This window comes from Corticimicrobacter populi, assembly GCF_003123725.1.
Classification (GTDB): Bacteria; Pseudomonadota; Gammaproteobacteria; order Burkholderiales; family Burkholderiaceae_B; genus Corticimicrobacter; species Corticimicrobacter populi.
Genome location: NZ_QETA01000002.1, coordinates 115,344 through 171,567, shown reverse-complemented (window position 1 = coordinate 171,567; position 56,224 = coordinate 115,344). Strand labels below are relative to the sequence as shown.

Below are 56,224 nucleotides of genomic sequence, written 5' to 3'. Positions count from 1 at the left end.
TGACGGCTGGTGGAGTCGAGCGGATCGACGGCAGGATAGATACCCAGCGCAGCGATGTCACGCGACAGCACGACGGTCGAGTCCAGGTGAAGGAAGGTCGTTGCAGGCGACGGGTCGGTCAAGTCATCGGCAGGCACGTACACAGCCTGGATCGAGGTGATCGAACCGGTCTTGGTCGAGGTGATCCGCTCCTGCAGCTTGCCCATTTCTTCGGCCAGCGTAGGCTGGTAGCCCACCGCCGAAGGCATACGGCCCAGCAGTGCCGACACTTCGGTACCGGCCAGGGTGTAGCGGTAGATGTTGTCAACGAAGAACAGGATGTCACGGCCTTCGTCACGGAACTTCTCGGCCATCGTCAGGCCCGACAGTGCCACGCGCAGACGGTTGCCCGGAGGCTCGTTCATCTGACCGAACACCATCGCCACCTTGGACTCGGGCAGGTTGTCCTTCTGGATCACGCCTGCATCGGCCATTTCGTGGTAGAAGTCGTTACCTTCACGGGTACGCTCACCCACGCCGGCGAACACGGACAGACCACTGTGTTGCTTGGCGATATTGTTGATCAGCTCGAGCATGTTCACGGTCTTGCCCACACCGGCACCACCGAACAGACCGACCTTGCCGCCCTTGGCGAACGGGCACACCAGATCGATCACCTTGATGCCGGTTTCGAGCAGTTCGACCGACGGCGACAGTTCGTCGAATGCCGGAGGAGCCTGGTGAATGGCACGACGCTCTTCGGTCGCGATGGGTCCGACTTCGTCGATGGGACGACCCAGCACGTCCATGATGCGGCCCAGCGTAGCCTGGCCGACCGGCACCGAGATCGGGGCACCCGTGTTGGCCACGGCCATGCCGCGACGCAGACCGTCGGACGAACCCATGGCGATGGTGCGCACCACGCCGTCGCCCAGCTGCTGCTGCACTTCGAAGGTCAGACCCTTCTCAGCGAAAGCCGAACTGTCGTCGGCCAGCGTGAGAGCGTCATAGATTTTGGGCATGTGATCGCGGGGGAACTGAATATCCACCACGGCGCCGATGCACTGAACGATGGTTCCGTTGCTCATGTCGATTCCTTGCTTGATGACTGTTGTATGGGATGCTGTCGATGGCCTGATGATCAGACCGCCGCAGCGCCCCCCACGATTTCGGAAATTTCTTTGGTAATCGCCGCCTGACGGGTCTTGTTGTAGACCAGTTGCAGATCGCCGATGACTTTCTTGGCATTGTCGGATGCAGCCTTCATGGCCACCATGCGCGCCGATTGCTCGGACGCCATGTTTTCGGCAACTGCCTGGTAGATCAGGCCTTCCACGTAGCGGTGCAGCAGGTCATCAATGACCGACTTGGCATCCGGCTCATAGATGTAGTCCCAGCCATACTTGCTCTCGAGCGCAGACTGCTGCTCCTCGTCGAACGGGCTCTTGAGACTGCCATCGGGCAGCGGCAGCAAACGCAGGAAAACCGGTTCCTGGCGCATGGTGTTGACGAAACGGTTGGTGGCCACATAGACGGCATCGATCTTGCCGGCCATGTAATCATCGAGCTGCACCTTGATCGCGCCGATCAGGCGTTCCATGTTGGGACGATCTCCCAACTGGGTTTCCTGCGACACGATGTTGGCACCGATCCGGGTCAGCACACCCAGGCCCTTGTTGCCAAGCGGGGTGAACTGCGTGCTCACGCCTGCGCTCTGAAATTCCTTGAGCCGCTGGAGCACCACACGCATGATGTTGGTGTTGAGACCGCCGCACAGCCCCTTGTCGGTCGATACCACCACCACGCCAACCGCGCGCTCCTGAGGCGCAGCAACGAGGTAGGGATGCGAGTACTCGGGATTGGCGCTCATCAGGTGCGAAGCGATTTCCCGCACTTTGATGGCATAGGGGCGACCTGCACGCATCCGGTCCTGCGCCTTGCGCATTTTGGATGCTGCCACCATCTCCATCGCCTTGGTGATCTTGCGTGTGTTTTGCACACTCTTGATCTTGGTTCGGATTTCCTTGATTCCGGCCATTGCACTTTATCCTGTCAAGGCGTCGCCCGAAGACGACGCCCTAGGTCCATGAGCCTCAGTAGGTCCCGTTCTTGATGAAGTCCTTGATCGCATCGACCAGAGCGGCTTCGTCGTCCTTGACCAGCTCTTTCTTGTCTTCGATGCGCTGGATCAGATCAGCGTACTTGGATTGCAGATAATCCTTCAGACCCTTCTCGAACGGCAGGATGCGTTCGACCGCGACATCATCCAGGTAGCCGTTGTTGACCGAAAACAGCGACACGGCCAATTCCCACACCTGCAGCGGCTGGTACTGGGGCTGCTTGAGCAGCTCGACCACGCGCTTGCCGCGCTCCAGCTGACGGCGAGTGGAGTCGTCGAGGTCGGAAGCGAACTGCGCGAACGCAGCCAGTTCACGATACTGTGCCAGATCGGTACGGATACCGCCGGACAGCTTCTTGACGACCTTGGTCTGGGCAGCGCCACCAACGCGGGACACAGAGATACCGGCGTTAATGGCGGGGCGCACACCTGCGTTGAACAGATCGCTCTCGAGGAAGATCTGACCATCGGTAATCGAAATCACGTTGGTCGGCACGAATGCGGACACGTCACCGGCCTGGGTTTCGATGATCGGCAGCGCCGTCAGCGAGCCGGTCTTGCCCTTGATTTCACCGTTGGTGAACTTCTCGACGTACTCTTCGTTAACGCGAGCGGCACGCTCGAGCAGACGCGAGTGCAGGTAGAAGACGTCACCAGGGTAGGCTTCACGACCGGGCGGGCGGCGCAGCAGCAGCGAGATCTGACGATAGGCCCAGGCTTGCTTGGTCAGATCGTCATAAATGATCAGGGCGTCTTCGCCGCGATCGCGGAAGTATTCACCCATGGTGCAGCCGGAGTAGGCCGACAGGTACTGCATGGCAGCCGAGTCGGATGCCGTGGCGGCCACGATGATGGTGTATTCCAGCGCGCCGTGCTCTTCGAGCTTGCGGACCACGTTGTTGATCGTCGAAGCCTTCTGGCCGATGGCGACGTAGATGCAGGTGACGCCCTTGCCCTTCTGGCTGATGATGGTGTCGACTGCAACTGCGGTCTTGCCGGTCTGACGGTCACCGATGATCAGCTCGCGCTGGCCACGGCCGATGGGCACCATGGAGTCGATTGCCTTCAGGCCGGTCTGCAGCGGCTGCGACACGGACTGGCGGGCGATCACGCCTGGGGCGACCTTCTCGATGATGTCGGTCTGCTTGGCGTTGATCGGACCCTTGCCGTCGATCGGCTTGCCCAGTGCATCAACCACACGACCCTTGAGTTCGGGGCCGACCGGCACTTCGAGAATGCGGCCGGTGGTCTTGACCTGGTCGCCTTCGGAAATGTGGCTATAGTCGCCCAGAATCACGGCACCGACAGAGTCGCGCTCGAGGTTCAGTGCCAAACCGAAGGTGTTGTTGGGGAATTCGAGCATTTCGCCCTGCATCACGTCGGACAGACCGTGGATACGGGTAATGCCATCAGTCACGGACACGACGGTGCCTTGGGTGCGCACATCGGTCGAAACGGCCAGATTCTGGATACGGCTCTTGAGCAGTTCGCTGATCTCTGACGGATTGAGTTGCATGTTCAGACTCCTGGAATCCTGTTATCTCGTCGCCATCAGGCAGCCAGCGCGTCGCGCAGGCCAGCCAGCTGGGCTTGTACGGAAGTATCTAGCACCTGGTCACCCACCGTGACACGTACGCCGCCGATCAGCGAAGGATCGACCGTCACATGTGCCTCGATTTTGAGACCGAATTTTTTTTCAAGCCCGGCCACGAGCGTATCGACCTGTGCTGCGTCGAGTTCGTAGGCACTGACGATTTCCGCCTGGGCGCTGCCTTCGTGGCGCAGCTTGAGCGCGTTGAACTGCACCGAAATCTCGGGCAGCAGCAACAGACGACCGTTTTCGGTCAGCAGCTCAATGAAATTACGGGCAGCAGGCGGCAGGTCCGACTTGACCAGTCCGGCAAACAGCTCGAAGCGCTGACTTGCGGACAGGCGGGGATCGTTGAGCGCAGCCTGCACATCGGGCAGCGCAGCTACCTGGGCCAGTTCATCCACCCGTTCTGCCCAGCGCCCGAGGCCTTCCGCATCATCGCGGACGGCAGCGAACAGCGCTTCAGCATAGGGTCTGGCAACGGTCGAAAGTTCAGCCATGGCGGTTCCGAATTAAAGCTGGGCCTTGAGCTGGTCGAGCAGCTCGGCGTGTGCGCGGGCATCGACCTCGCGCCGGAGGATTTGTTCTGCACCGCGCACTGCAAGCACAGCCACATCGTTGCGCAGCGACTCACGCACGCGCTGTGCCTCCTGCTCGGCTTCCTGGCGAGCCTGTGCCACGATACGGGCACGCTCGGCCTCGCCTTCATGGCGAGCCTGCTCGATCAGGCGTGCAGCCTGCTTTTCCGCATCGGCCAGACGGCCCTGGTTTTCAGTCTTGGCGGCAGCTTCGATGAGGCTGACACGAGCCTGCGCCTGGGCCAGATCCGCCTTGCCCTTTTCTGCCGCAGCGAGGCCGTCGGCAATTTTCTGGCGGCGCTCTTCAATGGCCTTCGTCAGGGGCGGCCATACGAATTTCATCGTAAACCACGCCAGAACGAAGAACACGAGCATCTGGAAAAAGATCGTCGCGTTGAGATTCACGGTCGTTCCCTATTACATCAATCGGCATTGGGCCAGGCCCGCTGCCACAGATTCTGCCAGGCCAGGCATGCCACGCGGCATGCCCTGCCTACGCGTGAAGAACCCCCCGCTGCTGCGGGAGCAGCCTGCGCAATCAGCCGACGAACGGGTTTGCGAAAGCGAACAGCAGAGCGATACCGACACCGATCAGGAACGCAGCGTCGATCAGACCGGCCAGCAGGAACATTTTGGTCTGCAGGGTGTTGATCAGCTCGGGCTGACGAGCCGAAGCTTCCAGGTACTTACCACCCATGATAGCAATACCGATGCAAGCGCCGATCGCGCCCAGACCGATGATCAAACCGCAAGCGAGCGCAACGAAAGCGACGTTGGTCATGACAACTCCTTGGTTAAAAATCTGAAATCAGAAAAACAGGTTATAGGGGGAACTTCAGGATATTCCGATCCGCAGCAGCAGACAGGTCAGTGACCTTCATGCGCCTGACCCAGGTAGACCAGAGTCAGCATCATGAAGATAAAGGCCTGCAACAACACAATCAGAATATGGAAAATGGCCCAGACGGAACCAGCCAGCACGTGGCCAATACCCAGACCGATGCTCATGCCGTCGAGTCCGACCCATGCACCACCCAGCAGGGCGATCAGCATGAAGACCAGTTCGCCGGCGAACATGTTACCGAACAGTCGCATGGCCAGAGAAACCGTCTTGGCTGCGTATTCAATCAGGTTCATCAACAGGTTGGCGGGAGCCAGAATGATGGCACCGAAGCCGTGACCATGGAAAGGCGCAGTGAACAGTTCCTTGATGAAACCGCCAGGGCTCTTGATCTTGATGCCGTAGTAGAGCATCAGCAGCAGCACGCCCAGAGACATGCCCAGCGGGATGTTCAGATCGGCGGTCGGCAGGACGCGGTGGAAGTACAGCGGATCACCATGCTCGGCACCCAGGCCGGTCAGCTTCCAGATGGTGGGCATCAGATCGACCGGCAGCAGGTCGAGCGCATTCATGAGGATGACCCACAGGAACACGGTCAAGGCCAGCGGGGAGATAAACAGGCGGCTTTTGGCATTGGGGACGATGGATTTGGCCTGATCATCAACCAGCGCCACGACCATTTCGACCGCAGCCTGGAATCGACCCGGCACGCCTGCAGTGGCACGGCGGGCAGCCAACCACAGCACGAACACAACGACCAGCCCCATCAACAGGGACCAGGCGATGGAGTCATAGTTGATGATGGACCAATCGGCAACCGCAGTCTGCTTTTCGCCGATGGTATTGAAATGCACCAAATGGTGCTGAATATAAGCAGATTGAGGCGATACGTCGCTGGCAGCAGCCATATTTCTTCCTACCCGGTTTGCAGACAGGCCCAGAGGCCCCGTTTATGACAAATCCAATCCCATCTTCTTGCGAAACGGCACAAGCAGCAGATACCCCTTGAGCGTGAGCAGCAGCCCCAGCAGCAAGGCAGGCCATACCAGCCATTCGTCTGCAACACGGACCAATACCCACAGCAGCAGCCCGACCGCAACCAGCTTGAGCATTTCACCCACAAGGAGCACACCCGGACCAGTACGCCTCTGCGCGACATGAAACATCAGTCGCGCCGCATACAATGCATTGGGTATCAGGTAAGCCAGAGCGCCTGCCAAAGCCGACAGAGCCGCCCACTTGCCGGCAAAAATGGCCGACAACAACACTGCCACGCCTGCCATCACAGCCTGCGCCAGCACCGCCCACATCAATCCCCTGCACGCCCGGCTGGTCAGCGCTGCGCGTTCTGCTTCGGTGAACTCCCGCGCCTGCTGCTCCATGCACCGCTCCCGGTTTTCTGCTGCTTGCCGATTCTGTCCGCAGACACGATTCGCAAGTTTCAAATCTCATCAAGTATAGCGTGATTTTTTGCATCCCATCAAGCAAAGGCAGCACCATTTCGTTACAGGCCTACTTTTGAAAAGACTGCGCAATTTGGTCGCACACGTATCGGCATGCGCATCTACCATCCTCATACTGCATGGCATGTCACATGCATCCTCTTCTCCTGTCGACACCTCTTTGCGTGCCTGGCTGCGCCTGTCCCTCGAACCCGGCATCGGTCCGATAGCCGTGCGCTGCCTGCTTGAAACCATTCGTGATTCGTCCGATTTTTTCAGCTGCCCGTCAGCTGGCTGGCCCGCCGTCCTGCCACGCGCGTTGACAGCGCGACTGGAAGCGCCCCTCCAGGCACAAACTGCCGCAAAGATCGACCGCCTGGAACACTGGCAGCAAGCACCCGGCAGATTGATTCTCACACAGGCCGATCAGCGCTATCCCGCATTGCTGCGGCACATTGCCGATCCTCCGGTCCTGCTCTATGCCATGGGCAATATCGACTGTCTGAACCTGCCAGGCTTTGCCATTGTCGGTGCACGCAGTGCCACCCGCTACGGCATTGATGGCGCACGTCAGTTTTCCCGATGTCTGGCCGAGTGTGGATGGTGCATCGTGAGCGGCCTGGCCAGTGGCATCGATGGCGCGGCGCACACCGGTGCGCTCGAGGTGCCCGGTGGCCGCACGATTGCAGTCCTGGGCAATGGGCTCGATCATGTCTATCCACCCCGCCACCGACCGCTGGGCGATCGCATCCTGGCGCAGGACGGCCTGCTGCTGTCCGAATATCCCCCCTGGCTGCCCGCTCGACCCTTTCGCTTCCCACAGCGTAACCGTCTGATTGCAGGCCTGTCGCGTGGCCTCCTGGTCGCCGAGGCCAGCCACGGTAGCGGCTCGCTGATCACGGCCCGCCTGGCTGGCGAGATGGGGCGCGACGTATTTGCGCTGCCCGGTTCCATACACTCACCTCTCTCCCGTGGGTGCCATCAACTGATCCGGGAAGGGGCCATCCTCACGGAAAGCATGGCAGACATCGACACCGTCCTGCCGCCACCTTGCCAGCCAAGCCGTGCGCCCTCCCCATCCCCTCGCCACAGCCCACCTGCCGATGAGCAAAGTGCTGCACTGCTGTCAGCACTGGGATGCGAAACACTGCACCTGGATACGCTTTTGCAAAGAACAGGGCTGCCTGCAGCCCCCCTGCAGACCGCCCTGATGGCACTTGAACTGGCCGGATTCGTCGCCTGCCTGCCAGACGGACGCTATCAGGCCACACAGCCCGACTGAGTCAGCAGCAGCGTCACACCAATCAGGCATAATGCACACAGGACACTGCCCATTCGCATGGATCTCATGACCCACACTGCAAGCCAGCCCGTCTCCGGCACGCCGGATCTGCCGCCCGCCATAGAATCCCTGTTGGCTCAGGGGCCATTGCTTGGCCCCGCCTGGCCTGGCGCAGCCAAGGCCATCGCCTGGATTGTCTTGTTGCTGACCGCACTGCAGATCGGTCGCACGGCTGCCAGCCTGCCTTTCGAGCAGATCAGCGGCGTCATGGCCGGCATCGTCGGTTTCTGCTTCATTGGCCTGGCCGTGATCGTGCGTGCCATGCAGACATCAGTGGTCCGGATAGACAGCCAGGGCCTGCATCAATCCTGGATCACGCACCGCAGCGTCGCGTGGGAAGACATCCAATATGCCAAGTTCGTCCCCATGCTGTTTTCCAAGCGCCTGATCGTTTTCCGGCGCGGCGGCCGTCCACTGGTCTTCCAGTCTGGCAACAAAGCGCTTCAGACTGCCTTCGCGCACATCGCGCTGACCTATCGTCGACAGTAACAATATTGCCAGGCGGAGATAACACAAACGCTTATCATGTACGGCTGAAAAGCTATGTGCTATATAACGCATAGGCACAAACAAACGTCAGGAGGTTTTGAGTTTGACTTCTATCAAGTCTACTTTTTCACCTGTACGTTAATCTTTGCCACTGGGGTCAGATCAATCCATTCAGGAGTATGTACCATGTTTCGCAAATCCCTTATCGCCGTTGCACTGAGCCTGGTTTCGGGCGTCGCCAGCGCTGCCACTTGCTCGATCGACATCAACAGCAATGATGCCATGCAGTTCGACACCAAGAGCATCGAAGTCAGCAAGGAATGCACCGAGTTCACGGTCAATCTGCACCACGTTGGCAAGATGCCCAAGAACGTCATGGGTCACAACTGGGTGCTGGTCAAGACCCCCGACCTGCAAGGCGTGTCGTCCGACGGTCTCAAGGCCGGCCTGGCCAGCGACTACCTGAAGGCTGACGACAGCCGCATCATCGCCCACACCAAGCTGATCGGTGGCGGCGAGACCGACAGCATCACCTTCCCCATCTCAGCCCTGAACGGCACGGATGCCTACACCTTCTTCTGCTCCTTCCCCGGCCACCAGGCCCTGATGAAGGGTACGCTGAAGCTGGTCGACTGATCACGCACATGTCCTGCCAGGCCATTGGTCTGGCAACATGAAAAAAGCCTGCCGGGTAAACCTCGGCAGGCTTTTTTCATTGACTGGATAGGGCCAGATCAGCGGCGATAGTGCAGGCGGCGGATCTTGTTGCCTTCCGGGTCATCCTGGCCACGTGCCTTGTTGACCACGTAGACATTGCCCTTGCCATCTACGCTGGCGTGGTTGGGCAGGCTGCCACCTTCGAGTACAGCCAGGATCGTGCCATCGGGATCCACCACCGTCACAGTGTTGGCACCACGGTTGCTGACATAGGCCAGACGCGATACTGGATCGAACACGACGTTGAGCGCACCGGCACCCGTCGCCACAGTCTTCAGCACCTCACCATTGGCTGCATCAAGAATCACCAGATTGTCCGCCCCCTGCGACGCCACAAACAGGCGACCGGTCTGGGCATCGTAAGCTACGCCCGAAGCGCTGCGGGCACCCGGTACGGCCAGCACTTTCTCGACGGCGTCGGTTGCGGTGTCGATCACGGCGACCTGACCCGTTGCGCTGACCACGAAAAGCTTGCCACTCTCTTCATCGAGTACCAGGCTCATGGGATTGAACGGCTGGCGACGCAGACCGGACTCGATCTCGATCACGGGACGGGGTTCGAAGGACACGGCATCGAAAACCGATACCTGGGCCTGGCCCGGCGTGGACACATAGGCCTTGGCACGACGCTCATCAACAGCCACATCGCGGGCATGGCCGGCCAGCCCGGGCTCGAGCTGACGCACCAGGGAGAGGTCGTCCTGGCGATAGACAGCGACGGTATTGTCACGCGTATTGGTCACCCAGACCGTGTCGCGCGTATCGTCGACATCGACGCCATAGACCGCGTACACGTGACCATCATCTCGGCCCGCCACGGCAGCAGGTGCCACACTGGCCTCGATCTTCAGCGTAGCGGGATCGACCTTGAGCAGCCTGGATTCGCGCACGGGCGGGCGACCGATCGCCGTGGTGACGTACAACTGGTCATGCTTCGGGCTGTAGGCGGACTGGTACAGACCAGGTGCCAGGTGTTGCGCGCTGACGCGGAATTTGTCCTGATTGGCCAGTGGCACATCAGGCGAGATCTTGAACGGTGCCACGGTGGCCGCTACCGGGTTTTCGGCAGTGATCACGACCGGATGGACACCTGGTTGTGCGTCGGCAGGCAGCGCCACGGACAGTTGGAACCCCCCCTCGCCATCGGCCACGAGAGGACTGGCATTGAGAACCGTATTTCCATAACGCAGCGTGACTTGCTGGCCCGGTTTGAAGGACTGCCCCACGACCGTGACCTGCTGGCCCGGCAGTACCGGCGATTCACGGACCTGGACCTGCCCCTGGAAATCAGGATCGGTCTGGCCGAACAGGCCGGCCGCCGAAGCGGAAGCGGCACCAAAGGCCAGCACAATGGCAGCGGCAAATTGCGCTGGACGCAGAACGAGGCGGCGATCGAGACCGCGAAGGCGATGATTCATGGGACTCCCTTTCAAGAAAGAAAACTAACCTGACTGAGAATCATAACCGATAAGCCTATCTTTAAGTACCGGCAATATCGTCTGCAGCGCCGTTGGCCCGGTCATGTGCGCATGCAGTGCCGCCACGTCATGGATATCGAGACGGCCGGCATAAGGCTGCCACTGTTCGGGATGGAGATCGAGCCCCTGATGATCCAGCGCGGCCCTGAAATACAGGATCTCGCCACCATAGTGCCGGTGATGGTGCTCGCGTACCATCCGGTTGTTGTCATCCACGACTCGCAGCACACCGGCAATCTGTGCATCATCGAGCTCGCCAAGGGGATGGCCGCTGGCGCGCAGGAAGCGAATCACCGTGTCACGCTCGAGCGGCGCACCCTGAAGGGCTGACAGATCGAATCCGGCAATATGCATCAGGGCTTTGAGCGCCATGTTTTCCTGCGGCTCCACCTGGGCACGCCAGCAATCTGCCGGATAGGCGTCGAGCATGGCCACCACCCCCACCGGCAAACCTCGGTCCTGCAGTTCGGCAGCCATGGCCTGGGCAATGATGCCACCGACCGACCAGCCCAGCAGGTGCCAAGGTCCACCCCGATGACTGGCCTGGATACGATCCACATAGGAGGCGGCCAGCGCCGCCATGCTGGGCGGCGATGGCTGGGAGGGATCCAGAGCCAGCGCCTGCAGACCATGCACCGGCCGTTGGCTGTCAAGCGCCCGGCCCAGTGCGCCATAGCACCAGCTCAGTCCACCCGCCGGATGCAGGCAGTAAAGCGGTGCAGCATCGGGATGTGCCGCCCCCTGGGCCAGTACCAGCCAGGGGCCGAAGCCTTCCCCACCCGCCTTGGGTATGTTCGACTCCGCAGCAGCCCCTTCTGCCTCGGCAGCCCTATCCAGGACTTCGAGCCAGGCAGCCATGCGGGCCACGGTAGGATGTTCAAAGACCAGCCCCAGGCCGACGGCATGTGGCCAGGTCTGGCGTACTTTTTGCACCAGCCGGGCTGCGAGCAGGGAATGGCCGCCCATTTCGAAGAAGTCCTGCTCGGCCCCCACGGGCTGCGACAATCCCAGAACCTCGGCAAACAAGGCAGCAAGCCTTTTTTCCGTCGCCCCTTCTGCCTCGCGCCCCGCCACGCCGGAGAACATCGGCACCGGCAAGGCCTTGCGATCCAGCTTGCCATTGGCCGTAACCGGCAGCACCGGCAACATCACGAATACGGAAGGAATCATGTAATCGGGCACGAACGCGGCCAGATGCTGGCGCAATGCCTCGGTCGCAGGTGCCTGCTGCGGATCGTGCGGCACGATATAGGCCACCAGCCAGGCTTCGCCACGCGCATCGGCATGCGCGATCACCGCCAATTGGCCCACCCCTTCGGCACGCGCAAGCACCGCCTCGACCTCATCCAGCTCGATACGCTGGCCACGGATCTTGACCTGATGATCGGATCGCCCCAGGAACACGACGGCACCGTCGGCACGCCAGCGGGCCAGATCGCCCGTCGCGTACATGCGCTCGCCGACACGGAACGGATCGGCCACGAAACGCTCTGCCGTCAGGTCGGGCCGCCCCAGGTAGCCACGCGCCAACTGGCGGCCCGCCAGATAGAGATGCCCCTGCGTACCGGGCGGGCAAGGCCGCATCGCGTCATCCAGGACGTACAGGGCCGTATTCCAGACGGGAAAACCTATGGGCACCGGCACGGAGCGGTCATCGGCAGAAGCGGGCCACCATGACACATCCACCGCCGCCTCCGTCGGCCCGTACAGGTTATGCAGTTCCACACCCGGCAGCATCTGGTGGAACCGGTCACGCAACGCGGCCGGCAGAGCCTCTCCGCTGCAAAAAATACGACGCGGCTCCAACCCGTCGATGCTGGGCTCGTCAAGGAAAGCCGCCAGCATCGAGGGCACGAAATGCAGCGTCGTGATCGCCTGCTCACGCATCAGGGCTGCCAGCCAGGCCGGATCGCGATGCGCCTGCGGCGGAGCCATGATCAGAGTCGCACCGGACATCAGCGGCAGGAAGAACTCCCAGACCGACACGTCGAACGTGACCGGGGTTTTCTGCAGGATGCGCTCATCCATGCCCACTTCGTAATGCTGCTGCATCCACAGCAGGCGATTGACGATGGCACGATGCTCGATCACCACCCCCTTGGGGGTTCCGGTAGAACCTGAGGTATACAGAATATAGGCTGCATCGTCGGCCTGCGGCGCATTGTCAGCGGCCTGCCCGTCATCCAGGAGCACCAGACGGCTGGCATCGCAATCTCGTTCGACCCACAGTTGCTGCGGCACGGCCGGCAGCCTGGCGGCAACCTCGGCTGTCGTCAGCACGACCCTGGGCTGTGCCGCCTCCAGTATGGTTTGCAAACGTCCGGCGGGATGTTCGATATCCAGCGGCAGATATGCCGCGCCCGCCCGCAAGCTGGACAGCAGGGCCAGCGCCAGGTCGTTGCCGCGAGGCAGTGCCACCGCGACGATATCGCCTCGTCGCACGCCGTGCTGCCTGAGGATAGCCGCCCAGCGCTGGGTTTCGAGATCGAGCGCGGCATAGTCCAGAGTCTGCTGTACGTCCGTCAGCGCAAGTCGCTCCGGATATTGCAGCATCGCTGCCTCGATCAGGGCCCAGAGCGTGGTATCGGGTACGGGATGCGCGGTATCGTTGACCGTGTGCGTCCAATACACCTGCTCCGCCGGCGTCAGTGTCTGTACCTGAGCCAGGGTATCCGCCTGCGCCGCTGCCTCGATAAAGCAAAGCAGCCGCGCCAGATGTGCCTGCACCACCTGATCATCATAGAGATCCGGATGGGCATCGATATCCAACACCAACCCGGCCCCACTGCCATCTGCATGGAAGGAAAACGTCAGGTCATCGACCGGCCCCGTTCCCAGGACATGTCGCGTCGCAGCCAGACCATCAGGCCAATTGCCGGCATCGCTGAAGGGCAACACGTTGATCATGGGACCGTACAGACGTTTCTGCCCCCCCAGCAGCCCCAGATCGCGGCGCAATTGCTCGCTGCGATAACGGCCATGCCGACGGGCCTGGCGCAGGCTGCGCATGACATCCACCATGACGTCGGACAACGGTGCCTGCTCGTCAGGCCGGATGCGTACCGGCAACACATTCATGACCATGGCCGGAATCTCGGCACTGGCATCGCCCATGCGCCCCATCCAGGGTACGCCGACCACAGTCTCGGCCGCAGCCGCATGGCGACACAGATAGGCTGCCGTCAGGCCGGTCAGCACATCGGGCCAGGCCACATCGATGCGATCGGCCAGGGCATGCACGGCACGCTCGCAGGCGTGCGGCAAGGCCGCCGACACATGGCGAAAGGTGTGCCCGCTGACGGGCAGGCCTTCGCCCAGGCTGGCCACCAGGCCCGGCTCGGCAAACGCCTCCAGCCACCAGGCGCGATCACGCTCACGGCGCTCGCCGGCACGATAATCGGCGTCGGACTGCAGGACGGCTGCGCAAGACGGCAACGCGGCCGGTGCCGCCCCCTGTCCGGCACTCAGCCAGCGGTACCACTGGGCGACCTTGGCTTCGAGCAGCGCCATGCCATAGCCATCGATGGCGACATGGTGCACGCGCAGGTACCAGACATGGCGCAGCGCCCCCAGCACAAACAGTTGCTGGCAGGCCATGGCCCGGGCCGACGGGTCCAGCGGCGTCGCCATGTCCTCCTGCATCCGCTGCTGCGCCGCAGCCAGCGGGTCAACCTCCCCACTCAGGTCGATCACTTGCAGCAGCGGCCGGAAGGCCGGCTCCGGCACCTGTACCGGGCCGTCATCCGGCGTCTCCTGTACGCGCATGACCAATGCATCAGCCTGCAGTGCCACCGTATCGGCGGCCTGCCTGAACAGGTCGATATCCAACGCACCATCCAGCACAAGATACTGGCCGGTATTGAAGATCGGATTGGACGGGTCCAGACGTTGCGCGTACCAGAGTCCGGTCTGTGCCTCGGTCAGCGGTGCTGCAATGTGGTCGATCATGACTGACGTCGGCTCCGCACCAGTTCCCACCAGTATCCCAGTTCCGGACGTGCCGCACACTCTGCAAATTCGAGTTGTGCGCCCGCCTGACGCCAGCGTGTGATCAGCGTCATGGCACGCACCGAGTCGAGCCCGAAGTCGATCAGGTTGTCATCATCGGCCAGCGCCGATGGGTCTTCATGCAAGGCACGGGCCAGATCGGCACGCATGCTCTCCAGCGTCAGTTCAGCCACCCTGTTTCTCCTGTTCCTGCTCTGCCAGCATGGCACGCAACGACGCACGCAATTCCTTGCGACTGATCTTGCCTGCCGCCGTGGCTGCGAATTTGTCGACAAAGACGATCTGGTCCGGCACCTTGAAGGCCGCCAGCCCGCGCTCGCGTATCCAGCGCTTGAGATCAACCGCGCGCGGCTTTTCGCCACGGGCAATGATGAAGGCACAACTGCGCTCGCCCAGATATTCATCGGGCATCGACACTACGGCGGCATCGAACACGCCAGGGTGCGCCAGCAGGTGGTCCTCGACCTCCTCGGCAGAAATTTTTTCCCCACCGCGGTTGATATGGTCACCCGCCCGCCCCTGTACCACCAGATAGCCACGCTCGGTCAGGCGCACGATATCGCCGGTCCGATAAAAGCCATCCTCGGTAAACGAACGGGCATTGGCCGTCGGATTGTTGTGATAGCCACGAATCGTATAGGGCCCGCGCGTCAGCAAATTGCCCGGTTCGCCCGCAGGCACATCGCGGTCCTGGTCGTCCACCAGCCGGATTTCATCGTCAGGGCTGATCGGCCGGCCCTGGGTGCCGATCATGGTTTCGTCATCGTCATCCAGCCGGGTATAGTTGACCAGCCCTTCGGCCATGCCGAACACCTGCTGCAACTGCACGCCCAGCAGCGGGCGTACACGCCGGGCCACTTCCGGAATCAGCTTGGCCCCCCCGACTTGCATGACCTTGAGGCTCGACAGATCATGCGTCGTCTGTTCGGCCGCATCCAACCAGACCAGCAGCAACGGCGGCACCAGGCTGACCATGTCGGCGCGCTCGCGCTCAATCAGCGGGAAAGCGACTTCGGGGCTGGGTGAAGGGCACAGCACGATGCGCGACCCGGCATACAACGCCCCCAGCACGCCCGGCGAACTCATGGGATAGTTGTGTGCCATCGGCAACACGACCAGGAACACATTGTCGCCGTCCAGCCCGCAGATTTCGGCACTGGCACGCAGCGTGTAGATATAGTCGTCATGCGTACGCGGAATGAGCTTGGACAGCCCGGTACTGCCACCCGAGATCTGCATGAACGCCACATCGGAGGGCTGTGGCCCGGTCGCGGGCGCCGGGGCGGTTTCACCGGCACGGCTGACATCGTCCAACGCTCGGAAGGGGCCCGCCTCGCCCGCCACGAACACATGGGCCACGGCCGGCACCCGCTGACACAGTTCGGTCGCAAGCTCACGGTAATCGAAACCATCCTGGTGGTCGGCGATGACATACCCTACGGCTTCGGACGAACGGGCGAAATGCTCGATCTCGGTGATCCGGTGCGCGGGCAGCGCATACACAGGCAAGATGCCGGCCCTGAACAGCCCGAACACTACCGGGAAAAACGCCAGCACATTGGGCAGGTGGACGATCACCCGGTCACCGGGCTTCAGCCCCTCAGCCAGAAACCCTGCGGCCAGCAGGTCTGCCCGGCGATCCAGCTCGGCATAGCTCCAGCGGGTCTCGCCCTCGACCAGGGCGATGCGCTCAGGATGCGCCTGGGCGCGTTCCCGCAGCATGCTGCCGAACGTTTCACCGCGCCAATAGCCTTTCTGGCGATAAAGCCGTGCCAACTCCTCTGGCCACACCTGTGAAACCGGAATCATGTTGTCCTCTTGTTCAAAAAACCTGCACTGTTCTTGTTCAATTCGTATCCATCCGGATCATAGCAGTGCCCCCGTTCCGCCTCCATCGAGGGCAGCCTAGACGCCCAGGTGCCGCTGCAGGACATCCTGGCGAGCGCGCAAAGTATCCGGCGTGCCATCGAACACCAGCGTGCCGCCATCGATGACCGCCACACGGGTCGCCACGGCCAATGCCAAGGCGATATCCTGCTCGGCCATGACAATGGTGACCCCCGCCTGCCGCAACATACGTACTGAAGCTGCCACCACCTGCTCGACCGCCAGCGGTGCCAATCCCTCGCCCGGCTCGTCGAGTACCAGCAGCGAAGGCTGGGTCAGCAGGGCACGGGCCAGGGCGAGCATTTGCCGCTCGCCGCCACTCAGGGCGCTGCACATCGAACCGCGACGCTCCTGCAGACGCGGAAACAGCGACAAAATACGCTCCAGCGTCCATTCGCCCCGGCGCTTGCGGCCCGACCACCATGCCGCCATGCCCAGGCTTTCAGCCACGGTCAAATCAGCAAACACCCCTCGTCCCTGCGGCACCAATGCCGCCCCCATCCGGGCAACCCGATGTGTCGCCCAGCCCTGAACATCCTGGCCGGCCAGCACAATCCGGCCTTCGGACTGCGGGCCCAGATTGAACAGTGTATGCAGCAGGGTCGTCTTGCCCGCGCCATTGCGCCCCAGCAACGCCAGTACCTGACCACGCGCGACCGACAACTGAATATCATGGAGCACCTGTGCCCCGCCATAGCCAGCCGAGCGAAGGTCCCAGCTCACCATCTGCGTTTCCATCACACCTCCTGCCGCGCCAGCGCACCCAGGTAGGCCTGACGCACCGCCTCATGACTGCGGATGCGCTCGGGCGTATCCACGGCCACCAGGCGTCCGAGATTGAGGACAGCGATCCGGTCGCACTCCCGGAACACCACGTCCATGTCGTGCGCGATCAGCACCACGGCTGCATCGGCATGCAATTGCCGCACCAGCCCAAGCAACTGGGCAGCCTCGGCGACCGTCAACCCGGCAGTCGGCTCGTCCAGCAACAACAGGCGAGGCTGCTGTGCCAGGGCGATCAGAATATCCACCATCCGTTGCGCGCCATACGACATGTCACCGACTCGCGTCTGGCAATCATCGGCCAGCGGGCTGGCTGCCAACAGCTGACGCGCCTTCGCCTCTGCGTTTGCCAATGCACGACGCCCGCCCCACCAGCGATAGCCATCGCCCTGCAAGGCCAGCAGGGCCAGCGCCAGATTGCGACATACGCTCATGTCGGGAAATACCAGGCTTTTCTGGAAGGTTCGCACGACGCCGGACTGTGCCCGTCGCATGGGATCCCAGGAACCGATATCCTGCGCCATGAAGCGCACCTGCCCACGATCCGGTGCCAGAAACCCACTCAGGATATTGAACAGCGTCGTCTTGCCTGCACCATTGGGACCAATCAACCCCAGCGTCTCGCCCGCCTTCAGGTCGAAACTGATGTCGTCGAGCGCCTGCAGGGCACCGAATGACTTGCCGACCGCATCGACCTGCAGCAAGGGGGCCAACGTCATGCCTGCCTCCGGCAGCGTACACTCTGTGCCAGCCGTGCCACCCCATGCGGCAGGAAAATCACGGTCAGCACGAAAATCAGCCCGACAATCAGTTGCCAGCGCTCGGTGTAGGAGCTGATATACGTCTGGATCACCAGATAGATCATGGCTCCGACAAAACCTCCATGCAGGGTCCCGACCCCGCCGATTACCAGCATCACCATCAGGGTGGCGGACATGCTCCAGTGCACGGCATTCGGCCCGATGTACTGATTGACGAAAGGATAGAGCGCCCCCGCCGCGCCGGCCAAAGCGCCGGCCAGCAGAAACACTCGTATCTGGATGCGCCGCGCATCAAACCCCAGCGCCCGCATCCGTTCAGGCTGATCGCGCCAGGCAGTCAATGCCTGCCCCAGGGGAGCCCGGGCAAAGGAACGTGCCAGCACCAGCGCCACCAGAGCCAGCACGGCCGCCACGACATACAGCGACAGGGGCGTATCCAGCGTCCAGCCGCCCAGACTCAAACGCGGAAAGCCGCGCAGCCCGTCGGCACCGCCGGTAACCGCCCGCCAGCGGAAGACGACCTCCCAGATCATCTGTCCAAAAATCAGGGTCAGCACCAGGAAAAACAATCCGCCGGTGCGTCGAGCCGCCCAACCCATCAGGCCGGACAGCAAGGCCCCGGCCACCACGCCGGCCGCCAGCACCAGGGGCAGGTTGCCCCCCACCTGGGCCGACAGCAAGGCTGCCGCATAGCCCGCCGCGCCAAATACGGCACCATGACCCAACGACGCCATTCCCCCCAGTCCGACCAGCAAGTCCAGCCCCAGCACGGCCACGCCCACCAGCAACACTTCGGCAGCAAAGCGCAGGCCGAAGCTGCCCAGCAGCCACGGCAACGCAGCCAAACCCAGGCACAGCAGGAACCAGCCCAGCCAGGCCGGCCGCCCCTGCGAAGCAAACAGCGGCCTCATACCGTCCGCACCTCGCGTGTCATCAGTCCTTGCGGACGCCACAGCAGCAGGGCCGCCATCACACCCAGTGATGCGAAGCTGGCAAACTCGGGCCACCAGACGCGACTGAACGTGGTCACGAACCCGAGTACCAGGGCGCTCAGCACCGTCCCGGAAAAATTGCCCAGTCCACCAACCACCACGACCATCAGGGCCTGCAGCAGGGTTTCCTCATCCAGTCCGGGATAGGCCGACTGCATGCCGACCCCCAGCGCGCCGCCCAACCCACCCAGGCCGGCCGCCAATGCCATCGCAAAGGCAAATACCCGGCGGGTATCGATGCACAGTGTCTCGACGATGCCGCGATCTGCCACGCAGGCTCGCACGATCGTCCCCCACAGGGTGCGCTCGACCAGCCACCACAACAGACCAGCCAGCGCCACGCCCAGGACGATCAGCACCAGCCGATACAGCGGAAACGGCATGCCCAGTACGAAGGCGACGCCGCGCAGCCAGTCCGGCAGCGCCGGCGACAGGGTATCGGCCCCGAAGCCCCAGCGCATCAGGTCGGCAAAAATGATCGACAGGCCGTAGGTCAGCAGCACCTGCATCAGATGGGTCCGACCATAAAACCGGCCAAAGGGATAGCGGTCGAGCAACCAGCCGGCCACACCGGCTGCCACGAAGGCGGCAGGCAGCGACAGCCACCAGGGCCAGCCGGCCGCCAGCCAGTAGATGCCCACATAGCCCCCCAGCAGGTAGAAGGCACCATGCGTCAGATTGACGAAATTCATAAGGCTGAGGACCAGGGACAGGCCCAGCCCTGTCAGCAGCAGCAGGACGGAAAAGGACAGCGCATTGAGGGTCTGGACCAGATAATAGGCCATCGGATCATGCGCCCGGACCCGGATCCCGCACGCCTTCGTAGGTATGCACAACGGTGTTGAACGGCTTGCCATCTTCGCCCGGACGGACTTCGTTCACGTAGATATCCATGATGGCCTGGTTGTTGCGCGGATCGAAACGCAAGGATCCGAAGGCGGTATCCACCGGGGCATCCAGCAGGCGAGCCTTGAAGGCAGCCGTATCCGACAGATTGCCCGACACCGCCTCGAGGCCGGCCCGGATCACCTGTCCGGTCACATAGCCGGAGGTACTGGCCTCGCCCGGATAGCGACCGCGCAACTGGCGGTAGGCCTCTACGAACCCCGCAGCAGCGGGCGCAGAAGGCGTCTGGTGGAAGGTAGAGACACCGCCCAGCCCGGCATCGCCGGCAGCCGGCAACACGTCTTCCTGGTCGAACAGGGCCCCCGGCCCGAGTACGCGCACCTTGTCCTGCAGCCGGAAGTCGCGCATCTGCTGCAGGAAACGCACGGCATCCGAACCCGCAAAGAAAGCATAGACAAAATCGGGTTGCTGGGCGGCGATATTCATGACCAGCGGCGCGAAGTCGGCCGTGCCCAACGGCGTCCAGAACTGCTTCTGGATTTCGCCGCCATGCGTCTGGTAGGTCTGGATGAAATCACCGATGTACTCCCGGCCTGCCGCATAGTCGGATGCCAGCGTCATGCCACCGCTCTGCGAAACCTGGTCATAGGCCCAGCGAGCACCGGTATGGCCCAGCATCCAGCTGGTCTTGGTCGGCCGGAAAATCAGCGGACTGGCTGCTTCACGCGCCAGCGCATTGGCCGAGGCATTCGACATGAAGGTTGGTACACCGGCATCGGTCACGATATCCCGGATCGCCAGCGCCACCGCCGCGCTGATCACCCCGCAGATGATATCGACACGATCCTGTTCGATCAGCTTGCGGGCCTTGCGCACGCCCTCATCGGGCTTGCCGTGGTCATCCTCGACCAGCAGTTCGACCGGCCGACCGGCCATCTGGCCACCCGACTCGGCAATCAGAAGCTGCAAACCGGCGCGCATGCTCTCGCCCAACGACGAAAACGGCCCGGACAACGAGGTGATCAGGCCGATGCGCACCGGCTGCGCTGCGCCCTGCGCACGCACCCAGGTCGGCAATGCCAGCCCGGCAGCACACCCACCCAGGCCGGCGGCCAGCAGACGCCGGCGCGTCGTCATCATTTTGGGAGCCATTTTTTGCATCAGAGGATTACCGTGAGATTCTTGATGAGAAGCAAACTCATCTATTTTAAACAATTCGTGCCATCAGGCTCTTCACGGAATCTTCACGACAAAACCAGCCTACCAATCCAGCATGCAGTCCAGCGCATAAGGGACCGAGGCATGCAGCATGGCACGATGGTCGCACTCAGGGAAGCCACGAAAATCGACCGCCAGCCCAGGCACTCTGGCCAGCATCTGCCCCATATCGCAGATGATCGGCAACGTCGGGATGCCCTCTGGACGGGCCTGCATCTGTCCGGCTACAAATTCGGCAGGTTTCGGACGCCATTGTTCCTGCCCGCCGGCGGCCAGATAAAGCCGGTGCGGTTGCCTGCCCCAGCCTTCCGGTAGCGTCGCCTCACCGCCTGGCGTCAGGCAGCGGGTCGCGAACGCAGCGGCACGCGACAGAATGTACTGTTCATTCCACCATACCGACGGGCTGACGGCGATATGCCGATCAAAGGCGGCAGGTCGATCAAACAACGCATGCAGCGTGAACAGCCCGCCGTAGGAATGGCCGTAAAGTCCCTGCCTGTGGGCATGTACGCTGAAGTGCCGGGCCAGACGCGGCCGTACCGTACCCAGCACCCAGTCGAGGAACAGGTCGGCACCCCCCGCACGCCGCTCGGGAATACGTGGATCGAAATTGGCCCGGTCAGAGCACAGCGCCGGCGTGTAATCGTAGGCGCGCGCCACGCGCGGGTCGGTCAGCGTCGTCTGGTAACCCAGTCCCACCACCAGCACATCGGGCACGACATTCTGCCCAGCCAGGATGTCGAACACCGCATTGCCATCCAGCATGAACAGCACCGGATAGCCTTCGGGCGGAGGGGGCGCATGCGGTACCCCTACCCTGACCTCCCAGGCATGGATACCATCCGGAGCCTGCTCATGCCACACCTGCACGTCGCGAAAAGGCGTTCGTGCCTGTGTTTCACTCATCGCTGCCGGCCTTGATCAGATAGGTGCCTCGCATCGGCACGGCCAGGAAACGCTCGTTGACAATGTCCAGCGTTTCCTGCGGCGACACATCGGCAAAACGCTCGGGATCGAGCCAGCCGGCCAGCGCCTCGATGAACACCATATGCAGGGGCGAGTCATTGAATGCATGCCAGATGCCATAGGCCCGGCCATCCCGCACCGCCGGCAAGGTAGACAGGCCGCGTGCGCCGACAACCTCGTCCAGGCTCTCGCGTGCCTGTTCCGGCGTAATGCCTGCGCCCATGTGCACGCCACCGCGACGCACGCCCGTCCCGGTCGCCACATAGACCTCGGGATTGCGACTGACAATGTATTCGATGCTCAACTGACCGGTCGGCCCCTTGAGCGTATCGCTGCCGATATTGTGCCCGCCCGCAAAGGTAATCAGGTCATTGAACGTGCCAAAGCCCGGCGAGTTGCAGCAATCGGTGCTGCCGGCATGGGCATGCATGAGCACATTGGGCGGGGCCTTCCCCTCTGCCTGGGCCTGGGCCACCCGCTCACGCACTCGCTGCATCCGCGACTCGTAGAACTCGATGAATGCCTCGGCCCGCTCGGACTGTCCCAGCGCCTGTCCCAGCGCCCGGATGCTGGGTACGGTATTGTTGAGCGGGTCCAGGAAGAAGTCGACAACCAGCACCGGTACGCCCGCCGCCTCGAACGCCTTGATCAGCGGCGACTGGCTCACGTCCCCACCCGGCGGCACGCCGGCAAAGGAAGATGTCAGGATCAGCAGGTCCGGACGCAGCGCCAGCGCCTTCTCGATGGAAAATGTGTCCGGCGTGTGGCGCGCCACCTCGGGCACATCGGCCAGCGCCGGAAAGCGTGCCAGATAATCCTGGTATTCGTTGGAAAAGGCCGTCTTGAATTCGTTGGACCAACCCGCCAGGACACTGGCCGGATCGGGATGAATCAGCGACAGAACAGGCAGATAGCGTGCCTGAGTCAGGACCACCCGCTCGGCAGGCTTGGGCAGCGTCACTTCACGCCCCAGCACATCACGCACCGTGATCGGCTCGGCCTGCGCTGCCGCCATACCCGCAAGCAGCAGGCACACCATGGCCACCACACGTCTGATCAATGAAAACATAGGCCTCTCTCATTCGCCATGCCGCAAACGGCCGATTTTATAATTAAAATCCCCCCATGACCGAAAGCACTTTTTCCGCCGACGCCATCCTGGCCTCGGCGCGACGCACATTGCAGATCGAAGCCCACGCCTTGCACGACATTGAGCAGCGCCTGGGCGACGCCTTCGTGCAGGCCACCCGGCTACTGCTGCAGTGCAAGGGCCGGGTCGTCGTCAGCGGCATCGGCAAATCAGGTCATATTGCCCGCAAGATCGCAGCCACCCTGGCCTCCACCGGCACGCCCGCCTTTTTCGTGCACGCAGCGGAAGCCGTGCATGGTGACCTGGGCATGGTCACGCCACAGGACGTGGTACTTGCACTGTCCTACTCCGGCACGGCACAGGAGCTGCTGACCATCCTGCCCGTACTGCGGCGTCTGGGTATTCCCCTGATCAGTCTGACCGGCAACCCTGACTCCGATCTGGCGCGTGCCGCCGACATTCATCTCGACGGCCACGTCGAGCATGAAGCCTGCCCGCTGAACCTGGCTCCGACCGCCAGCACCACCGTGGCGCTGGCCATCGGCGACGCACTGGCCGTCGCCTGTCTGGAAGCACGGGGCTTCGGTGCCGAGGATTTTGCCCGCTCCCATCCCGGCGGCGCACTGGGCCGACGCCTGCTGACACTGGTCCGAGACGTCATGCGGCAGGGAGAAGCGCTGCCCGCCGTACCCGAGCACACGCCGATTGCAGGCGCGCTCGAAGAGATCTCGCGCAAGGGTATGGGCATGACCGTGATTCTCGATGCAGCCCGCAGGCCGGTCGGCATTTTTACCGATGGGGACCTGCGCCGCCTGATCGAGCGCTCGGGCGATATCCGCAGCCTCGATGTCGAAGCCGGCATGACGCGCGCCCCCCGCACCATTTCACCAGACGCGCTGGCGGTCGATGCCGCCACGTTGATGGATCGTCACCGCCTGAGCCAACTCCTGGTCACAGGCCCCGAAGGACAGTTGATCGGTGCATTGCACATGCACGATCTGCTGGCAGCCAAGGTTGTCTGACATGAGCCACTCTCCCCTTTCCTCCCTCCGCCCCGCCCACCCCGTCGAGGCACAGATCCTGGCGCGCATTCCCGAAAACGTGCGCGAGCGCGCCGCTGCCGTTCGCCTGATGGCCTTCGACATCGACGGCGTACTGACCGACGGCCGCCTCTGGTATGGCGAGCATGGCGAAATCACCAAGTCCTTCCACGCCCTTGATGGGCACGGCATGCGCATGCTGCGAGAGTGCGGCATCACCGTGGCGCTGATCACCGGCCGCGAAGGTTCCATCGCCGCCCGTCGCGCGGCCGAACTCGGCATTGCTGACATCCATCAGGGCGTGCGCGACAAGGGCCGAGTCCTGGCCGATCTCGCACAAAAGCACGGGCTTTCGCTGGAACAGACCGGTTTCATGGGCGATGATCTGATCGACCTGCCAGCGTTCCAGAAAGCCGGCTTCACGGCCAGTGTGTCCAGCGCCCCGTTCTACATCACCCAATCGGTACACTGGATCAGCCAGGCCGCCGGCGGCAATGGCGCAGCCCGCGAATGCTGCGACCTGATCCTGGCCGCGCAGGGCCGCCTGGGCGCATTCCTGCAGACCGGAGGGGCCTCCACGGTGCTGCCCGGCGTACCACAATGACATCATGAAAGACCGACTTCCCGCACTCACCTCGTTCGCACTGTTGATTGCCCTGGCCGGTGGCACCTGGTGGGCGGCCGAATATGCCCAGCAGGCCGTTCCGCTTGACCCGCCTCGCCGGGTCACGCACGAGCCGGACGCCTGGGCCAGCGATTTCGTGCTGCTGCGCACCGATACCGGCGGCATTCCCGTCAACCGACTGGCAGGCACTCACATGCAGCATTTTCCGGATGACGACTCCTACGAGGTCGATCACCCCGTCGCCACTGGCCTGCGCGCCACCAATCCGGTTACAATCGGCACCGCCCGCACCGCCGTCATGGACCAGGGCGGCGCACGCATCACCCTGCGTGGCGATGCCCACCTGCGACGGCTGGCCGATGCCGAGCGTGCCGAACTGAACCTGTACAGCCCCGAACTCATCATCCTGCCCGACGCCGACAAAGCCTACACCGACCTGCCCACGCTGGTTGAACAGGGACGTTCGCAAATGCGGGGCAAGGGGATGCAGTACGATAATTCCAGCCGGATACTGACGGTCGACTCGGCTTCGCAGGTCGACATCGCCCCCAATACGCTGCCGCAGCGCGAAGCCGAATCGCGCGCGGCCCAACCCTGATCCAATCGACTCATGACTGCACGACGCCTGTCTTTCTGTTCCCGCCTCTGTGCCGGCCTGCTGCTGGGCATCATGCTGGTGCCTGCCGCAACCACCGCTCAGGAAGCCGCCGAAGAGCCCAGCACGCAGATCCTGTCGGACTCGCTGCGCTATGACGACATCGGCCGCACCAGCGTCTTCACCGGCAACGTCATCCTGACCCGCGGGCCGATGACCCTCACGGCAGATCGCCTCGACGTGCGCGAGGACGACCAGGGCGTGCGCCACGGCGTTGCCAGCGCAGACAAGGGCAAGCGCGTCCGCATCCGCCAGGAACGCCCGGAACAGTTCGACCTGATCGATGCCAGCGGCCTGCGCGCCGAATACAGCGAAAAGGACGACCAGATCGACCTGATCGGCCAGGCCGTCGTGATCCGCTACATCTGTGGCGAGGCCATGGATACCATCCGCGGCCAGCGTATCCGCTATAACCAGACCACCGGCCTCTACCAGGCCGAAGGCGGTGCCGAATCGGCCGGCCCGGGCCAGCGCGTCCGCTCGATTGCCCAACCACGCTCGCGTGTCGATGCAGCCATCAAGGCCTGCCAGGACAAGAACGCCGCCGCCCGCCCCTGATCCCGGATACCGACTGCCATATACTGCCATGCCTACGCCCGTTTCCGCCTCCGCAGTCCAGGACAACCTGCCCACCGGCCGTCTCTCGGCCACCGGGCTGCGCAAGACCTACCATGGCCGCACCGTTGTCCAGGATGTTTCGCTGGAATTCAGCAGTGGTGAAGTCGTCGGCCTGCTCGGCCCGAATGGTGCCGGCAAGACCACCAGCTTCTACATGATCGTGGGGCTGGTGCCGGCTGATGCCGGGCGCATCACCATCGACGACGACGCCGTCACCGCGATGCCCATGCACCAGCGCGCCCGCATGGGCCTATCCTATCTGCCGCAGGATGCCTCGGTATTCCGACGCCTGACGGTCGAGCAGAACATCCGGGCCGTACTCGAAATCCAGAACGACATCCGGCCGGCCAGCGAACGGCAGGACATCAACGCGCAACTCGAATCCCTGCTAGACGAGCTGCAGATCGGCCATATCCGCCGCAACATGGCCATTTCCCTGTCGGGTGGCGAACGCCGCCGCGTGGAAATCGCCCGCGCACTGGCGACCCGGCCACGCTTCATCCTGCTCGACGAGCCCTTCGCTGGAGTCGACCCGATCGCCGTGATCGAGATCCAGCGCATCGTCCGATTCCTCAAAAGCCGACATATCGGTGTGCTCATCACCGACCACAATGTCCGCGAAACCCTGGGTATCTGCGACCGCGCCTACATCATCAGCGAAGGCTCGGTGCTGACCAGTGGCACCCCCGACGAAATCGTCGATGACCCGGGTGTGCGCCGCGTCTACCTGGGCGAACACTTCCGGATGTAGCCGGCACTTGCCTTCCTGACAAAACGCTTTACACTGGAACTGTGTCAATCAGTCACGCATAGCGTGAATGCCAGACACGGGGCGCTTTGCGCCCATCATTCCTGTCAGCTGCAAGGAGACTGCCGTATGAACCTGACCATCAATGGACACCACCTCGAAGTGACGCCTGCGATCCGCGAATACGTCACCACCAAACTGTCCCGTGTGCTGCGCCGTTTCGACAACGTCATCGACACCCAGGTCATCCTGTCCGTGGAACACCCGCGCCACAAGGCCGAAATCACCATGCGCCTGCCCGGCAAGGACATCCACTGCGAGTCCATCGAGGAAAACCTGTACGCAGCCATCGATCTGGTCATAGACAAGCTGGATCGTCAGGTCGTCAAGCACAAGACCAAGCTGCAGGACCATGCCCACGAGCCGCTCAAACGGCAAGAAGCCAGCGCGGTCTGACCATGACGACGCATTGACCATTTACAACATCGACCCGCATGTGCGGGTTGATGTCTATGTATTTTTTTGCAGTGCGTCATATAATGCCGGCCATGAACCACCTGTCGCGCATCCTGCCCGTTGGCAACATCCTGCTCGACCTGCCCGTCACCAGCAAGAAGCGGGCTTTCGAACAGGCTGGACTGCTATTCGAAAACAACCACGGCATCAGCCGCCTCACGGTCTTTGACAGCCTGTTCTCACGTGAACGACTGGGATCGACTGCACTTGGGCAGGGTGTCGCCGTCCCACACGGCCGTGTCAAGGGTCTGGACAAGACCCTGGCGGCCTTCATCCGGCTCAGCCAGCCGGTTCCCTTCGATGCCCCCGATGGCCAGCCTGTCCGGCTGCTGATGTTCCTGCTGGTCCCCGAGACCGCGACTCAGCAACACCTCGATATCCTGGCCGAACTGGCCCAGTTGCTGTCCAACGGCCAGCTCAGGGAGCAGCTCTGCAACGAAAACGATCCTGCCGTGGTCCACAAGCTGCTGACCAGCGGCACATCCTGACCTTCCATGCCCCACTCGCCGCCCATGCAGATATCCGTCCGTGAACTGATCGAAGAAAACGCCGACGAAGTCGCATTCCGCTGGGTGGCAGGACAGGAAGGTGCGCATCGCATCATCCGCAATCACGAAGGCTCATCTGCGGCTGATCTGGTCGGACATCTCAACCTGACGCACCCTGACCGCATCCAGGTATTCGGCCCTGAAGAAATGGTGTATTTCGCCCGGCTGAGCAACCGACGCCGACTGTTCCGGCTGGCCGGCCTGATGACAGCCGCCGTGCCGGCACTGCTGATCGCCGACGGGCAAGAACCACCTGCCGACCTGATCACCCATTGCAACCAGAACAACCTGCCGCTGCTGGCGACCACGCTGCCGGCCTCCCATGTCATCGAACTGCTGCGCATCTACCTGAGCAAGAAATTTGCGCCCGCCACCACGGTGCACGGCGTGTTCATGGACGTGCTCGGCGTGGGCGTACTGATCACCGGTGAATCCGGCCTGGGCAAAAGCGAACTGGCACTCGAGCTGATTTCACGCGGCCATGGCCTGGTCGCGGACGATGCCGTCGAGTTCCTGCGCATCGCCCCCAACATGATCGAAGGTCGCTGTCCCGCCCTGTTGCAGAATCTGATCGAGGTACGCGGCCTGGGGCTGCTCGATATCCGCACCATATTCGGCGAGGCGTCGGTGCGCCGCAAGATGCGGCTCAAGCTGATCGTCCACCTGATGCGTGCGCTGTCGCCCGAACAATTCGAGCGGTTACCGCTGCAGGACCAGACCCAGGAAATCCTGGGCCTGCCCGTCCTCAAGGTGCAGTTGCAGGTCGCGGCAGGCCGCAACCTTGCCGTACTGGTCGAGGCAGCCGTGCGCAACACCATCCTCAAGTTGCGCGGCATCGACACCCTGCGCGAATTCATGGCGCGCCAGACCCTGGCGATGCAGCAGCACTTCGAATAGCCCGCCTGCCGTCCCAGGACGTAACAGGTCGACACATCTGGACCGTCATGTCACAATCCGATTCCATGATCCACGTCGTTCTGATCACCGGTATGTCCGGCTCCGGCAAGTCCGTTGTCCTGCGTCTGCTCGAAGATGTAGGGTACCTGTGCGTAGACAACCTGCCGGTCCGCTTCCTGCATCAGTTCATCGCCGATGCACGCGATGAGGGCCGCTCTCGCGTAGCGGTTGCCATTGATGTACGTTCGCCCGGCGAGATATCCGACTTGCCGGGCGTGCTGACCGCCCTGCGTGCCATGGGTACGGCACTGCGCGTCATCTTCCTCGATGCCGACAGCGAAACCCTCAAGCAGCGTTACTCGGAATCCCGCCGACGCCATCCGCTCAGCGACCGCCTCACCAACGAAACCGGCACCACGCCGTCGCTGACCCAATGCATCGAGCGGGAACGCCAGATCCTCGAACCGCTGCGCGAGCAGGAACCGCCGATCGACACCTCCGACCTGATGCCGGGGCAATTGCGCAACTGGGTGCGTGATCTGGTCCAGGTCGACTGGCGTCCGCTGGTCCTGACTTTCCAGTCCTTTTCGTACAAGCGTGGCGTACCGCGCGATGCCGATCTGGTCTTCGATGTCCGCTGCCTGCCCAACCCCTACTATGACCGCGACCTGCGCCCCCTCACTGGGCGCGATCCAGGCGTGGCGCAATGGCTGGGCTCCACGCCCAGTGTGGTACAGATGATCGAAGACATCCAGCTGTTCGTGCGCAAGTGGCTGCCGCACTACATGCAGGACACCCGCAGCTATCTCACGATTGCCATCGGCTGCACAGGCGGCCAGCACCGCTCGGTCTATGTCACCGAGCAGCTTGCCCGCTGCTTTGCAGACCATGACCCGGTCCTGATCCGCCATCGTGCCCTGCCCATCCCCAAGTCAGACTGATTCCATGCACGCCGCCCTGTCCCGACTGCTTCATTTCGTCAGCCTTTCGGCCCTGCTGATCATCGCCGGTTGTGGCACATCGGGCTACGTACCGGGCAAAGGTGGCTACTACGAAGACGACGGCCCCGACTCTCGACCGCCTTCGGCCTCGCAACTTGAACGCATCCCTGACGCCACGCCGCGTGTCGAACCACTGGCAAGCGGCCCCAACCGCCCCTACACGGTTCTCGGCAGAAGCTACACGCCAGACACCAGCGGTCGGCCCTACGTCAAGCGCGGCATCGCCTCCTGGTACGGCAAGAAATTTCATGGCAACAAGACCTCCAATGGCGAGATCTATGACATGTATGCCATGACGGCGGCACACCCCACGCTGCCGATTCCCAGCTACGTGCGGGTCACGCGCACCAGCAGCGGCAAGAGTGTCGTCCTGCGGGTCAATGACCGAGGCCCATTCCATGCCGACCGGATCATCGACCTGTCCTATGTGGCAGCACACAAACTCGATCTGATCGGCCCAGGCAGCGGCGAAGTCGTCGTCGAGTGGATTTCCCCGGATGCCATCCGCAATGGTGCCTGGCAACAAGCCGGCAATACTGCCCAGGCCACCGGCAACAGCTATCAGGATGATCCGCCGATTGCCTCGATTTCGCTGGCAGCCCCCGTCAGCACCCCTATCGCACAGGACTCAGGCGTCCAGCAAGGCACTCCTTTGCCTGCCCCAGAGCGCCGTCCAGAACCCGTCGCCACCCCGCAGGCAACGCCCGCCACTGCTTCGCCACGAGCAGCAATTGCGGGCGGCTACGAGGTACAGCTTGGTGCCTTCTCCCAGCACATCAATGCGCAGCGACTGGTCGATCGCATCCAACCTTACCTGCCAGCCGGCAGCCAGACCGCCTATGTCGATGACAGCACGGGACTGCACCGGGTCCGCATCGGCCCGTACAGCAATCTGGGCCAGGCTCAGGAGGCCTCGCGGCAGGTTGCGGATCGTATCGGCATGCCTGCCATTGTCATTTCCCCCTAATCCGCTCAGTCAGCCTGCTTGAGCGCCAGTGCCCGGGCATACAGAACATCCCGGGGTAGCCCCAGGGCCTGGGCAGCAAGGCGTGCGGCATCGCGCACCGAAACACCCCGCAGCAATGCCGACAGCAGTTCATCGGCCTGCTCCAGCGCCTGCCCCCCTTGATCGGCAGCGTCAGCCTGCGCTTCGTGCAATACCAGCACAAACTCACCCTGCAGGCGGTGCGCATCCTGTGCCAGCCAGGCTGCGGCATCCTCCAGTGCCAGAGTTTCGACCTGCTCATAGCGCTTGGTCAGTTCTCGGGCAACCGTGACCAGACGGGCTGCGCCAAAGAGTGCCAGCATATCGTCCAGCATGGCAGCCAGCCGATGAGGGGACTCGAACAGCACCACCGGTACAGGCAGACTGCCCCACTGCCGCAACCAGTTCTGTCTTGCCGTGGCCTTGGACGGCGCAAAACCGGCGAACAGAAACGCGGGGTTTTCATCGGACGTGGCACCGCTGGCCATGAGTGCCGAGATCACCGCACTGGCTCCCGGCACCGGAATCACGCGCAGCCCTGCCGCCCGGACTTCGCGTACGATACGGGCTCCTGGATCGCTGACTGCCGGGGCACCCGCATCGGACACCAGCGCCACACGGGCCCCCTCCCGCAGACGGGCCACGATATTTTGCGCAGCCCCGGCTTCGTTGTGCCGGTGTGCCGCCATCAGCGGCGTCGTCAGCCCCCAGGCATCGAACAGCACCCGCGTCGCCCGCGTATCTTCGGCCGCCACGACATCGGCCTGCGACAGCGCCTGCCAGGCACGCAGGCCCAAGTCACCCAGATTGCCGATGGGCGTCGCCACCACATACAGCGCACCGGCAGGCCAATCCTGGCTGCGCACCCGCTCCAGCATTCGTGCCCACAGCAGCGCCGAGACCTGTCCACTCGCGCCGGTGCCCTCATCCTGTGTGCCGGCAGCACGGGCTTCCACGGTCATTGTCTTTCTCCTGTCTGGCATGATCCGGCTGCGACTCGCTGGCCGCATGTATCGCCCACAGGGTGGGCATAAACGGCACACCCCGCCCCCAATATGGAGCAGGCGGCAGACAATAGTCTTTTCCGGAAAAGCGACAGACTATCACATGGAACATGCCCTGCATCTCTGCCGACTCGCCCGGGCGCGTCAACCTCGTCGGCTGCGGCGACAACCTGCCACGGCCGGAGACATCGAATTCCTCGCTGGGTCGCCACACTCGGATGAACCAGCCAACGGCCCAGGCCGGGCACCGCGACAACGCATCGGAGCCCAGGCCGAAACACGAGCAGCAACACTGCTGCAAAAACAGGGCATGCGCCTCATCGCCCGCAACCTGCGCTGCCGCCTGGGTGAAATCGATCTGGTCATGCTGGATGCACAGACTCTGGTCTTCGTGGAGGTTCGCCACCGCAACCATGCCCGCTACGGCAGCGCTGCCGACAGCATTACCCGGCACAAGCAATTGCGGCTGATCCGGGCTGCCCGATATTTTCTGCCCAGACTGAATGCTCGGCTGCAACTCCCGGCTACGCCGGCCTGCCGCTTCGATGTCGTGCTGGAAGATGGCGCGCCCACTCCTGTCTGGATCCGCCAGGCCTTTGAGTGCCCATCGGATTAAGGATGCATGGCCTTCATTTTTCAGTGATTGGAGCCGATCCCCCAGCGCCTGCTCATCACCTCATCAACACGAGGCCACGAGCAGGAACCAAGGAAACCGCACCGACTACTGTGCGCTGCGGCTGGCCGCCTCGACCTGACTGGCAGAAACAGGAGCCGACTGCCCTCCCCACTCCGTGCGCAGCCATGTGCTCAGCTCTGCCACCTGAGTCGTATTCAACTGGTCACGGAAGGGCGGCATGGCATACATGCGCTGTCCACCGGGAAACACCTGTGTGGGAATCCCGTGCAGCACGGCATAGAGCGTATTCACGGGGTCCGGCATGGCGAGCGTGGCATTGCCTCGCATGGCTGGAGCCACGTTCGGAATGCCCTCACCCTGCGCCCCATGACAGCCTGCGCAGGCCGACATGTAGAGACGGCGACCGATCTGCAGACCACTGTCGGCATCTGCATCAGCACCCGCCTGTGATACTGGAGCCACCGAGGCCGGAGCCGGGGATGGCGCAGGAGCAGGAGCCACGATCTTGCCGGTATCGTCCGTCATAAGATAGGTAGCGATCGCCTCGACATCCTCCGCCTGCATGGCACTGGTCGAAAAATGCACTACCGTATACATCCCACCGAATGCCGTTCCCTGCGGCGCAATGCCGGTTCGCAGATACTGGGCAAGCGTAGCCTGATCGAACCCAACCCGTGCCAGGCCTTCGGCCGTGATGTCAGGGGCATTCATGCCATCGACGCTGCCCCCCTGCAGATCGCGGGAAAAATCGACGCCCATCATGACATTGCGAGGTGTATGGCAGGCTCCGCAATGGCCCAGCCCCTGGACCAGATAGGCACCACGCAGCCACTGTTCGGAGCGATCCGGTACAGCCGGCACTTCGCGCTCCGGGAAGTTCAGCAGCGCCCAGAAGTTCATGAAAGGCCGCACAGGGAATTCGAATACGCCCGTATTCTCGACATTCTCCACCGCCATCGGCGGGATGCTCATCAGATAGGCATAAAGCGCATCAATGTCTTCAGGCGTCGTGATCTGCGTGAAAACATAGGGCATCGCCGGGTACAGGTTGCGATTGCCGGGTGCAATGCCATCGCGTAATACCCGATGGAAATCCGCACGCGTATATTGACCGATACCGTAGGTAGGATCCGGCGTGATATTGGTCGAATACAGCGTGCCGAATGGCGTACCGATCGGTACGCCACCAGCCCCGCGCGGCCCCTGGGTCTGGGAATGACAGCCGAAACAGTCACCGGCCAGCGCCAGTTCCCGCCCTCTCGGCAGCAGGCGCTGCACTTCCTCGGCGGTCAGCGGGGTGTCGACGTCGGAAGCCACCGATGAAGAACGAAATGCCCCCAGCAGGATGGCCAGTGCCACCACGGCCCCCAGTACCAGCACGATCAGAATGCCATTGCGCAATTTATGATTTTTCATGACACGCCCCTCAATCCACGACGCAGCCAGGCGTGGCCAGGGCCAGATCCCGAACGGCCTCGTAGTAGCGCACGTAGCCGGTGCAACGGCAGATATGATCGTTGAGCGCATCCTCGATGGCGCTTTCCAGGTCGCTGCGCTTGACAGGTTCGCGCTGCAGGCGCTCCATGAACACGGTCGCCCCCGCCACGAACCCCGACGTACAGTAGCCGCACTGGAAGGAAAAGTGATCGATGAACGCTTTCTGCACCGGCGTGATGTCCGTCACCTCGCCCGAAGGGCCGTGCGTGGCATGTCCCTCGATGGTCCGGATGGACTTTCCGTTGAAGAAATGAGCGTCGAAAATACAGGTGCGCAATTCAGTGCTGGAGCCGTCTGCATGCAGCTCCATGATGGTACAGGCGTGACAGATGCCCTGCCCGCAACCGAAATGGGTGCCGGTCAGGTTCAGATAATCATGGAGAAAGTCGATCATGGGCATACCGACCGGTACCGCCACGGGACCGACCTGTTTGCCGTTGATCATCAGGGTCAACATTTGAGTCTCGATACTCATGACAGTGCCTTTTTGATTTTTTCAGGAGTAACCGGCAGTGCATAGAAGCGCTTGCCGATTGCATGGGTAATGGCATTGCCGGTTGCGGCAATGATGGGGATCATCACGACTTCGCCCATGCCCTTGGAGGGCGAAGTCTCGGAAAGCGGTGCGAGATAGTCGGCCGTCTGGCTCCAGACAGCCACATCCCTGGCGCGCGGCAAAGTATAACGGTTGAAATTCCAGGTGCCGTCGCCCGGCCCATCTTCGTAGAGCGGCAGTTCTTCCATCAGGGCATGGCCGATGCCCATCGCCGTGCCACCCTGCAGTTGCCCGGACACCAGTTCCGGCACCACCACGGTGCCGGGATCCAGCAGCGTATGATGCTGCATGATCTCTACCTGTCCGGTGAATGTATTGACGTTGAGTTCAACGATACAGGCTGCGGGCGTATAGGTCGTTACGCCGGCATTATTGCGCTGCGTCGGCGGAAACTGTACGTTGCTGCGCCGAATGTAATCGTAGCCCCCCACGGTCATCCGCTGTTTCAGCGCGGCCGGCGCACCGTCGCCATAGCGCACGGCCAGGGCATCGACAGGCAGGGTAAGGTGCCCGATGCCGGGAATATCGAATTCTGCCCGAGCCCATTCCCAGCGGCTGAAACAATGCAGCGACACACCGGTAACCAGCCCCATTTCATGCGCCTTGCGCGCCAGTTGCTCGAACGGGATCGGCGACATGCCGCCACCGCCGATGCCCCCCGGAAACGCCCGCAGGTCGGCCAGCGTCACTTCGCCACTGGCGATCTGCCCACCGCTCTCACCTTCGCTCCAGATCGCACGCGCCGCTGGCCACAGCGCATGTTCGAGCAGGAACTGTGCAGCCTGGCTCGTTCCGAAGCCAATAAAATAGGCACTGTTGGAAGCGCTCATGGCTGGCAGGATGAACGGCACCCAAAACGGGTCCTTCTGCAGGTCGTCCTGTTGCGCCTGCGTGATGGTATAGGGTTCGAAATTGCTGACCAGGGGCAAGGAGGCAAACGCCGTTTCACCGAAATAGGCCTCGTCCGGCACCTTGCCCAGTATTCGGCCCACAAGAACCTGCTGGGCCGTCGTCGCACCGGTACCGATTTCCTGCACACAGTGACGCATGGTCAGCTTGCCCTCGGCATCAAACGCCAGGGTCAATGCGCTTGTATCAGCACCCGAACCATAGTCTTTCTGGACCTGCGCAAACCCCACGCCATAACGGCGACCGGGATGAGCGGCGTCGTATTGTGCCTTGGCCTGCGCACGGTTACGCCAGACCGGATGCTCGGCTGCGCGATCCAGCATCTCGACATTGCGCGGATCACCCAGCTGGACGGCCCCCTGGGTATTCGGGTAGCCGGCCCGCAGGGCATTGCGCCGTCGCAACTCGATGGCATCCATGTCCAGTTCGGCAGCGATCTCGTCCACCATTAGCTCGGTAATGGTCATGACCTGCAATGTCCCGTAGCCTCGCATGGAACCTGCCTCGACTGCAGCCGTAGCCAGCGCCATCGAGCCCAGATCTGATTTCGGGAAATAATAGATGGATTGCGCTGCCGTGGCTGCCACCTGGGCCACAGAAAACGAGAAGTTGGCCCGCCCGCCGCCATTGCAGTTGTAGAACCCCTTCATGATCTCGAACTGGCCCGTCTTGCGGTCCGCCGTGATCGTCACATCCATCTGAATGGAGTGGCGTTTCATGCCCATCTGGAACTGCTCGTAGCGGTCATTGGCCATGCGCACGGGCCGGCCATTGCCGTAAAAACAGGCTGCGATCGTGTAGAACGGGAAAATCGAATGGTCCTTCGAGCCATAGCCGACCGTCGTACCGCTCAACAACTCGATTTTTTCGACCGGGAAACGGGTATTGCCCTTGACCATCAATGCTGCCACCCGTGCCACCTCGTAGGGTGACTGGGCTGCAATCAGCAGATGCAGGGTGCGCGTCTCGGCATCGTACCAGGCATTGCCATTGTCCGGCTCCAATGCGCTGGGATCAATGGACTGCGAAAAAGCCTGCCGTTGCAGCACAAACTTGTCGCCGTCAGCGCGTGCGGCCTCGATGTCTTGCTCGATCAGCACGGCCGCTTCCATGCCGCGCTGCATCGGTTCGTAAGTTTCATGCGCGACCTTGATCGGATCGCGCACCCCACCACCGCCGCGATGCTTGAGCACGACAGACTGGGGTACGAAAATCCCCTTGCCATCGGCTGGCGGCCAGGTCGGAGCATCCCCATCGAAGCCGCCCCAGATCACGGCATCCTGCATCGGAGAAAATTCCGGGGGATCGGTCGGCGTGGCCCCCCCGATCCGGACATAACGTGCTGCCCCATAATTGGCCGGCGGCTTGAAACCCGTCTCCTGTCCGTACAGCACCGCCCCTTTCTCGAACCGAAGCATGCGCTTGGCCGCCTCGAAGCGGTCGAAGTCGTCATACACCAGCAGCGCCACGGGCTGCCCGTACATCGGCGGTGTGGTGCCCTTGGGTGTCAGGAAATCCTTGCCATAGAACTCTGTCACGAGGTCAGCTGGCTGCGGAACCGCAACACCATCGCGGGCCATGTCTTCATGCAACACCAGGCGATCCGGCTGCAGGTCCGGCCCCAGCATCGACAGATCGACGCCCTCGAAAGTCCGGTCCGCACGCGTGGCCTTGAGGAAAAAGGCATGCGACTGGGCCTCGGGCCAGCCCGGCAAATCCTTGGCCCGGAAGTCGCGGGCAAAGACTTTTGCCCCCGTGACCTTGCGCACGGCATCCCAGCGGTAACGTGCCTGGCCATCGGTCCCCATCCATTCCAGCCCATGCCTGCCGGAATGAACCTCCAGAGCCTCGGCCAGAGGCAGGCGGCCGAACATAACCGTGATCCCAGCGAATGTGCCTAACTTGATAAAGCTGCGGCGTGAAATCCCTTCCCGTATGCCCATGTTGTCCATCCTTGGTGTTGGTTAGGTGGCAGCTTTCTTGCATACCGAATGAATGATGTATGTCATTCAGTATGACGAAATTACCCTTGATAACAATGCGTGGTTATACCAACGCGACTGTCATATCACCAGCAAAGGATTACAAACTATCGAGATCTGGAGGGCCAACCAAATCAGCAGGCACATCGATATCGTGCAAGACACCGTCATCGCTCACGTCAACCCATTGCACTGGATGCCTGTCAAACAGGCCTCGTGCACCCTGATCGCCAGACAGGGCGGCCAACTCAGGCAAGCAACTCGCGCGAAAGCCGACCGGGTGCCCGCGCCGGCCATGCCGAACCGGAGCCACGACCGGAGCCTCGTGCAATGCAGCCTTCACTTTTTCATAAGTATCGCGACGTATCCAGGGCATATCTGCCAGGGCCACGACAACGGCCGGCAATTGCTCTGGATCGCGCGCTTGCAGATAATGCGCCGCAGCCGCCAGGCTGGCCCCCATGCCCTGGCTGGCCAGTTCCGTCTCAAGCACGTGACATCCTGACATTTCCAGACACGCCCGCAAGGCAGGCCTGCCTGGACGCACCACGGCCACGACCCAGTCTACGGATCGGTGCAGATTGGCAGCACTGGTTTCGGCGACGTAGCGCCCATCTGCAAGCCGGGCCAGCAGCTTGTCCGCCCCCGGTGCCTGCTGCGCAAAACGCCGGCCCTCGCCGGCGGCGAGGAGGATGCCCACACACGACATCGGCGCGGTGGATATGAGGTGTGGACTTTCGACATTGGACATGCGCTTTAGTATATATTCAACGCCTTCCAAACCATAGGACATAGGACGCTCCGCATGAATGCCCTGGATCTGGACGTACTGCAACGCGCCCGCGACTGGGTCAGACGCGGCCACACCACCCACCTGGTGACCGTCGTGCAAACCTGGGGATCCGCCCCCCGCCAGCCGGGAGCCATGCTAGCCGTCCGTGCCGATGGCCATGTCGTGGGATCAGTCTCGGGTGGCTGCATCGAGGATGACCTGATCGTGCGCGCCCGCGAGAGCACGCTGCCGGCGGAGCCCGCCAGCCTGACATATGGCCTCACGCAAGAAGAAGCCAACCGTTTCGGCCTGCCCTGTGGTGGCACACTGCGCCTGGTCTGCGAACCGCTGGCCGACACCTGTTGGCTCGATCCGGTGCTGGACGCCATTCAGGCGCACCAATCCATCCTGCGCACCCTGGATATGCAGACCGGTCTCTCCAGCCTGCAGCCTGCAACCCCCGATGACAGTCCGGGGCTCGGTGACGGGTTATTCCGCAGTGTCTATGGCCCGCGCTGGCATCTGCTCATCATTGGTGCCAACCAGACCGCGCGCGTCCTGTCGTCGATTGCCGCCACGCTGGATTTCCATGTCACGGTCTGCGACCCACGCGAAGAATTCTTCCAGGAATGGCAGGAGCCTCGTACCACGCTGAGCACACTGATGCCCGACGATGCCGTGCTCGAACTTGATATCGATACACGCACCGCCATCGTGGCACTGACCCACGACCCCAAGCTCGACGACATGGCATTGCTTGAAGCCCTGAAATCGCCGGCCTTCTACGTGGGTGCCCTTGGCTCCCGGGTCAATCAGGAAAAGCGGCGCGCACGGCTGGCACTGTTTGACCTCACACCGGTCCAGATTGCGCGCCTGCGGGGCCCGGTCGGCCTGCGCATTGCCAGTCGCACCCCCGCCGAAATCGCCGTTGCCATCGCCGCAGAGCTGATTCTGGTCCGCAACACGGCAGGGACTGAACAGGAGCACACAGACAGCACAGGCCGTCACGTCTGCTGACACCGGTATATCAAAAGCGGGGTATATTTCTTCTTTGGCATCATGAAACTCTCCCGCCATGGATATGACCTCACGCATCAGCGGCCACTTTCGCGACAGCATCGCACTGCTCGAACAAAGCATTCTCGCCCTTTCCGAACCTACTGCCGCAGGTGTGGACCTGCTGTTCTCGGCACTGATGAACGACGGCAAGATCCTGGCCTGCGGCAATGGTGGCTCCGCCGCCGATGCCCAGCACTTCATCGCCGAACTGGTCGGCCGCTTCGAGCGTGACCGACTGCCCCTGGCCGGCGTCGCACTCAATACCGACACGTCCATCATGACGGCGATCGCCAACGACTACAGCTACGACCAGATTTTCGAACGGCAGGTCACCGCACTGGGCCGTCCGGGCGACGTCCTGGTCGCCATTTCCACCAGCGGGAACTCCGAGAACGTATTGCGGTCAATAGATGCAGCCCATGAGCGCGAAATGCGAGTCATCGCGCTAACCGGCAAGGGCGGCGGCCGGATCGGTACGCGGCTCGGCCCCGAAGACATACACCTTTGCGTTCCGCACGATCGCACCATGCGCATCCAGGAAGTCCATATCCTGCTGCTGCATGCACTGTGTGATGGCGTGGACGCCTACCTGCTAGGAGACCCGGCATGATCAAGTCACAATCTGCCCGCCGCCTGCCCGGCACCCTCGCCCTTTGCGGCGTTCTCGCGGCCACCACCCTGTCCGCCTGCGCCCCGCTGATCGTCGGCGGCGCTGCCGCCACCACTGCCGTGGTCGTCACCGACCGCCGCACGGCTGGCACGCAGCTCGAAGACCAGAGCATTGCCATCAAAGTCGACAGCGCCGAAGCCCAGCACTTCGGTGATCGCGCCCGCATCAATGCTTCTGCCTACCAGCACCGTGTCCTGTTGACCGGAGATGTCGCCAACCAAACGGACAAGGACGAAGCCACACGCGTCGCCCAAGGTGTCGAAAACGTCAAGGAAGTCATCAATCAGCTCAACATCGGCCCGCCGGCCAGCTTCAGCGAGCGCTCGGGCAACTCCTGGCTGGCCTCCAAGGTACGGACCACGCTGATCAATACCCGCGATGTCCCATCCCGCACCATCACCGTCACCGCCGAACGCGGCGTCGTCTACCTGATGGGTCGCGTCACCCAGCACGAAGGCAATCTGGCAGCCGCCGCTGCCGCCAGCGTGTCGGGCGTCCGCGAGGTCGTCAAACTGTTCGAGATTCTGACGCCGGAAGAAGCCGCCCGTCTGGCCGAAGAACAACGCAAGGCCGAGACAAAACGCCAACAGGAAAGCCAGGCTGAAACCATCACCCCTTGACCCTTCGCAGATAAACACGCCATCGTGAAAAAAATAATCGCTGCAGTTGCCCTGGCCGCCGTTGCCGGCGTAGCCGCCTGGTTCTTCCTGCCAGGCAAGACGCCGGCCCCCCAGGTCACGTTCAATCTCATGAATGGCCAGTCCGTCACCACGGATGACCTGCGTGGCAAGGTCACACTGGTCAAATTCTGGGCCACGAGTTGCGTCACCTGCGTCAAGCAGATGCCCGACAACATCGACTACTACAACACCTATCACGACAAGGGCTTCGACATGATCGCCGTGGCCATGCGCTACGACCCGCCCAGTTATGTCGAAAACTTTATCGAGACGCGCCAGTTGCCCTTTCCTGTCGCCCTCGACAAGAACGGCGAGCTGGCCGAGGCGTTCGGCGACATCCGGCTGACCCCCGTAGCCTTCCTGATCGATCGTCAGGGCAATATCGTCAAGCGTTACCTGGGCGAATACGACAAGAAAGAATTCCTCGCGACGCTGGAAAAAGCGCTGGCAGGCTGACCGGGGCAAGCTCGCCCCAAAAGGGGCCGGGCCCGGCGAAAAAAATGGCTGCCTCATTGGCAGCCATTTTCGATAGTTCACAAAGAACTAGACCATCAGAACGCCGGCACGACAGCACCCTTGTACTTTTCCAGGATGAAAGCCTTGACCTCGGGCGAATGCAGCACCTCGATCAGGGTCTGCACATCGGCACTGTCCTTGTTGTCGGGACGCGCTGCCACCAGGTTGGCATAGGGCGAATCCGAACCTTCGATCAGCAAGGCATCCGTGGTCGGGACCAGGCCGGCTTCCAGCGCATAGTTGGTATTGATCAGCGCGACATCCACGTCCTCCAGCACGCGCGGCAGCGTGGCGGCCTCAAGCTCGCGGAATTTCAGCTTGCGGGGATTCTCGGCCACGTCGCGTGCCGTCGCCAGGATGTTGGACGGATCCTTGAGCGTAATCAGCCCGGCTTTCTGCAGCAGGAGCAGCGCCCGGCCGCCGTTCGAGGGGTCGTTGGGAATCGCCACGGTCGCACCATCCTTCAACTCGGCAAGATCCTTGATCTTGCGCGAGTAGATGCCGAACGGCTCGACATGGACCAAGCCGACGCTGACCAGATCCGTGCCACGATCCTTGTTGAAGGTGTCGAGATAGGGCTGATGCTGGAAGAAATTGACGTCCAGTTGCTTCTCGAAGACCTGCAGGTTGGGCTGCACGTAGTCATTGAAAACCTTGATGTCCAGTTCGACACCCTGCTTGGCCAGCTCGGGCTTGGCGAATTCGAGGATCTCCGCATGCGGCACCGGCGTTGCCGCCACAGACAGCTTGCCGGCAAAACTGGCCGATGCGCTCACAGCCAGGACCGAGGCGCCCAGCGCCACCACGAGTTGCTTCAGTTTCATAGGTTTCTCCCAAAAAAATAAATAAAAACTCACTTGCGCTTGAGCCTGACCACCAGCCAGTCGCCAAAGACCTGGGTCAACTGGACCATCACGACCAGAATGGAAACAGTCACGACCATGACATCGGTCTGGTAGCGCTGATAACCGAAACGCACGGCCAGATCACCAAGGCCGCCACCACCGATCACACCCGACATGGCCGAATAACCCACCAGCGTAATGGCAGTCACGATCACCGCCGCCACGATAGCCGTCGTCGCCTCCGGCAGCAGCGCCCACCAAACCGTCTGCCCCGAGTCGGCACCCAGTGCCTGGCACGCCTCCATGACGCCAGGATCCAGTTCGCGCAAGGCATTCTCGACCAGGCGGGCAAAGAACGGTGCCGCACTCGCCACCAGCGGTGGCACCGAACCTGCCACGCCCAGCGAGGTGCCTGCCAGCATGCGGGTCAGCGGAATCATCACGATCAGCAGGATCAGGAACGGGACAGACCGCAGCACATTCACGCAAATGGACAGCAGCCCGTAGAGCGCACGGTTTTCCAGCATCTGCCCACGCCCGGTCAGGAACAACACGACCCCCAGGGGCAGGCCGATCAATATCGTGAACAGCAGTGCCAGTCCCGTCATGAGCAAGGTATCGCCGGTGGCCTCCAGAATCATCCACCAGTCCATGCCTGCCAGGGATTGCCAGAATCCGCTCATGCCTTCAACTCCTCGAATTCAATCCCTTCCCGCGCCAGCACCTCGGGGAGCTGGGCCAGTGCGGCATCGGTGCCGGATACAGCCAACACCAGTTGACCATAGGCCGTATTCTTGATCCGCCCAACCGACCCCTGAAGGATACTGAGATCCAGCGCCAGGTCACGGCTGATCCTGCTCAGCACCGGCTGGGCAATGGCATCCTCGCGAAAGCTCAGTCTCACCAGCCGGCCATTGACGCCCTCGGCCAGTGCCTCCCAGCCCTGGGCATCGATACCGCTTTCGGCCAGCAATGCCTGCGTGACTTCATGGCGAGGATGCAGGAAGACATCCACCACCGGCCCTTCCTCGACGATGCGCCCGCCTTCGATCACCGCCACCCGATCGCAGATGCGCCGGATCACATCCATGCCATGTGTAATCAGCACAATGGTCAGACCAAGCTGCTGGTTGATCTCCATCAGCAGCTTGAGAATGGCCTGCGTGGTTTCGGGATCCAGCGCCGACGTCGCCTCGTCGCACAGCAAGACCTCAGGTCGGTTGGCCAGGGCACGGGCAATTCCGACACGCTGGCGCTGACCACCCGACAACTGGCGCGGATACTTGTGCTGCTGGCCTTCCAGGCCAACCAGCGCGAGTACCTCGGCGACCCGCTGTTCGGCTTCGCGACGCGACACGCCTGCCAGCCGCAGCGGGAAGCGCACGTTTTCGAACACGGTACGGGAATCCAGCAGATTGAAATGCTGGAACACCATGCCGATACGCTGGCGCAATTGCCGCAGGGCAGCGCCCTGCAGCCCGGTAATGTCTTCGTCGCCGATGCGCACACTGCCCGCATCAGGACGCTCCAGCAGATTGATCATGCGGATCAGCGTGCTTTTTCCGGCACCAGAACGACCGATGATGCCAAAAACCTCGCCCTTGCGGACCTGCAGACTGACACCCGCCAGCGCAGCATGCATCCCGCCATCCGGCGTGCGGTAATGCTTGGTGAGATGCGACAGTTCAATCACGGCGGTTCAACCTCGTTGCGCACCCGGGAAAATCCCGAGAGCCCTGGGCGGCAGATAAATATATAGTTATTTCAATCGTCATTCTTATATATTAAAGCTATATTGAAATATGGATGCAACGCTGATCCCTGTGCTCCCTGCGAGGCGCTCCGCGGCCACAAGCCCCTATCGCGCAGCCGGTTTCACTGGCTACAATGACCGCTCCCGATTCTGATCGATCATGCACCCGGAGTCTTCGCCGACATGAGCACTTCTTCCGTTCCCGACAGCGCCGACCTTCTGACCACTGCCACGCTGGCATCCAGGCTCAAGGCCGATGTACTTGCCGAAGCACTGCCGTACATCCGCCGCTTTCACAACAAGACCATCGTCATCAAATACGGCGGCAACGCCATGACCGACGAGCGGTTGCAGCGCAGTTTCGCACATGACGTCGTGATGCTCAAACTGGTCGGACTCAAGCCGGTGGTCGTGCACGGCGGCGGCCCGCAGATCGACGCCGCGCTGCAGCGTGTCGGCAAGCAAAGCACCTTCATCCAGGGCATGCGCGTGACCGATGCCGAGACCGTCGAGGTCGTCGAATGGGTGCTGGGCGGCCAGGTACAGCAGGACATCGTCATGATGATCAACGAGGCCGGCGGCAAGGCCGTGGGCCTGACCGGCAAGGACGGCGGCCTGATTCAGGCCCGCAAGAAACTGATGCCCAGCAAGGAAAATCCTGGCGAACTGATCGATATCGGTTATGTGGGCGAAATCTCGCAAGTCGAACCGGCCGTCGTCAAGGCACTGCAGGATGACCAGTTCATCCCGGTCATCTCGCCCATCGGCTTCGGCGAAGACGGCATGGCCTACAACATCAATGCCGACCTCGTGGCCGGCAAGATGGCCGAAGTGCTGGGTGCAGAAAAACTGCTCATGATGACCAACATCCCCGGCGTGATGGACAAGGCCGGCAACCTCCTGACCGGACTGTCGGCCCGCGAGATCCATGCCATGTTCGAGGACGGCACCATCTCCGGCGGTATGCTGCCCAAGCTGTCCTCGGCACTCGAAGCAGCCAGCAACGGTGTCAACTCGGTCCATATCGTCGACGGCCGTGTCGAACATTGCCTGCTGCTCGAAATCCTGACCGACCGCGGCGTCGGCACCATGATCCGCGCAGGCTGATACCCAGGCATGCCCGTCACACCGAATCGGCCTCGCCCACCGCCAGCCGGGACGCCTTCGCGCGGCCCGGTACGAACCCTGGCAGGGCCGCCCAGGCGTTTGCGTTCCAATCGCGTTGTCGGCCATGGCGCACATACCGCCCCGAAACACGGCCCGGTCTGGCTATTCGACCTCGACAATACGCTGCACGACACCTCGCATGCAATTTTTCCACAGATCGACCGGCACATGACGTTGGCAGTGCAGTCCATGTTGCAGGTCGATGAAGCGCAGGCCAATACCTTGCGTGAGCGCTACTGGCGTCGCTACGGTGCCACCATGATCGGCATGGTGCGCCATCATGGCGTCGATGCCCGGGAATTCCTGGCGCGCAGCCACGGCTTTGACATCCCGCCCCTGATACGTGCCGAGCGCGATCTGCCACGCCTGCTCGCGCGCCTGCCTGGACGCCGCATCCTGCTGACCAACGCACCGCTCTGCTATGCCACGACTGTGCTGCGCCACCTGGGCATCCTGCACCTGTTCGACAGCCTGTGGGGCATCGAAGAAATGCAGTTGCACGGCGAGTTCCGGCCCAAACCCTCGCGCAGCATGCTGCGCCATGTCCTGGCCCGTGAAGGTGTCGAGGCACACCGCGCCATCCTGATCGAAGATACGCTGAACAACCTTCGTGCCGCCCGTGCCATCGGCATGGGCACGGTCTACATACACCATCCACATACCCCTTTCGGCGGCAGGCACTACAGACGGCCTGGCTATGTCGACCTGCGCATCAACAATCTGCGGCAACTGCTGCTTCACGCATCCGCCCGTTTCCTCGTCTGATCACCTGTCTGCCGCATGTGGCAGACTTTTCTGGAGGTACCATTTTGCCCCTCAACAATAATGATTCTCCATTCTAATTTCCACACAAATTTTCAGGGTTTACCCTTATTCACGGTTATACTGTAACCACCGTTTTCATCAACGGGCCAGGCCCCACAAAGGCTGCACCCAGTGCATCACGAGAGACCGACCATGTTAAACATGCTCAGATACTTCAGAGAAGCCGTACCATTCAAGTTCTGGCCGGCCACCATCACTACCCTCGTCCTTTTTGCCCTGCTGCTGGTGCCTACGCCAGAAGGCTTGACACCAAAATCCTGGGCCTTGCTGGCCATCTTCATCACCACCATCGTCGCCATCATCCTGAAGGTCATGGTGATCGGCGTGATGTCGATGATGGCCATCATGATCATCTCACTGTCACAGGTCACGGCAGATTCGTCCAAGGCGGCCATCGCCGATGCGCTGAGCAGTTTCTCCAGCCCGTTGATCTGGCTGATCGTGGTCTCCATCCTGATATCGCGCGGCCTGAAGAAAACCGGCCTGGGTGCCCGGATCGGCTACATCTTCATTTCGCTGCTGGGCAAGCGCACCATCGGTATCGGCTACGGCCTGGCCGTCTGCGAACTGTTGCTGGCACCTTTCACGCCCAGCAATACGGCACGTGGCGGCGGTATCGTCCACCCGATCATGCGCTCGATTGCCAATGCCTTCGACTCCGACCCGGAAAAAGGCACGCAAGGCAAGATCGGTACCTATCTGGCCCTGGTCAACTATCACGCCAACCCGATTACTTCGGCCATGTTCATCACGGCCACGGCACCCAACCCGCTGGTCGTGGATTTCGTCGCCAAGGCCACCAACAATGACTTCCACCTGTCGTGGGGCACCTGGGCACTGTGCATGCTGCTGCCCGGCCTGGTCGCCATCCTGCTGATGCCCATCATCATCTATTTCCTGGCACCGCCGGAAATCAAGCATACGCCCAACGCCGTCACCTTCGCCAAGGATGAATTGCGCAAGCTGGGCAAGCTTCGTCCGCCAGAAATCGTCATGATGTCGGTCTTCATCCTGCTGCTGGTTCTGTGGGCGGACGTTCCTGCCATGCTGTTTGGCCCGGCCTTCAAGATCGATGCCACCGTCGTCGCCCTGCTCGGCCTGTTCCTGCTGCTGCTCACCGGCACCATTACCTGGGATGATGTGCTCAGCGAAAAAAGTGCCTGGGATACCCTGATCTGGTTCGGTGCGCTGGTCATGATGGCCGGCCAGCTCAACAAGCACGGCGTGATCTCGTGGTTCTCCGAAGGCCTGCGCAGCGGTATCGTCAGCAGCGGCATGAGCTGGGAAATGGCCGCCTCCGTGCTGGTCCTGATCTTCCTGTTCTCGCACTATTTCTTTGCCAGCACGACGGCCCACATCAGCGCCATGATGCTGGCTTTCCTGACCGTCGGTGTCAGCCTGATCCCGCCAGAGTACGTCAACGTGTTCATGCTGATCATGGCGGCTGCCTCGTGCATCATGATGACGCTCACCCACTATGCCACGGGCACTTCGCCGATCATCTTCGGCAGTGGCTACGTGAGCATGGGCAAATGGTGGCAGGTCGGCTTCGTGATGGCAGTCTGCGAACTGATCATCTTCGCCGTCATCGGCGGTATCTGGTGGAAGGTGCTGGGCTACTGGTAATGCCCACACACCGGACAGGCCGGGTCGCGAGCGACCCGCACTGTCCGCCACTGCATGCTGAACGCATCCAGCAGCAACAGACGGCCGGCCAGGGTATCACCCACGCTGGCCAATATTTTGAGTGCTTCGGCAGCCTGCAGGCTGCCCACGATGCCCACGAGGGGTGCAAACACACCCGAGGTGGCGCAATTCAACTCCACCGCCTCTTCTGCCTCCGGAAACAGGCAGTGATAGCAGGGGGCATCGTCGCGCCGCATGTCGAATACGCTGACCTGCCCATCGAAACGGATCGCCGCGCCCGACACCAGGGGCTTGCGACAGCTGACACAGGCACGATTGATGGCATGCCGCGTGGCAAAGTTATCCGTACAGTCCAGCACGACATCCGCCTGACGCACCTGCTCCAGCAGCGCATCGCCAGACAGGCGCTCGACCAGCGCCACGACTTCTATTTCGGGATTGAGTGCCTGCAGCATCGTGCGCCCTGACTCGGCCTTGTGGTGCCCGATTCGGTCCGTCGTATGCAGGATCTGCCGCTGCAGGTTGCTCAGTTCGACCTGATCATCATCGGCCAGCACCAGGCGGCGCACACCGGACGCAGCCAGATAGGCCGCGGCAGGCGAACCCAGGCCGCCCGCCCCTACGATCAGGGCGCTGGCAGCGCAGACTTTTTCCTGCGCCTCGTAGCCAAATTCGTCCAGCAGGATATGCCGGGCGTAGCGCAGCAGTTGCTGATCGTTCATTGCCCGGATTGCGGCTGCACACCTTCAGGCGTAACGCGCAGCCGTTCGACCTTGCCGCTTTCGCCATGGGCTTCATGGCTCGCCACATCGGCGCGCCGACGCGGCTTGGCGTCTTCGATCGGCTTGCCCTTGAGGTGATTGAGCGCCTGACGCAGTTGGAAGTCATCGTCACCGCCCAGCTCGAACGGCTGCGGCATTTCGAACTCATCCCAGGGAAGTTCCGACGTCGTGCTTTCTTCCTCGACCTGCTGGTTGGAAAGATGCTTGCGCAGATCGGCCTCACGGCGAATGATGAACAGGTCACCCTCGGCCGTATCCGGCACGGTGATGTCCGGCTCGATGCCGGTCGCCTGGATGGAGCGGCCCGCCGGCGTGTAATAGCGCGATGTGGTCAGCTTGATGGCCGTATCCTCGCTGATCGGCAGGATGACCTGTACCGACCCCTTGCCGAAGCTGCGGTTGCCCATGACGGTGGCACGCTTGTAGTCCTGCAGGGCACCGGCCACGATCTCGGAGGCCGAAGCCGAGCCGACATTGACCAGCACCACCATCGGCACAGTCTTGGCCCAGGCAGGCAGGTCCGACAGGTAATCGCTGCGGCCACGGGCGTAATCCGACGGCGATGCCATGTAGCGATACTGAGAGTCGGGTGCACGGCCGTCGGTGGAAACCACCAGCACATCCTTGTCGAGGAATGCCGAAGAAACACCGATGGCGCTGCCCAGCAGGCCACCCGGATCATTGCGCAAATCGAGAATCAGCGCGCTGGGCGGCGTGGTGAAGCCCTTGAGATGCTGGACCAGGTCGTTGCCGGTTTTTTCCTGGAACTGGGCGATGCGGACATAGGCCACATTGTCATCCAGTAGTTTGCTGCGCACGCTGCGTACATTGATGATGGCACGTTCGAGCGTCACCTCGAGCGGCTGGGCCAGCCCCTCGCGCATGATGGTCAGGCGGATCTTGGTACCGGGCTCGCCACGCATCAGCTTGACGGCATCGGTCAGCGCCAGGCCCTTGGTGGAGTTGCCGTCGATACGCACGATCAGGTCGCCAGCCCGGATATCGGCACGGGCAGCAGGCGTATCCTCGATGGGCGAGATGACCTTGACGAAACCGTCCTCGGTGCCGACCTCGATTCCCAGACCGCCAAACTGGCCCTGGGTCGAGTCCTGCATTTCCTTGAAGGCATCGGCATCGAGATAGGCCGAATGGGGATCGAGATCCGACAGCATGCCGGAAATCGCGCCCTTGATCAGTTCCTTGTCTTCGACATCTTCAACGTAGTTGTTCTTGATGGCGGCAAACACACTGGAGAACTGCCTCAACTCATCCAGCGGCAACGGCGCGCCACGCTGCGCGACGGCAGAGATGCCCAGGCTGATCAAGACGCCTGCCAGCGCACCAACGGCGATCAGGCCAAAATTCTTTGCTTTACGAGTGCCCATGCACCTTCCCGTATGAGTCAAACACAGATAGCCGCCGCGACATCGCCGCTAGCGCGCCAACCATGGCACCGGATCCACCGGATTGCCCTGATGGCGAATTTCGAAGTATAGGCCCGAATCGGCCAGACCGCCCGTGGCTCCCGCCTCGGCAATGCGATCCCCGGTCCGAACCTGGTCACCCACCTGCCGCAGCAGGCTCTGATTGTAGGCATACACACTCAAATACTGCTCACCGTGGTCCACGATAATCAGATTCCCGAAGCCACGCAACCAGTTCGCATAGACAACCGTGCCCGCAGCCACTGCGGCGATGGGCGTGCCTTCGGCCGCGCGCAGCAGCACGCCACGCCAGACGCCCCCATCGGGACGCGGCATGCCGAAGCGTCCCTGCACCTGCCCGCGCACGGGCCAGGGCAGACGCCCACGCAGGGTGGCAAAACGTGCGGAAGACGCCGATCGCTCCGGCACTGCCGTCGGCTGTTCCGGCTCAGCCTGCCCTGCCGCCACTTCGGTCTGTCGGCCTGCAGCATCATCGGCGCGGGCTGGCGCAACCTGCCGGGCCTGCTCCCGCTCGATACGCTCCCGTTCTGCCTGTGCCAGCGCGGCCTGCCGGCGCGCCTCGGCGCGTTCAGCCGACGAGGCCTGTGCAGCAGCCTGCCCTCGAGCCTCTTCCTGAGCCAGGCGCTCACGTTCGGCCCGCGCCTGCTCCTGGGCGGCCTGGGCACGACGCGCTGTTTCAGCCTGGCGCTCGGCTTCGGCGGCACGACGTGCTGTCTCTGCGCGCCGTGCCTCTTCTGCTGCCCGGCGTGCTGCCTCGGCGCGACGTGTGGCTTCGGCACGTCGAGCAGCCTCGGCCTGCTCCTTGAGCAAGGCATCCAGGTCACGAATGACGCGCCCCAGGCGCGCCTCATCCTGCCCCAACCGTCCGGCTTCGGCGCGTTGTGCCTGCAACTGGCCCTCGATCCTTGCGACCACGCTGGCCCGCTCGCGGCGCTGGGCCTGCAACGTTTCCTGTTGCTGCAGCGTCTCTTGCTCGAGAGCGACCAATTCCTGTTGCTTGCCTGTGGTTTCAACCTGAACGGCCTGCAAACGGTCGAGCGTGGACTGCAGGACAGCCACATTATCGGCACGGGCACTGGCGAGATATTCCATGTAGCCAAGATGCCGTCCGATCTGTTGGGGGTCATCCCCCGACAGGGCCGCCACCCAGGGCGACATCTGGCTGGCATACTGGCTGCGCAACTGGGCCGCCAGCGCCTGCTGCGCGATTTGACGCGCCTGGGTCAGTTGTCCGGTTTCGCTTTCCAGTCGAGTCAGTTCTGCCCGGACTGCATCCTGTTGTTCGCGCAGTTCATGCAGGCGACGACTGACGGTGGAAATCGTCTGCTCAGAGGCACGCAATTGCTCTGCTGCGGCACGGCGATCCTGCTCGCGACCGTCGATATCCTTCTGCAGCTTTTCGAGCCGCTGACGCAGCTCGGTCCGCTCTTGCGAGGCAGCCTGCTGCCGCTGTGACAGATTTCCGCCTTCCTGCGCCAGCGCAGCAGATGTGACCACCACACCCGCCAGCGCCAGGCAAACGGCGCGCACGCACGCCTGCAATTGCATGATTATCCTTGCTTGGCCTTGCCCTGCGCAGCCACGGCGGCCATCGCCGCCTCGATCTCGGCCGCATCACCCAGATAGTAATGGCGGATCGGCTTGAGATCGCCATCCAGTTCGTAGACCAACGGCTGGCCAGTCGGGATGTTGAGATGCACGATATCGTCGTCGGAAATGCCGTCGAGATGCTTGATCAGCGCCCGCAGGCTGTTACCGTGTGCCGTGACCAGCACCTGTCGGCCCGCCTTGATGGCCGGAGCGATTGAATCATTCCAGAACGGCACCACGCGCGCCACGGTATCCTTGAGACATTCGGTCGCCGGCACTTGCGCAGGTTCGAGGCGTGCATAGCGGCGATCGAAACGCGGATGACGAGGATCATCCTCGGCCAGCGGCTCGGGCGCAATCGCATAGGCACGACGCCAGACCAGCACTTGCTCGTCACCGTACTTGGCCGCGGTTTCAGCCTTGTTCAGCCCCTGCAGGGCACCGTAATGACGCTCATTGAGACGCCAGTTGACACCGACCGGCACATACATGGAATCCATTGCATCCAGCGCGATCCAGAGTGTGCGGATGGCACGCTTGAGCACGGAAGTGAAAGCCAGGTCGAAGGCATAGCCGTTCTGCTTGAGCAGCAGGCCAGCCTGGCGGGCCTGCTCGCGGCCCAGGTCGGTCAGGTCGACATCGGACCAGCCCGTGAAGCGGTTTTCAAGATTCCATTGGCTTTCGCCATGACGCATCAGAACGAGTTTGTACATGTAATCAGCGGTCAAAAAGAGATTGTTCGGGCGTGTCGGCACGCGCTATCCAGCATCATTTTATAATCGTATGATTGTGCTCTCGCTGCGGAACTGACATTCAATCACAATCCAGCCTGTCGCGTCCCGCAAAACCAACAGTCTTTTACCGGAATACACAGTGGATTTCCTGCTCAGCAACAACAACATTTTCATCCTGGCCGTCGCCGTCGTCTCGGGCATCATGCTGATGTTCCCCAAGCTGGGCAAGGCAGGAGGCAGTGCCGCCGTCGGCACGCTCGAGGCCACCCAAATGGTCAACCAGCGCCATGCCGTGCTGGTCGACATCCGCGCCGAAGACGCCTTCGCGGCCGGCCATATCGCCCAGTCGCGCCACATTCCGCTGGCCGAGTTGGAGCAGAAGGCTGCGTCGCTGCCCAAGGACAAGCCGCTGATCGTGGTCTGCGAGACCGGCCGCAGCGCCGTGGCCGCAGCCCGCAAGCTGCGCGCCCTGGGCCATGAGACCTTCGTGCTGGATGGCGGTGTGCGCGCCTGGACGCAGGCCAGCATGCCGCTCACCAAGAAAAAATGAGCACAGTACCGAGTCCTGCCATGCAAACCGTTGTCATGTACTGCACTGCCGTCTGCCCGTACTGTGTCCGGGCGGAAATGCTGCTGCGCCAGCGCGGCGTCACCGATATCGAAAAAATCCGGATCGACCTGGATGCCGGCCAGCGCGAGGCCATGATGGCACGCACCGGTCGGCGCACCGTGCCGCAGATCTACATCGGCGACACCCATGTGGGTGGCTGCGACGATCTGGTGGCGCTCGACCGCGCAGGCGGTCTGCAATCCCTTCTGCAGGGCGCGACTGCCTGAGGCAGCCGTTCCTGTTTCCGATACTGATTCACCCAAGCCAGGAGTCCCCATGACGGACCAGCAAGTCAACAACACCCCGGCCGACGCCGGTACCGCGCCCTCCTTCAACATGCAGCGCGTCTACCTGAAAGATCTGTCGCTGGAAATGCCCAATGCGCCGCAGGTCTTCCTTGAGCAGGAAGCGCCCAAGGTCGAGGTGTCCCTGAGCGTCGGCGGTCAGCGCCTGACCGACAGCATCTTCGAAACCACCGTGACCGCCACGGTCACCACCCGCATCCAGGACAAGGTGGTCTATCTGGTGGAAGGCACGCAGGCCGGCATCTTCGAACTGGCCAACATTCCCCAGGAACAGTTCGATCCGCTGCTCGGCATCGTCTGCCCGACCATGCTCTACCCCTACCTGCGTGCCAACATCGCCGACGCGATCAACCGCACCTCGCTGCCGCCGCTGCACCTGGCCGAAGTCAACTTCCAGGCCCTGTACGAACAGCAGCGTGCCCAGCAGGAACAGCAGGCCGCCGGCAACGACTCCGGCATCATCGTGCCGCCCGGCGTCACCCGCCAGTAAGCGCCAACAGCCATGACCGGCACCACCGCTCACGCCACCGGCACCACCTTGCGCGTGGCGGTCATCGGTGCCGGCAGTTGGGGCACCGCGCTGGCCTGTCTGGCAGCGCGCACCTGGCCTACCCTCATTCATGCCCGCCGCGACGATGTCGTGCGCAACATCCGGCAGGATCATGCCAATCCGCGCTACCTGCCCGGCATCTCACTGCCCACTGGGCTCGATGCCACGCAATCATTCGATGACATTTTCAGCCACCTGGCCCACGATGCAGCCCCTTCGCTGCTGATACTGGGTGTGCCGGTGGCCGGCATGCCCGACACGCTGGCCATGCTGGCACAGGTCTTTTCCGACTGGGATCCGGATCGACTGCCGGGCATTGTCTGGAGCTGCAAGGGCTTCGATGCCGAACACGGCAGGCTGCCACACGAAATTGCCGACGCAGCACTGGCTACACTTCCACACTTGCCGCGCGGCGTCATTTCCGGCCCGTCCTTTGCCAAGGAAGTGGCACAGGGTCTGCCTGTGGCCCTGACGGTGGCCAGCAGCAGCGCCACGCTGCGCGCACGCACCACCCAGGCGCTGCATGGCGGCATGGCACGTGTCTATGGCAGCGAAGACGTGATCGGCGTCGAAGTCGGTGGCGCACTCAAGAACGTGATGGCCATCGCCAGCGGCATCGGCGACGGACTCGAACTGGGCACCAATGCCCGTGCCGCACTCATTACCCGCGGCCTGGCCGAAATGACCCGCCTGGGGCTGGCGCTGGGTGCCCGTCCCGACACATTTGCGGGGCTGACCGGCCTTGGCGATCTGGTCCTGACGGCCACCGGCGAACTCTCACGCAACCGTCAGGTCGGTATCCGCATCGGTCAGGGTCAATCGCTGGACAGCATTCTCGCCGATGGCATGACTGCCGAAGGGGTGCGCTGCGCGCGCGCGGCATTGCTGCGTGCCCGGGCTGCCGGCGTCGAACTGCCGATCACCGAAGCGGTCTGCCGCGTACTGTTCGACGGCGAGTCACCGCGCGATGCCGTCGCCGCACTGTTTGCCCGTGAGGCCCGGACCGAATCGCTCAACTGACTGCGCCCTCGAACCCCTGCTGCCGCCAAGCCTCGAAAATCGTCACGGCGACCGCGTTGGACAGGTTCAGGCTGCGCTGACCCGGCCGCATCGGCAACCGTATACGCTGCCCGTCACCGAACAGTGCCAGGTCTGTATCCGAGAGCCCAGCCGTTTCGCGCCCGAAGACAAAGACATCGCCCGGTATAAAAGCCGCCTGATCGGATCGTCGCGCACCACTCGTGGTCAGCGCAAAACAACGCGATGGGTCGGCCCCTGTGGCACGCAATGCCGCAGGCAGATCATCATGCACCTGCAGGTTCACCCACTCGTGATAGTCCAGCCCGGCCCGGCGCAGTCGCGCATCATCCAATTCGAAGCCCAGCGGACGCACCAGATGCAACTGGGCACCGGTATTGGCCGACAGGCGAATGGCATTACCCGTATTGGGCGGGATTTCGGGGTGGACGAGGATGATATGGAACATGGCGCGCTATTGTAGCGTCGTCAGAACAAACAACATCACGGCAATGCCGCCATCGGGGTACGCGCCACGGCAAGGCCATGCACCTCTGCCGCACCCGCCTGGTAAAGCGCCTGTGCGGCGCTGCTCAAAGTGCTGCCGGTCGTGACCACGTCATCAATCAGCATAATTACCCGGTCATGCACCTGCACATCGGCGCGATACAGTGCCTGGGTATTGTGCAACCGGCTGCGACGATCCGCAAAATGCTGCTGGCTGTGTTCGCGTGTACGCACCAGCCCGCCCAGCCAAAGTGGCCACCCCTGCCGCCATGCGAAGTGGCGCGCCACTTCGCCCGCAGGGTTGAAACCTCGTCGTCGCAACGAGGCTCGGCTCGACGGGACGGGAACCACTATCACCCCGCCATCACAATCACCCATCCCACGACGAGCACGATGAGCCCGCACCAGCGCCATCGCCATCAGGCCTGCCAGGCCCAGACGACGCCTCCCCTTGAACTGCAGCATCAGCGCATCGAAGGGCGCAGCATAGTCCAATGCCACGCACAGACTGTCCAGCCGCAAGTCCGCCACCAGCCCTTCCTGTGCCGAACGCTGGCGGGCGGGTGTCTGGCGACGGACATCACGCCAGCACGGTGCGCACGGCATCCCGCCACGTGCCGACAGGCCGCACAATGGGCAATCCCCCGGGCAGGCATCGCGCAGTCGAAGGTAGAGGTCGCGGAAATAGGCCATAATGCCATCACACACGATTGACCCCGCTTGCGCAGCGCCTGCGCGACCTTTATGTCACAGTCTTCTTCACTACCCGACCTGCCGCTCAACAGCCTTGATGTCCAGCGGCAGTTTGCCCGTCGGCGCACGCTCGACGAGGCCCAGTTTCTCTATCTGGAAATTGCCCAGCGCATGCGCGAGCGTCTGCAATGTATCCGCATCCAGCCGGCTCGCCTGCTCGACGCCGGTTGCGGCGACGGGGCCGGCCTGCCGGTCCTGAGTGCGCTCTACCCCCAGGTACACTACACCGGTCTGGACCATTGCGCACCCTTGCTCGACGAGGCACGGCGGCGCTATCGGCCCAGCGGCATCAAGAACTGGATCAACACGCTGCGCCGCCACGGCCCGGCACCGGAATTCATGCAGGCAGATCTGGCCGCCTCAGGACTGGGCCCGGAATCCATGGACATGGTCTGGTCCAATCTGGCATTGCACTGGCATCCACAGCCACACCGCGTGCTGAATGAATGGCAGCGCATCCTCAAGGTCAACGGGCTGGTGATGTTTTCCTGCCTGGGTCCGGCAACACTCCGGGAACTTCGGGACGCCGTAGCGGAAGCCGATCTGGGTACCACCACCCCTACCTTTGTCGACATGCACGACTTCGGCGACCTGCTGGTCGAAAACGGCTTTGCCGACCCGGTCATGGACCAGGAAACGCTGACGTTGACGT

General features: G+C 62.4%; 59 protein-coding genes (2 of these 59 only partly in view). 26 read left to right on the top strand and 33 right to left on the bottom strand.

Annotation, left to right across the window (positions count from 1 at the left end):
* The 8 genes from atpD to DD235_RS06045 form a co-directional block, all read right to left on the bottom strand.
* Positions 1-1,067, bottom strand: the 5' portion of a protein-coding gene (gene atpD / locus DD235_RS06080) for a F0F1 ATP synthase subunit beta (RefSeq protein ID WP_109061175.1). Its footprint begins 355 nt before the window's first position; only the first 1,067 of its 1,422 coding nucleotides appear in the window; it begins with the start codon at positions 1,065-1,067; the stop codon falls past the left edge of the window.
* A 53-nt stretch (positions 1,068-1,120) separates the two neighbouring features.
* Positions 1,121-2,017 (bottom strand): F0F1 ATP synthase subunit gamma, encoded by an 897-nt coding sequence (atpG, locus tag DD235_RS06075; protein ID WP_109061174.1) that lies wholly within the window; start codon positions 2,015-2,017, stop codon positions 1,121-1,123.
* Positions 2,018-2,072: 55 nt separating this feature from the next.
* Positions 2,073-3,614, bottom strand: a complete 1,542-nt coding sequence (gene atpA, locus DD235_RS06070) for a F0F1 ATP synthase subunit alpha (protein WP_109061173.1) — start codon at positions 3,612-3,614, stop codon at positions 2,073-2,075.
* A gap of 35 nt (positions 3,615-3,649) precedes the next feature.
* Positions 3,650-4,189 (bottom strand): F0F1 ATP synthase subunit delta, encoded by a 540-nt coding sequence (locus tag DD235_RS06065; RefSeq protein WP_109061172.1) that lies wholly within the window; start codon positions 4,187-4,189, stop codon positions 3,650-3,652.
* A 12-nt stretch (positions 4,190-4,201) separates the two neighbouring features.
* Positions 4,202-4,672, bottom strand: a complete 471-nt coding sequence (locus DD235_RS06060; RefSeq protein ID WP_109061171.1) for a F0F1 ATP synthase subunit B — start codon at positions 4,670-4,672, stop codon at positions 4,202-4,204.
* A 133-nt stretch (positions 4,673-4,805) separates the two neighbouring features.
* Positions 4,806-5,048: a F0F1 ATP synthase subunit C gene (gene atpE, locus DD235_RS06055; protein WP_109061170.1), complete on the bottom strand. Its 243-nt coding sequence runs from the start codon at positions 5,046-5,048 to the stop codon at positions 4,806-4,808.
* 86 nt (positions 5,049-5,134) lie between these two features.
* Positions 5,135-6,016, bottom strand: a complete 882-nt coding sequence (gene atpB, locus DD235_RS06050) for a F0F1 ATP synthase subunit A (RefSeq protein WP_109061169.1) — start codon at positions 6,014-6,016, stop codon at positions 5,135-5,137.
* Positions 6,017-6,058: 42 nt separating this feature from the next.
* Complete coding sequence (locus DD235_RS06045) at positions 6,059-6,490, bottom strand: ATP synthase subunit I (protein ID WP_109061168.1); 432 nt, start codon at positions 6,488-6,490, stop codon at positions 6,059-6,061.
* Between the two features lie 205 nt (positions 6,491-6,695).
* Between DD235_RS06045 and dprA the strand changes: the two genes are divergently transcribed.
* The 3 genes from dprA (at position 6,696) to azu (ending at position 9,017) form a co-directional block, all read left to right on the top strand.
* Positions 6,696-7,832, top strand: a complete 1,137-nt coding sequence (dprA, locus tag DD235_RS06040) for a DNA-processing protein DprA (RefSeq protein ID WP_109061167.1) — start codon at positions 6,696-6,698, stop codon at positions 7,830-7,832.
* 66 nt (positions 7,833-7,898) lie between these two features.
* Positions 7,899-8,381 carry a hypothetical protein gene (locus DD235_RS06035; RefSeq protein WP_146193439.1) on the top strand — a complete coding sequence of 161 codons (483 nt, stop codon included), beginning with the start codon at positions 7,899-7,901 and terminating at the stop codon, positions 8,379-8,381.
* A 186-nt stretch (positions 8,382-8,567) separates the two neighbouring features.
* Positions 8,568-9,017: an azurin gene (gene azu / locus DD235_RS06030; protein WP_109061165.1), complete on the top strand. Its 450-nt coding sequence runs from the start codon at positions 8,568-8,570 to the stop codon at positions 9,015-9,017.
* A 98-nt stretch (positions 9,018-9,115) separates the two neighbouring features.
* On the opposite strand, the gene DD235_RS06025 is transcribed toward azu, so the two are convergent.
* The 11 genes from DD235_RS06025 to DD235_RS05975 form a co-directional block, all read right to left on the bottom strand.
* On the bottom strand, positions 9,116-10,516 hold the full coding sequence (locus DD235_RS06025) for a YncE family protein (protein ID WP_109061164.1): 1,401 nt from the start codon (positions 10,514-10,516) through the stop codon (positions 9,116-9,118).
* 24 nt (positions 10,517-10,540) lie between these two features.
* Positions 10,541-14,524: a non-ribosomal peptide synthetase gene (locus tag DD235_RS06020; protein ID WP_193519566.1), complete on the bottom strand. Its 3,984-nt coding sequence runs from the start codon at positions 14,522-14,524 to the stop codon at positions 10,541-10,543.
* Positions 14,521-14,757 (bottom strand): phosphopantetheine-binding protein, encoded by a 237-nt coding sequence (locus DD235_RS06015; RefSeq protein ID WP_239990059.1) that lies wholly within the window; start codon positions 14,755-14,757, stop codon positions 14,521-14,523. Before DD235_RS06015 ends, DD235_RS06020 begins: the two co-directional genes overlap by 4 nt.
* Complete coding sequence (locus DD235_RS06010; RefSeq protein ID WP_109061163.1) at positions 14,750-16,393, bottom strand: (2,3-dihydroxybenzoyl)adenylate synthase; 1,644 nt, start codon at positions 16,391-16,393, stop codon at positions 14,750-14,752. The genes DD235_RS06015 and DD235_RS06010 overlap by 8 nt, the downstream gene beginning before the upstream one ends.
* 96 nt (positions 16,394-16,489) lie before the next feature.
* Complete coding sequence (locus DD235_RS06005; RefSeq protein ID WP_239990058.1) at positions 16,490-17,209, bottom strand: ABC transporter ATP-binding protein; 720 nt, start codon at positions 17,207-17,209, stop codon at positions 16,490-16,492.
* Complete coding sequence (locus tag DD235_RS06000) at positions 17,209-17,973, bottom strand: ABC transporter ATP-binding protein (RefSeq protein WP_109061162.1); 765 nt, start codon at positions 17,971-17,973, stop codon at positions 17,209-17,211. The genes DD235_RS06005 and DD235_RS06000 overlap by 1 nt, the downstream gene beginning before the upstream one ends.
* A complete protein-coding gene (locus tag DD235_RS05995) occupies positions 17,970-18,926 on the bottom strand; it encodes a branched-chain amino acid ABC transporter permease (RefSeq protein WP_109061161.1) in 957 nt (318 codons plus the stop codon). The genes DD235_RS06000 and DD235_RS05995 overlap by 4 nt, the downstream gene beginning before the upstream one ends.
* Positions 18,923-19,792 (bottom strand): branched-chain amino acid ABC transporter permease, encoded by an 870-nt coding sequence (locus DD235_RS05990; RefSeq protein WP_109061160.1) that lies wholly within the window; start codon positions 19,790-19,792, stop codon positions 18,923-18,925. The genes DD235_RS05995 and DD235_RS05990 overlap by 4 nt, the downstream gene beginning before the upstream one ends.
* A gap of 4 nt (positions 19,793-19,796) precedes the next feature.
* The gene (locus tag DD235_RS05985; RefSeq protein WP_239990057.1) at positions 19,797-20,993 is read right to left on the bottom strand and encodes an ABC transporter substrate-binding protein; all 1,197 of its coding nucleotides are present in this window, start codon (positions 20,991-20,993) and stop codon (positions 19,797-19,799) included.
* Between the two features lie 120 nt (positions 20,994-21,113).
* Complete coding sequence (locus DD235_RS05980) at positions 21,114-21,977, bottom strand: alpha/beta hydrolase (RefSeq protein WP_109061159.1); 864 nt, start codon at positions 21,975-21,977, stop codon at positions 21,114-21,116.
* Positions 21,970-23,106 carry an ABC transporter substrate-binding protein gene (locus tag DD235_RS05975; RefSeq protein WP_109061158.1) on the bottom strand — a complete coding sequence of 379 codons (1,137 nt, stop codon included), beginning with the start codon at positions 23,104-23,106 and terminating at the stop codon, positions 21,970-21,972. Before DD235_RS05975 ends, DD235_RS05980 begins: the two co-directional genes overlap by 8 nt.
* 56 nt (positions 23,107-23,162) lie before the next feature.
* Between DD235_RS05975 and DD235_RS05970 the strand changes: the two genes are divergently transcribed.
* The 10 genes from DD235_RS05970 (at position 23,163) to DD235_RS05925 (ending at position 30,742) form a co-directional block, all read left to right on the top strand.
* Positions 23,163-24,149, top strand: coding sequence for a KpsF/GutQ family sugar-phosphate isomerase (locus DD235_RS05970; protein ID WP_109061157.1), 987 nt, complete (start codon positions 23,163-23,165; stop codon positions 24,147-24,149).
* Between the two features lies 1 nt (position 24,150).
* Complete coding sequence (locus DD235_RS05965; protein ID WP_109061156.1) at positions 24,151-24,771, top strand: KdsC family phosphatase; 621 nt, start codon at positions 24,151-24,153, stop codon at positions 24,769-24,771.
* A gap of 4 nt (positions 24,772-24,775) precedes the next feature.
* On the top strand, positions 24,776-25,390 hold the full coding sequence (gene lptC, locus DD235_RS05960; RefSeq protein WP_109061155.1) for an LPS export ABC transporter periplasmic protein LptC: 615 nt from the start codon (positions 24,776-24,778) through the stop codon (positions 25,388-25,390).
* Positions 25,391-25,402: 12 nt separating this feature from the next.
* Positions 25,403-26,005: a lipopolysaccharide transport periplasmic protein LptA gene (gene lptA / locus DD235_RS05955; RefSeq protein ID WP_109061154.1), complete on the top strand. Its 603-nt coding sequence runs from the start codon at positions 25,403-25,405 to the stop codon at positions 26,003-26,005.
* 28 nt (positions 26,006-26,033) lie between these two features.
* Complete coding sequence (lptB, locus tag DD235_RS05950; RefSeq protein ID WP_109061153.1) at positions 26,034-26,816, top strand: LPS export ABC transporter ATP-binding protein; 783 nt, start codon at positions 26,034-26,036, stop codon at positions 26,814-26,816.
* 126 nt (positions 26,817-26,942) lie between these two features.
* Positions 26,943-27,269: a ribosome hibernation-promoting factor, HPF/YfiA family gene (gene hpf, locus DD235_RS05945; protein ID WP_109061152.1), complete on the top strand. Its 327-nt coding sequence runs from the start codon at positions 26,943-26,945 to the stop codon at positions 27,267-27,269.
* A gap of 92 nt (positions 27,270-27,361) precedes the next feature.
* Positions 27,362-27,817 carry a PTS sugar transporter subunit IIA gene (locus DD235_RS05940; RefSeq protein ID WP_162300425.1) on the top strand — a complete coding sequence of 152 codons (456 nt, stop codon included), beginning with the start codon at positions 27,362-27,364 and terminating at the stop codon, positions 27,815-27,817.
* A 24-nt stretch (positions 27,818-27,841) separates the two neighbouring features.
* Positions 27,842-28,774 (top strand): HPr(Ser) kinase/phosphatase, encoded by a 933-nt coding sequence (gene hprK / locus DD235_RS05935; protein ID WP_109061151.1) that lies wholly within the window; start codon positions 27,842-27,844, stop codon positions 28,772-28,774.
* A gap of 65 nt (positions 28,775-28,839) precedes the next feature.
* Entirely contained in the window at positions 28,840-29,715 is an 876-nt protein-coding gene (rapZ, locus tag DD235_RS05930; protein WP_109061494.1) for an RNase adapter RapZ, read from the top strand.
* Positions 29,716-29,719: 4 nt separating this feature from the next.
* A complete protein-coding gene (locus DD235_RS05925) occupies positions 29,720-30,742 on the top strand; it encodes a septal ring lytic transglycosylase RlpA family protein (protein WP_109061150.1) in 1,023 nt (340 codons plus the stop codon).
* Between the two features lie 5 nt (positions 30,743-30,747).
* Here the strand turns inward: DD235_RS05925 and rsmI are convergent, their stop codons facing one another.
* Positions 30,748-31,638 carry a 16S rRNA (cytidine(1402)-2'-O)-methyltransferase gene (gene rsmI / locus DD235_RS05920; protein ID WP_239990081.1) on the bottom strand — a complete coding sequence of 297 codons (891 nt, stop codon included), beginning with the start codon at positions 31,636-31,638 and terminating at the stop codon, positions 30,748-30,750.
* Between the two features lie 229 nt (positions 31,639-31,867).
* Between rsmI and DD235_RS05915 the strand changes: the two genes are divergently transcribed.
* Positions 31,868-32,380, top strand: coding sequence for a YraN family protein (locus tag DD235_RS05915; protein ID WP_109061148.1), 513 nt, complete (start codon positions 31,868-31,870; stop codon positions 32,378-32,380).
* 105 nt (positions 32,381-32,485) lie between these two features.
* Here DD235_RS05915 and DD235_RS05910 read toward each other — a convergent pair whose 3' ends face one another.
* The 4 genes from DD235_RS05910 to DD235_RS05895 all read right to left on the bottom strand — a co-directional run bounded on the left by DD235_RS05910 (position 32,486) and on the right by DD235_RS05895 (position 38,054).
* Positions 32,486-33,817 (bottom strand): cytochrome c, encoded by a 1,332-nt coding sequence (locus tag DD235_RS05910; RefSeq protein ID WP_109061147.1) that lies wholly within the window; start codon positions 33,815-33,817, stop codon positions 32,486-32,488.
* Between the two features lie 10 nt (positions 33,818-33,827).
* Positions 33,828-34,373: a (2Fe-2S)-binding protein gene (locus DD235_RS05905; protein ID WP_109061146.1), complete on the bottom strand. Its 546-nt coding sequence runs from the start codon at positions 34,371-34,373 to the stop codon at positions 33,828-33,830.
* Entirely contained in the window at positions 34,370-37,237 is a 2,868-nt protein-coding gene (locus DD235_RS05900) for a xanthine dehydrogenase family protein molybdopterin-binding subunit (protein ID WP_239990056.1), read from the bottom strand. Before DD235_RS05900 ends, DD235_RS05905 begins: the two co-directional genes overlap by 4 nt.
* 208 nt (positions 37,238-37,445) lie before the next feature.
* Positions 37,446-38,054, bottom strand: coding sequence for a nucleotidyltransferase family protein (locus DD235_RS05895; RefSeq protein WP_239990080.1), 609 nt, complete (start codon positions 38,052-38,054; stop codon positions 37,446-37,448).
* 96 nt (positions 38,055-38,150) lie between these two features.
* Here DD235_RS05895 and DD235_RS05890 point away from each other — a divergent pair, with 96 nt between their 5' ends.
* The 4 genes from DD235_RS05890 to DD235_RS05875 are packed head-to-tail and all read left to right on the top strand — an operon-like array spanning position 38,151 to position 40,982.
* Entirely contained in the window at positions 38,151-39,134 is a 984-nt protein-coding gene (locus DD235_RS05890) for an XdhC family protein (RefSeq protein WP_109061145.1), read from the top strand.
* A 58-nt stretch (positions 39,135-39,192) separates the two neighbouring features.
* Positions 39,193-39,786 carry a phosphoheptose isomerase gene (locus tag DD235_RS05885; RefSeq protein ID WP_109061144.1) on the top strand — a complete coding sequence of 198 codons (594 nt, stop codon included), beginning with the start codon at positions 39,193-39,195 and terminating at the stop codon, positions 39,784-39,786.
* Positions 39,783-40,466: a BON domain-containing protein gene (locus DD235_RS05880; RefSeq protein WP_109061143.1), complete on the top strand. Its 684-nt coding sequence runs from the start codon at positions 39,783-39,785 to the stop codon at positions 40,464-40,466. Before DD235_RS05885 ends, DD235_RS05880 begins: the two co-directional genes overlap by 4 nt.
* A gap of 24 nt (positions 40,467-40,490) precedes the next feature.
* Positions 40,491-40,982 carry a TlpA disulfide reductase family protein gene (locus DD235_RS05875; RefSeq protein WP_109061142.1) on the top strand — a complete coding sequence of 164 codons (492 nt, stop codon included), beginning with the start codon at positions 40,491-40,493 and terminating at the stop codon, positions 40,980-40,982.
* 95 nt (positions 40,983-41,077) lie between these two features.
* On the opposite strand, the gene DD235_RS05870 is transcribed toward DD235_RS05875, so the two are convergent.
* The 3 genes from DD235_RS05870 to DD235_RS05860 are packed head-to-tail and all read right to left on the bottom strand — an operon-like array spanning position 41,078 to position 43,580.
* On the bottom strand, positions 41,078-41,866 hold the full coding sequence (locus DD235_RS05870) for a MetQ/NlpA family ABC transporter substrate-binding protein (RefSeq protein WP_109061141.1): 789 nt from the start codon (positions 41,864-41,866) through the stop codon (positions 41,078-41,080).
* A 29-nt stretch (positions 41,867-41,895) separates the two neighbouring features.
* Positions 41,896-42,570, bottom strand: a complete 675-nt coding sequence (locus DD235_RS05865) for a methionine ABC transporter permease (RefSeq protein WP_109061140.1) — start codon at positions 42,568-42,570, stop codon at positions 41,896-41,898.
* Positions 42,567-43,580, bottom strand: a complete 1,014-nt coding sequence (locus DD235_RS05860) for a methionine ABC transporter ATP-binding protein (protein WP_420810446.1) — start codon at positions 43,578-43,580, stop codon at positions 42,567-42,569. Before DD235_RS05860 ends, DD235_RS05865 begins: the two co-directional genes overlap by 4 nt.
* Positions 43,581-43,823: 243 nt before the next feature.
* Between DD235_RS05860 and argB the strand changes: the two genes are divergently transcribed.
* The 3 genes from argB to DD235_RS05845 all read left to right on the top strand — a co-directional run bounded on the left by argB (position 43,824) and on the right by DD235_RS05845 (position 47,258).
* On the top strand, positions 43,824-44,747 hold the full coding sequence (gene argB, locus DD235_RS05855) for an acetylglutamate kinase (protein WP_109061139.1): 924 nt from the start codon (positions 43,824-43,826) through the stop codon (positions 44,745-44,747).
* A 9-nt stretch (positions 44,748-44,756) separates the two neighbouring features.
* The gene (locus DD235_RS05850) at positions 44,757-45,572 is read left to right on the top strand and encodes a pyrimidine 5'-nucleotidase (protein ID WP_109061138.1); all 816 of its coding nucleotides are present in this window, start codon (positions 44,757-44,759) and stop codon (positions 45,570-45,572) included.
* A gap of 192 nt (positions 45,573-45,764) precedes the next feature.
* Entirely contained in the window at positions 45,765-47,258 is a 1,494-nt protein-coding gene (locus DD235_RS05845; RefSeq protein ID WP_109061137.1) for a DASS family sodium-coupled anion symporter, read from the top strand.
* Here the strand turns inward: DD235_RS05845 and DD235_RS05840 are convergent.
* The 4 genes from DD235_RS05840 to gpmA are packed head-to-tail and all read right to left on the bottom strand — an operon-like array spanning position 47,249 to position 51,809.
* Entirely contained in the window at positions 47,249-48,001 is a 753-nt protein-coding gene (locus DD235_RS05840; RefSeq protein WP_109061136.1) for a HesA/MoeB/ThiF family protein, read from the bottom strand. The genes DD235_RS05845 and DD235_RS05840 overlap by 10 nt on opposite strands.
* Positions 47,998-49,446: a S41 family peptidase gene (locus DD235_RS05835; protein ID WP_109061135.1), complete on the bottom strand. Its 1,449-nt coding sequence runs from the start codon at positions 49,444-49,446 to the stop codon at positions 47,998-48,000. The genes DD235_RS05840 and DD235_RS05835 overlap by 4 nt, the downstream gene beginning before the upstream one ends.
* Before the next feature lie 48 nt (positions 49,447-49,494).
* The gene (locus DD235_RS05830; protein WP_109061134.1) at positions 49,495-51,054 is read right to left on the bottom strand and encodes a murein hydrolase activator EnvC family protein; all 1,560 of its coding nucleotides are present in this window, start codon (positions 51,052-51,054) and stop codon (positions 49,495-49,497) included.
* A 2-nt stretch (positions 51,055-51,056) separates the two neighbouring features.
* On the bottom strand, positions 51,057-51,809 hold the full coding sequence (gene gpmA / locus DD235_RS05825; protein WP_109061490.1) for a 2,3-diphosphoglycerate-dependent phosphoglycerate mutase: 753 nt from the start codon (positions 51,807-51,809) through the stop codon (positions 51,057-51,059).
* Positions 51,810-51,969: 160 nt separating this feature from the next.
* Between gpmA and DD235_RS05820 the strand changes: the two genes are divergently transcribed.
* The 4 genes from DD235_RS05820 to DD235_RS05805 are packed head-to-tail and all read left to right on the top strand — an operon-like array spanning position 51,970 to position 54,315.
* A complete protein-coding gene (locus tag DD235_RS05820; protein WP_275667541.1) occupies positions 51,970-52,380 on the top strand; it encodes a rhodanese-like domain-containing protein in 411 nt (136 codons plus the stop codon).
* Between the two features lie 20 nt (positions 52,381-52,400).
* Positions 52,401-52,667 (top strand): glutaredoxin 3, encoded by a 267-nt coding sequence (gene grxC / locus DD235_RS05815; RefSeq protein ID WP_109061133.1) that lies wholly within the window; start codon positions 52,401-52,403, stop codon positions 52,665-52,667.
* Positions 52,668-52,716: 49 nt separating this feature from the next.
* Positions 52,717-53,235 carry a protein-export chaperone SecB gene (gene secB, locus DD235_RS05810; protein WP_109061132.1) on the top strand — a complete coding sequence of 173 codons (519 nt, stop codon included), beginning with the start codon at positions 52,717-52,719 and terminating at the stop codon, positions 53,233-53,235.
* A gap of 12 nt (positions 53,236-53,247) precedes the next feature.
* Entirely contained in the window at positions 53,248-54,315 is a 1,068-nt protein-coding gene (locus DD235_RS05805) for an NAD(P)H-dependent glycerol-3-phosphate dehydrogenase (RefSeq protein ID WP_109061131.1), read from the top strand.
* On the opposite strand, the gene DD235_RS05800 is transcribed toward DD235_RS05805, so the two are convergent.
* Together DD235_RS05800 and DD235_RS05795 are read right to left on the bottom strand one after the other, a co-directional pair.
* Positions 54,308-54,781, bottom strand: a complete 474-nt coding sequence (locus DD235_RS05800; RefSeq protein WP_109061130.1) for a tRNA (cytidine(34)-2'-O)-methyltransferase — start codon at positions 54,779-54,781, stop codon at positions 54,308-54,310. The two genes, DD235_RS05805 and DD235_RS05800, sit on opposite strands and share 8 nt — an antisense overlap.
* A 35-nt stretch (positions 54,782-54,816) precedes the next feature.
* Complete coding sequence (locus tag DD235_RS05795; RefSeq protein WP_109061129.1) at positions 54,817-55,512, bottom strand: ComF family protein; 696 nt, start codon at positions 55,510-55,512, stop codon at positions 54,817-54,819.
* 51 nt (positions 55,513-55,563) lie between these two features.
* On the opposite strand from DD235_RS05795, the gene DD235_RS05790 reads away from it, so the two are divergent.
* Positions 55,564-56,224, top strand: the 5' portion of a protein-coding gene (locus tag DD235_RS05790) for a methyltransferase domain-containing protein (RefSeq protein ID WP_109061128.1). Its footprint extends 266 nt past the window's final position; only the first 661 of its 927 coding nucleotides appear in the window; it begins with the start codon at positions 55,564-55,566; the stop codon falls past the right edge of the window.

Coding starts and splice junctions, on each gene's coding strand:
- DD235_RS05990 (WP_109061160.1), bottom strand. CDS start 19,792: ATGGCCTATTATCTGGTCCAGACCCTCAATGCGCTGTCCTTTTCCGTC.
- DD235_RS05835 (WP_109061135.1), bottom strand. CDS start 49,446: ATGGGCACTCGTAAAGCAAAGAATTTTGGCCTGATCGCCGTTGGTGCG.
- DD235_RS05800 (WP_109061130.1), bottom strand. CDS start 54,781: ATGTTCCATATCATCCTCGTCCACCCCGAAATCCCGCCCAATACGGGT.
- DD235_RS05900 (WP_239990056.1), bottom strand. CDS start 37,237: ATGTTCGGCCGCCTGCCTCTGGCCGAGGCTCTGGAGGTTCATTCCGGC.
- atpA (WP_109061173.1), bottom strand. CDS start 3,614: ATGCAACTCAATCCGTCAGAGATCAGCGAACTGCTCAAGAGCCGTATC.
- DD235_RS06045 (WP_109061168.1), bottom strand. CDS start 6,490: ATGGAGCAGCAGGCGCGGGAGTTCACCGAAGCAGAACGCGCAGCGCTG.
- azu (WP_109061165.1), top strand. CDS start 8,568: ATGTTTCGCAAATCCCTTATCGCCGTTGCACTGAGCCTGGTTTCGGGC.
- DD235_RS06005 (WP_239990058.1), bottom strand. CDS start 17,209: ATGGAAACGCAGATGGTGAGCTGGGACCTTCGCTCGGCTGGCTATGGC.
- lptC (WP_109061155.1), top strand. CDS start 24,776: ATGAAAGACCGACTTCCCGCACTCACCTCGTTCGCACTGTTGATTGCC.
- DD235_RS05985 (WP_239990057.1), bottom strand. CDS start 20,993: ATGATGACGACGCGCCGGCGTCTGCTGGCCGCCGGCCTGGGTGGGTGT.
- DD235_RS05850 (WP_109061138.1), top strand. CDS start 44,757: ATGCCCGTCACACCGAATCGGCCTCGCCCACCGCCAGCCGGGACGCCT.
- DD235_RS06000 (WP_109061162.1), bottom strand. CDS start 17,973: ATGACGTTGGCCCCCTTGCTGCAGGTCGATGCGGTCGGCAAGTCATTC.
- argB (WP_109061139.1), top strand. CDS start 43,824: ATGAGCACTTCTTCCGTTCCCGACAGCGCCGACCTTCTGACCACTGCC.
- lptB (WP_109061153.1), top strand. CDS start 26,034: ATGCCTACGCCCGTTTCCGCCTCCGCAGTCCAGGACAACCTGCCCACC.
- atpB (WP_109061169.1), bottom strand. CDS start 6,016: ATGGCTGCTGCCAGCGACGTATCGCCTCAATCTGCTTATATTCAGCAC.
- secB (WP_109061132.1), top strand. CDS start 52,717: ATGACGGACCAGCAAGTCAACAACACCCCGGCCGACGCCGGTACCGCG.
- gpmA (WP_109061490.1), bottom strand. CDS start 51,809: ATGTACAAACTCGTTCTGATGCGTCATGGCGAAAGCCAATGGAATCTT.
- atpG (WP_109061174.1), bottom strand. CDS start 2,017: ATGGCCGGAATCAAGGAAATCCGAACCAAGATCAAGAGTGTGCAAAAC.
- atpE (WP_109061170.1), bottom strand. CDS start 5,048: ATGACCAACGTCGCTTTCGTTGCGCTCGCTTGCGGTTTGATCATCGGT.
- DD235_RS05965 (WP_109061156.1), top strand. CDS start 24,151: ATGAGCCACTCTCCCCTTTCCTCCCTCCGCCCCGCCCACCCCGTCGAG.
- hprK (WP_109061151.1), top strand. CDS start 27,842: ATGCAGATATCCGTCCGTGAACTGATCGAAGAAAACGCCGACGAAGTC.
- DD235_RS05805 (WP_109061131.1), top strand. CDS start 53,248: ATGACCGGCACCACCGCTCACGCCACCGGCACCACCTTGCGCGTGGCG.
- DD235_RS05885 (WP_109061144.1), top strand. CDS start 39,193: ATGGATATGACCTCACGCATCAGCGGCCACTTTCGCGACAGCATCGCA.
- DD235_RS05910 (WP_109061147.1), bottom strand. CDS start 33,817: ATGAAAAATCATAAATTGCGCAATGGCATTCTGATCGTGCTGGTACTG.
- DD235_RS05925 (WP_109061150.1), top strand. CDS start 29,720: ATGCACGCCGCCCTGTCCCGACTGCTTCATTTCGTCAGCCTTTCGGCC.
- DD235_RS05840 (WP_109061136.1), bottom strand. CDS start 48,001: ATGAACGATCAGCAACTGCTGCGCTACGCCCGGCATATCCTGCTGGAC.
- DD235_RS05980 (WP_109061159.1), bottom strand. CDS start 21,977: ATGAGTGAAACACAGGCACGAACGCCTTTTCGCGACGTGCAGGTGTGG.
- DD235_RS05890 (WP_109061145.1), top strand. CDS start 38,151: ATGAATGCCCTGGATCTGGACGTACTGCAACGCGCCCGCGACTGGGTC.
- DD235_RS05915 (WP_109061148.1), top strand. CDS start 31,868: ATGGAACATGCCCTGCATCTCTGCCGACTCGCCCGGGCGCGTCAACCT.
- DD235_RS06010 (WP_109061163.1), bottom strand. CDS start 16,393: ATGATTCCGGTTTCACAGGTGTGGCCAGAGGAGTTGGCACGGCTTTAT.
- DD235_RS06025 (WP_109061164.1), bottom strand. CDS start 10,516: ATGAATCATCGCCTTCGCGGTCTCGATCGCCGCCTCGTTCTGCGTCCA.
- DD235_RS05865 (WP_109061140.1), bottom strand. CDS start 42,570: ATGAGCGGATTCTGGCAATCCCTGGCAGGCATGGACTGGTGGATGATT.
- lptA (WP_109061154.1), top strand. CDS start 25,403: ATGACTGCACGACGCCTGTCTTTCTGTTCCCGCCTCTGTGCCGGCCTG.
- DD235_RS05895 (WP_239990080.1), bottom strand. CDS start 38,054: ATGTCGTGTGTGGGCATCCTCCTCGCCGCCGGCGAGGGCCGGCGTTTT.
- DD235_RS05795 (WP_109061129.1), bottom strand. CDS start 55,512: ATGGCCTATTTCCGCGACCTCTACCTTCGACTGCGCGATGCCTGCCCG.
- DD235_RS05880 (WP_109061143.1), top strand. CDS start 39,783: ATGATCAAGTCACAATCTGCCCGCCGCCTGCCCGGCACCCTCGCCCTT.
- rapZ (WP_109061494.1), top strand. CDS start 28,840: ATGATCCACGTCGTTCTGATCACCGGTATGTCCGGCTCCGGCAAGTCC.
- DD235_RS05970 (WP_109061157.1), top strand. CDS start 23,163: ATGACCGAAAGCACTTTTTCCGCCGACGCCATCCTGGCCTCGGCGCGA.
- DD235_RS06020 (WP_193519566.1), bottom strand. CDS start 14,524: ATGATCGACCACATTGCAGCACCGCTGACCGAGGCACAGACCGGACTC.
- DD235_RS05870 (WP_109061141.1), bottom strand. CDS start 41,866: ATGAAACTGAAGCAACTCGTGGTGGCGCTGGGCGCCTCGGTCCTGGCT.
- DD235_RS05995 (WP_109061161.1), bottom strand. CDS start 18,926: ATGAGGCCGCTGTTTGCTTCGCAGGGGCGGCCGGCCTGGCTGGGCTGG.
- grxC (WP_109061133.1), top strand. CDS start 52,401: ATGCAAACCGTTGTCATGTACTGCACTGCCGTCTGCCCGTACTGTGTC.
- dprA (WP_109061167.1), top strand. CDS start 6,696: ATGTCACATGCATCCTCTTCTCCTGTCGACACCTCTTTGCGTGCCTGG.
- hpf (WP_109061152.1), top strand. CDS start 26,943: ATGAACCTGACCATCAATGGACACCACCTCGAAGTGACGCCTGCGATC.
- DD235_RS05940 (WP_162300425.1), top strand. CDS start 27,362: ATGAACCACCTGTCGCGCATCCTGCCCGTTGGCAACATCCTGCTCGAC.
- DD235_RS06065 (WP_109061172.1), bottom strand. CDS start 4,189: ATGGCTGAACTTTCGACCGTTGCCAGACCCTATGCTGAAGCGCTGTTC.
- DD235_RS05905 (WP_109061146.1), bottom strand. CDS start 34,373: ATGAGTATCGAGACTCAAATGTTGACCCTGATGATCAACGGCAAACAG.
- DD235_RS05830 (WP_109061134.1), bottom strand. CDS start 51,054: ATGCAATTGCAGGCGTGCGTGCGCGCCGTTTGCCTGGCGCTGGCGGGT.
- DD235_RS05975 (WP_109061158.1), bottom strand. CDS start 23,106: ATGTTTTCATTGATCAGACGTGTGGTGGCCATGGTGTGCCTGCTGCTT.
- DD235_RS06035 (WP_146193439.1), top strand. CDS start 7,899: ATGACCCACACTGCAAGCCAGCCCGTCTCCGGCACGCCGGATCTGCCG.
- rsmI (WP_239990081.1), bottom strand. CDS start 31,638: ATGCTGGAGCGGGTGCGCAGCCAGGATTGGCCTGCCGGTGCGCTGTAT.
- DD235_RS05845 (WP_109061137.1), top strand. CDS start 45,765: ATGTTAAACATGCTCAGATACTTCAGAGAAGCCGTACCATTCAAGTTC.